Annotated in this window: 52 protein-coding genes and 2 pseudogenes (2 of these 54 running past the window's edge); 13 read left to right on the top strand and 41 right to left on the bottom strand. The window is 43.0% G+C overall.

Translation table 11 applies throughout. From position 1 onward, the window contains the following. The 11 genes from AC787_RS09300 to AC787_RS09250 form a co-directional block, all read right to left on the bottom strand. Window positions 1-34, bottom strand: partial view of a DUF1405 domain-containing protein gene (locus AC787_RS09300; RefSeq protein ID WP_054024514.1) — the beginning only. Its footprint begins 599 nt before the window's first position; 34 of the gene's 633 nt are visible here — the first part of the coding sequence; it begins with the start codon at window positions 32-34; the stop codon falls past the left edge of the window. Window positions 35-125: 91 nt separating this feature from the next. Further along, a complete protein-coding gene (locus AC787_RS09295; RefSeq protein ID WP_054024513.1) occupies window positions 126-995 on the bottom strand; it encodes a menaquinol-cytochrome c reductase cytochrome b/c subunit in 870 nt (289 codons plus the stop codon). Window positions 996-1013: 18 nt separating this feature from the next. Next, complete coding sequence (gene qcrB / locus AC787_RS09290) at window positions 1014-1685, bottom strand: menaquinol-cytochrome c reductase cytochrome b subunit (RefSeq protein ID WP_053376377.1); 672 nt, start codon at window positions 1683-1685, stop codon at window positions 1014-1016. Between the two features lie 16 nt (window positions 1686-1701). Then, complete coding sequence (locus AC787_RS09285) at window positions 1702-2235, bottom strand: ubiquinol-cytochrome c reductase iron-sulfur subunit (protein ID WP_054024512.1); 534 nt, start codon at window positions 2233-2235, stop codon at window positions 1702-1704. A gap of 241 nt (window positions 2236-2476) precedes the next feature. After that, complete coding sequence (locus tag AC787_RS09280; protein ID WP_235560937.1) at window positions 2477-2908, bottom strand: DUF2487 family protein; 432 nt, start codon at window positions 2906-2908, stop codon at window positions 2477-2479. Window positions 2909-3093: 185 nt separating this feature from the next. Then, complete coding sequence (locus AC787_RS09275) at window positions 3094-3276, bottom strand: IDEAL domain-containing protein (RefSeq protein WP_054024511.1); 183 nt, start codon at window positions 3274-3276, stop codon at window positions 3094-3096. Window positions 3277-3298: 22 nt separating this feature from the next. Beyond that, on the bottom strand, window positions 3299-3805 hold the full coding sequence (locus tag AC787_RS09270; protein WP_054024510.1) for a gamma carbonic anhydrase family protein: 507 nt from the start codon (window positions 3803-3805) through the stop codon (window positions 3299-3301). Between the two features lie 107 nt (window positions 3806-3912). Continuing rightward, window positions 3913-5088 (bottom strand): hypothetical protein, encoded by a 1176-nt coding sequence (locus AC787_RS09265; RefSeq protein WP_054024509.1) that lies wholly within the window; start codon window positions 5086-5088, stop codon window positions 3913-3915. Window positions 5089-5280: 192 nt separating this feature from the next. Next, window positions 5281-5862 carry a histidine phosphatase family protein gene (locus tag AC787_RS09260; protein ID WP_054024508.1) on the bottom strand — a complete coding sequence of 194 codons (582 nt, stop codon included), beginning with the start codon at window positions 5860-5862 and terminating at the stop codon, window positions 5281-5283. A gap of 69 nt (window positions 5863-5931) precedes the next feature. Continuing rightward, complete coding sequence (locus AC787_RS09255; protein WP_054024507.1) at window positions 5932-6534, bottom strand: anti-sigma factor family protein; 603 nt, start codon at window positions 6532-6534, stop codon at window positions 5932-5934. Then, window positions 6531-7127, bottom strand: a complete 597-nt coding sequence (locus AC787_RS09250; protein WP_054024506.1) for an RNA polymerase sigma factor — start codon at window positions 7125-7127, stop codon at window positions 6531-6533. Before AC787_RS09250 ends, AC787_RS09255 begins: the two co-directional genes overlap by 4 nt. 398 nt (window positions 7128-7525) lie before the next feature. Here AC787_RS09250 and AC787_RS33750 point away from each other — a divergent pair, with 398 nt between their 5' ends. The 3 genes from AC787_RS33750 (at window position 7526) to AC787_RS33165 (ending at window position 8219) form a co-directional block, all read left to right on the top strand. After that, on the top strand, window positions 7526-7720 hold the full coding sequence (locus tag AC787_RS33750; protein ID WP_152970612.1) for a hypothetical protein: 195 nt from the start codon (window positions 7526-7528) through the stop codon (window positions 7718-7720). A 38-nt stretch (window positions 7721-7758) separates the two neighbouring features. Then, the gene (locus AC787_RS34360; RefSeq protein ID WP_054024505.1) at window positions 7759-7953 is read left to right on the top strand and encodes a hypothetical protein; all 195 of its coding nucleotides are present in this window, start codon (window positions 7759-7761) and stop codon (window positions 7951-7953) included. A 155-nt stretch (window positions 7954-8108) separates the two neighbouring features. Further along, complete coding sequence (locus tag AC787_RS33165) at window positions 8109-8219, top strand: sporulation protein YjcZ (RefSeq protein ID WP_082360686.1); 111 nt, start codon at window positions 8109-8111, stop codon at window positions 8217-8219. 225 nt (window positions 8220-8444) lie between these two features. Here the strand turns inward: AC787_RS33165 and AC787_RS35200 are convergent. Further along, window positions 8445-8575 (bottom strand): annotated as a pseudogene (locus tag AC787_RS35200) (ATP-binding protein); the annotation flags it as partial. Window positions 8576-9622: 1047 nt separating this feature from the next. On the opposite strand from AC787_RS35200, the gene AC787_RS09235 reads away from it, so the two are divergent. From AC787_RS09235 to AC787_RS09225, 3 genes are read left to right on the top strand one after another with little or no spacing between them, the layout of a single operon-like run. Further along, complete coding sequence (locus AC787_RS09235) at window positions 9623-11113, top strand: spore germination protein (RefSeq protein ID WP_054024503.1); 1491 nt, start codon at window positions 9623-9625, stop codon at window positions 11111-11113. 14 nt (window positions 11114-11127) lie between these two features. Then, window positions 11128-12219, top strand: coding sequence for a Ger(x)C family spore germination protein (locus tag AC787_RS09230; RefSeq protein WP_161807525.1), 1092 nt, complete (start codon window positions 11128-11130; stop codon window positions 12217-12219). A gap of 36 nt (window positions 12220-12255) precedes the next feature. Beyond that, window positions 12256-13377: a GerAB/ArcD/ProY family transporter gene (locus AC787_RS09225; protein ID WP_054024501.1), complete on the top strand. Its 1122-nt coding sequence runs from the start codon at window positions 12256-12258 to the stop codon at window positions 13375-13377. Here the strand turns inward: AC787_RS09225 and AC787_RS09220 are convergent. From AC787_RS09220 to AC787_RS34065, 3 genes are all read right to left on the bottom strand, one after another. After that, window positions 13343-13807, bottom strand: a complete 465-nt coding sequence (locus AC787_RS09220) for a DUF421 domain-containing protein (protein ID WP_054024500.1) — start codon at window positions 13805-13807, stop codon at window positions 13343-13345. The genes AC787_RS09225 and AC787_RS09220 overlap by 35 nt on opposite strands. 397 nt (window positions 13808-14204) lie before the next feature. Continuing rightward, window positions 14205-14420, bottom strand: coding sequence for a stalk domain-containing protein (locus AC787_RS35330; RefSeq protein WP_414730976.1), 216 nt, complete (start codon window positions 14418-14420; stop codon window positions 14205-14207). Window positions 14421-14442: 22 nt separating this feature from the next. Further along, window positions 14443-14589 carry a hypothetical protein gene (locus tag AC787_RS34065; protein WP_161807524.1) on the bottom strand — a complete coding sequence of 49 codons (147 nt, stop codon included), beginning with the start codon at window positions 14587-14589 and terminating at the stop codon, window positions 14443-14445. 218 nt (window positions 14590-14807) lie between these two features. On the opposite strand from AC787_RS34065, the gene AC787_RS09215 reads away from it, so the two are divergent. Further along, on the top strand, window positions 14808-16298 hold the full coding sequence (locus AC787_RS09215) for an RtcB family protein (RefSeq protein ID WP_235560936.1): 1491 nt from the start codon (window positions 14808-14810) through the stop codon (window positions 16296-16298). A 103-nt stretch (window positions 16299-16401) separates the two neighbouring features. Here the strand turns inward: AC787_RS09215 and AC787_RS09210 are convergent, their stop codons facing one another. From AC787_RS09210 to AC787_RS09180, 7 genes are all read right to left on the bottom strand, one after another. Next, on the bottom strand, window positions 16402-18078 hold the full coding sequence (locus AC787_RS09210; RefSeq protein ID WP_054024499.1) for an S-layer homology domain-containing protein: 1677 nt from the start codon (window positions 18076-18078) through the stop codon (window positions 16402-16404). Window positions 18079-18130: 52 nt separating this feature from the next. After that, a complete protein-coding gene (locus tag AC787_RS35195) occupies window positions 18131-20614 on the bottom strand; it encodes an Ig-like domain-containing protein (RefSeq protein ID WP_161807523.1) in 2484 nt (827 codons plus the stop codon). Window positions 20615-20664: 50 nt separating this feature from the next. Next, window positions 20665-21006 carry a DMT family transporter gene (locus AC787_RS09200; RefSeq protein WP_054024498.1) on the bottom strand — a complete coding sequence of 114 codons (342 nt, stop codon included), beginning with the start codon at window positions 21004-21006 and terminating at the stop codon, window positions 20665-20667. After that, on the bottom strand, window positions 20996-21781 hold the full coding sequence (locus tag AC787_RS09195) for an HAD family hydrolase (protein WP_054024497.1): 786 nt from the start codon (window positions 21779-21781) through the stop codon (window positions 20996-20998). Before AC787_RS09195 ends, AC787_RS09200 begins: the two co-directional genes overlap by 11 nt. Window positions 21782-21813: 32 nt before the next feature. After that, window positions 21814-23514, bottom strand: coding sequence for a putative 2-aminoethylphosphonate ABC transporter permease subunit (locus AC787_RS09190; protein ID WP_054024496.1), 1701 nt, complete (start codon window positions 23512-23514; stop codon window positions 21814-21816). A 14-nt stretch (window positions 23515-23528) separates the two neighbouring features. Then, complete coding sequence (locus tag AC787_RS09185) at window positions 23529-24554, bottom strand: ABC transporter ATP-binding protein (RefSeq protein ID WP_054024495.1); 1026 nt, start codon at window positions 24552-24554, stop codon at window positions 23529-23531. Window positions 24555-24637: 83 nt separating this feature from the next. After that, window positions 24638-25699 carry a putative 2-aminoethylphosphonate ABC transporter substrate-binding protein gene (locus tag AC787_RS09180; protein ID WP_054026992.1) on the bottom strand — a complete coding sequence of 354 codons (1062 nt, stop codon included), beginning with the start codon at window positions 25697-25699 and terminating at the stop codon, window positions 24638-24640. A 384-nt stretch (window positions 25700-26083) separates the two neighbouring features. Here AC787_RS09180 and AC787_RS09175 point away from each other — a divergent pair, with 384 nt between their 5' ends. After that, window positions 26084-26605 (top strand): GbsR/MarR family transcriptional regulator, encoded by a 522-nt coding sequence (locus tag AC787_RS09175; RefSeq protein WP_054024494.1) that lies wholly within the window; start codon window positions 26084-26086, stop codon window positions 26603-26605. A gap of 366 nt (window positions 26606-26971) precedes the next feature. On the opposite strand, the gene AC787_RS09165 is transcribed toward AC787_RS09175, so the two are convergent. Further along, window positions 26972-28174: a Ger(x)C family spore germination protein gene (locus tag AC787_RS09165; protein ID WP_054024492.1), complete on the bottom strand. Its 1203-nt coding sequence runs from the start codon at window positions 28172-28174 to the stop codon at window positions 26972-26974. Window positions 28175-28177: 3 nt separating this feature from the next. Beyond that, on the bottom strand, window positions 28178-29782 hold the full coding sequence (locus tag AC787_RS09160) for a spore germination protein (RefSeq protein WP_054024491.1): 1605 nt from the start codon (window positions 29780-29782) through the stop codon (window positions 28178-28180). Between the two features lie 276 nt (window positions 29783-30058). On the opposite strand from AC787_RS09160, the gene AC787_RS09155 reads away from it, so the two are divergent. The 4 genes from AC787_RS09155 to cydS all read left to right on the top strand — a co-directional run bounded on the left by AC787_RS09155 (window position 30059) and on the right by cydS (window position 34115). Continuing rightward, window positions 30059-31156 carry a GerAB/ArcD/ProY family transporter gene (locus AC787_RS09155; protein ID WP_054024490.1) on the top strand — a complete coding sequence of 366 codons (1098 nt, stop codon included), beginning with the start codon at window positions 30059-30061 and terminating at the stop codon, window positions 31154-31156. 461 nt (window positions 31157-31617) lie between these two features. Beyond that, window positions 31618-32970, top strand: a complete 1353-nt coding sequence (locus AC787_RS09150; RefSeq protein ID WP_054024489.1) for a cytochrome ubiquinol oxidase subunit I — start codon at window positions 31618-31620, stop codon at window positions 32968-32970. After that, window positions 32967-33980, top strand: a complete 1014-nt coding sequence (locus tag AC787_RS09145) for a cytochrome d ubiquinol oxidase subunit II (RefSeq protein WP_054024488.1) — start codon at window positions 32967-32969, stop codon at window positions 33978-33980. The genes AC787_RS09150 and AC787_RS09145 overlap by 4 nt, the downstream gene beginning before the upstream one ends. Window positions 33981-34010: 30 nt before the next feature. Next, the gene (gene cydS / locus AC787_RS35325; RefSeq protein ID WP_414730935.1) at window positions 34011-34115 is read left to right on the top strand and encodes a cytochrome bd oxidase small subunit CydS; all 105 of its coding nucleotides are present in this window, start codon (window positions 34011-34013) and stop codon (window positions 34113-34115) included. 128 nt (window positions 34116-34243) lie between these two features. On the opposite strand, the gene AC787_RS09140 is transcribed toward cydS, so the two are convergent. The 14 genes from AC787_RS09140 to AC787_RS09075 all read right to left on the bottom strand — a co-directional run bounded on the left by AC787_RS09140 (window position 34244) and on the right by AC787_RS09075 (window position 51256). Next, on the bottom strand, window positions 34244-35170 hold the full coding sequence (locus AC787_RS09140; protein WP_054024487.1) for a MerR family transcriptional regulator: 927 nt from the start codon (window positions 35168-35170) through the stop codon (window positions 34244-34246). A 237-nt stretch (window positions 35171-35407) separates the two neighbouring features. Beyond that, entirely contained in the window at window positions 35408-36622 is a 1215-nt protein-coding gene (locus tag AC787_RS09135) for a chromate transporter (RefSeq protein WP_054024486.1), read from the bottom strand. A gap of 264 nt (window positions 36623-36886) precedes the next feature. Further along, complete coding sequence (locus AC787_RS09130; RefSeq protein WP_054024485.1) at window positions 36887-38239, bottom strand: MATE family efflux transporter; 1353 nt, start codon at window positions 38237-38239, stop codon at window positions 36887-36889. An 81-nt stretch (window positions 38240-38320) separates the two neighbouring features. Next, window positions 38321-39220 (bottom strand): phosphoesterase, encoded by a 900-nt coding sequence (locus AC787_RS09125; protein ID WP_054024484.1) that lies wholly within the window; start codon window positions 39218-39220, stop codon window positions 38321-38323. A gap of 24 nt (window positions 39221-39244) precedes the next feature. After that, window positions 39245-40156 (bottom strand): carbohydrate ABC transporter permease, encoded by a 912-nt coding sequence (locus AC787_RS09120; RefSeq protein ID WP_054024483.1) that lies wholly within the window; start codon window positions 40154-40156, stop codon window positions 39245-39247. 119 nt (window positions 40157-40275) lie between these two features. Then, window positions 40276-42009, bottom strand: a complete 1734-nt coding sequence (locus AC787_RS09115) for an extracellular solute-binding protein (protein ID WP_054024482.1) — start codon at window positions 42007-42009, stop codon at window positions 40276-40278. 91 nt (window positions 42010-42100) lie between these two features. Continuing rightward, window positions 42101-43027 (bottom strand): ABC transporter permease, encoded by a 927-nt coding sequence (locus AC787_RS09110; protein ID WP_235561060.1) that lies wholly within the window; start codon window positions 43025-43027, stop codon window positions 42101-42103. 79 nt (window positions 43028-43106) lie between these two features. Then, window positions 43107-43832 carry a glycerophosphodiester phosphodiesterase gene (locus AC787_RS09105; RefSeq protein WP_054024481.1) on the bottom strand — a complete coding sequence of 242 codons (726 nt, stop codon included), beginning with the start codon at window positions 43830-43832 and terminating at the stop codon, window positions 43107-43109. Window positions 43833-44097: 265 nt separating this feature from the next. Then, a complete protein-coding gene (locus AC787_RS09100) occupies window positions 44098-44892 on the bottom strand; it encodes a DeoR/GlpR family DNA-binding transcription regulator (RefSeq protein ID WP_054024480.1) in 795 nt (264 codons plus the stop codon). A gap of 13 nt (window positions 44893-44905) precedes the next feature. Beyond that, on the bottom strand, window positions 44906-46666 hold the full coding sequence (locus AC787_RS09095) for a LamG-like jellyroll fold domain-containing protein (RefSeq protein ID WP_082360683.1): 1761 nt from the start codon (window positions 46664-46666) through the stop codon (window positions 44906-44908). 5 nt (window positions 46667-46671) lie between these two features. Continuing rightward, window positions 46672-47238, bottom strand: coding sequence for a 5' nucleotidase, NT5C type (locus AC787_RS09090; RefSeq protein ID WP_054024479.1), 567 nt, complete (start codon window positions 47236-47238; stop codon window positions 46672-46674). A gap of 279 nt (window positions 47239-47517) precedes the next feature. Then, window positions 47518-48702 carry a Ger(x)C family spore germination protein gene (locus AC787_RS09085; protein WP_152970610.1) on the bottom strand — a complete coding sequence of 395 codons (1185 nt, stop codon included), beginning with the start codon at window positions 48700-48702 and terminating at the stop codon, window positions 47518-47520. After that, the gene (locus AC787_RS09080; RefSeq protein ID WP_054024477.1) at window positions 48699-50177 is read right to left on the bottom strand and encodes a spore germination protein; all 1479 of its coding nucleotides are present in this window, start codon (window positions 50175-50177) and stop codon (window positions 48699-48701) included. Before AC787_RS09080 ends, AC787_RS09085 begins: the two co-directional genes overlap by 4 nt. Further along, window positions 50174-51256 (bottom strand): endospore germination permease, encoded by a 1083-nt coding sequence (locus tag AC787_RS09075; RefSeq protein ID WP_054024476.1) that lies wholly within the window; start codon window positions 51254-51256, stop codon window positions 50174-50176. Before AC787_RS09075 ends, AC787_RS09080 begins: the two co-directional genes overlap by 4 nt. A 185-nt stretch (window positions 51257-51441) precedes the next feature. On the opposite strand from AC787_RS09075, the pseudogene AC787_RS09070 reads away from it, so the two are divergent. Then, window positions 51442-51907: pseudogene (locus tag AC787_RS09070) on the top strand (GAF domain-containing protein). A gap of 329 nt (window positions 51908-52236) precedes the next feature. Here the strand turns inward: AC787_RS09070 and AC787_RS09065 are convergent. The 3 genes in view from AC787_RS09065 to AC787_RS09055 are tightly spaced (at most 26 nt apart) and all read right to left on the bottom strand, a layout consistent with a single transcriptional unit that may run on beyond the window. Beyond that, window positions 52237-53556, bottom strand: a complete 1320-nt coding sequence (locus tag AC787_RS09065; RefSeq protein WP_054024475.1) for a glycoside hydrolase family 125 protein — start codon at window positions 53554-53556, stop codon at window positions 52237-52239. A gap of 26 nt (window positions 53557-53582) precedes the next feature. Then, on the bottom strand, window positions 53583-55895 hold the full coding sequence (locus tag AC787_RS09060) for a glycoside hydrolase family 3 N-terminal domain-containing protein (protein ID WP_054024474.1): 2313 nt from the start codon (window positions 55893-55895) through the stop codon (window positions 53583-53585). Continuing rightward, window positions 55889-57671 carry the 3' portion of a hypothetical protein gene (locus AC787_RS09055; RefSeq protein ID WP_054024473.1) on the bottom strand. 671 nt of this gene lie beyond the right edge of the window, so 1783 of the gene's 2454 nt are visible here — the last part of the coding sequence; its start codon lies off the right edge, out of view; it ends in the stop codon at window positions 55889-55891. The genes AC787_RS09060 and AC787_RS09055 overlap by 7 nt, the downstream gene beginning before the upstream one ends.

The following is a 57671-nucleotide window of genomic DNA, read 5'->3' as shown; positions in this document are numbered from 1 at the left end:
AAAATTCACGGCTCCAAAAAATAGCGAGCATGATGAATCACTTCTCCTTCGCTTTAACATAGAAAGGGCATATATTCGAAGAAAAACCTGACCGTGTAATACGATCAGGTTTTTCTTTTTAAGATTTATTCTGTTGCCGCTTTTTGTTTGGACAGCCAAGTAGTCAGCTGATCAATTTCTTCGGCAGACAAAGTATCAGCGAATGGTGGCATGCCGTTACGACCGTTCGTAACAACTTCCACAAGCTGCTCTTTAGACAAAACATCGCCAACCCCAACTAAACTAGGAACTGATCCTTGGCCTTTTAGGTCAGCAGCGTGACATGAAATACATTTCGCTTGCTCAGCAATCTTCATTGCTGGATCATTCGCATCAACAAGTGAAGCTTCAACCGCTGGTTTCGTGTAGTTCGGACGCTCTTGGCCTGCTAATGCAGCCTCACGCGCCTTCTCTTCACGCTCATGATGTTCAGGCACTTGACCATTGATTTCAAGTTGATGTTGGTAGTGATCCCATGAAACAACTGTCAAATAAACACAAGCTACAAGTGTTAGTCCCATCAATGAGGATGCAATCGGACGGCGGTAGAAGCGACGCTCCTTGCCAGTGTCGAGGAATGGTGCAAGTAACAACGCACCAAACATGATTGCAGGAATACCAACTGTTCCGAGCAAGATGTAATCTTGCGAAACATATGGGTATTTCAAAAATTGATACAAGAATAAAAAGTACCAATCCGGCATCGGTATGAATGCCGCATTCGTAGGATCTGCTGGATAGCCTAGTGGTGCTGGCTCAGCAATGACCCATACTAGAAAACCAACCAATACGACACAGCCGACCATCCATTCCTTAAGCAGGAAGTTTGGAATAAACGCTTCCGATTTACCTGGGAAAGACGTGTAGTCTGGCGGAATGTTCGGATGGTTGTTTTTCTTAACACGCGAGTCGCCAACATAGACAACCTTCTCGTTCGAATTATGACCATGCGCCATAAGTATGCCTCCCTTCGCTTAAAGTGGTCCCGAAATACCTTGTTTCCGAATCATGATAAAGTGCGCAGCCAACATTGCGATCAAAGCGCCAGGTAAGAAGAATACATGGATCGCAAAGAAGCGAGTTAGAGTTTGCGCGCCTACGATATCACCGCCGTAAAGGAATGAAGCGAGATATGGTCCGATTACCGGTACGGATTCAGCAATTTGGACACCAACTTTTGTTGCGTAGTAAGCTTTGTTATCCCAAGGAAGCAGGTAACCTGTGAATCCTAGGCCTAACATGATGAAGAAGATTAGCATTCCGACAACCCAGTTCATTTCGCGCGGCGCTTTGTAAGAACCGGTAAAAAACACTCGAAGGGTATGTAAGAACATCATAACAATGACTAAGCTTGCCCCAAAATGGTGCATGCCGCGAACAATTTGTCCGAATGCAACCTTGTGCTGCAGGTAATCAACGCTTGCATATGCGTTGATAATGTCCGGAACATAATACATTGTCAAAAACATACCGGACAAGATTTGAATTACGGTGATAAAAAACGTCAAACCGCCGAAACAATAAACGAATGCGGAAAAATGATGCGCTGGGTTAACGTGCTCAGGCACTTCATGGTCAGCTACATCTCTCCACAGAGGCGTAATGTCAAGACGCTCGTCGATCCAGTTGTAAACACTTTTAAACATCTGCCATACGACCTCCTTATTTCATTCTTGTATTCGGCATTACTGGACCCAAGTACACGAAGCCGTCTTCAAGCTTCACTTCGTACTCATCCAATGGATTCGGGGCAACTGTAATGTTTTTCCCGTCTTTCGTGTAGCGCGCATCGTGACAAGGACAATCGTATTCATTTTGACCTTTTGTGTTCCATCCGATCGTACAACCTAAGTGTTTGCATACTGGTGAAAGTGCAAAGATCTTGCCATTCGCATCCTTCGAAATCCAAGCTGCAAGCTCTGGGTCACTTACGTACCAACCGTCGATCTGATGAATTTTAAATTTGAATTCTTGTGGTTCGGTCGTAATTTTGCTCTCTTCCACAACTTTTACGTATGTACCCTCGCCCTTTTTCTTAAGGAGTGGATCCACTGCGAAACGAACCATTGGTAATACCGCGCCGCCCATCATAAATGCAGTTGTGCCGCCAAGCGTATATGACAAAAATTGACGCCGGGACATTTCTTTGCGCTGAACCGGTCGATGCGCGGTCTCGTGTTGTTCATGGTTACTCATCTTCTGTTCTAACCCCCTTTGCCAACCATATCTCGCGTCTTGCCGCAGGGCAAAAACACATGACGAACTAGGACATAACTTATAATAGCCTAGGTGCTTGGGAGCGTCAAGAATATGGCTTCATATTTGAACGTTTATCAAATTATCGTTCAATAATTTGTTATCATTTTGTCACATTTGACCTTGTCTGGCATTTGTTTTCCCCGAAATCTGAATATATTATACGACAATTTTATGAAATTCATGTAGCCTGTCCACTCCATAAACTTCGGATAGCATTCGAAACATCGGATTGCAGCGGCAGCTCACCTTCGTTACTCGGACCAAACCATAAATCAACCTCTGGACATTCGACAATCAATTGTTTATTTGCGGTTACCACAATGACATAACGAAATCCACCGCGCTTCGCTGCAGCGCACCATTCATTTAAATGCTCTGAAAGACGCTCGCTGTCGGATATGTAATGCCAAGCAGGATAAGTGACCACCCGTCCTTTAAAAGGGATTTCTATTAAATCCATTATGTCCCTAAGCTGCTCGAGCCATTCTGTCGCCTCATACGGCTTTGCAGTATTCGGCATTCCAGTCACAGGAAGCAGACAGGTATCCAAATAAGGACTTAACTCCTCCCATTGTTCTCTCGTTATTTCACTAAATTTCATCGTTTCCATTCTCACTCCTTAACATAATTGCAGCCTTTATCAACATCACTGCTTCTATGTTAACTCCATTTCTGCTGATTGCCAAACCCAATCTACAGAAAAAAGCTTCCCTGAATCAAAACCGAACATAATCATCCGAATTTGATTGGGAAGCTTCTTGGCTAAATCGTCATTAACAAAAAGGACGACACTCGCTATTTTTTTAAAGCATTTAACTGTTTCGCAAGACGGTAAAACGTATCCTCGTCACCTGCGGCCAGTGCTTTGTCAATTGCCGTATAAATTTGGTTGGTTTGAAATTTCAATACCGCATCGTCAAGCACAAATTCTGCGGCCAAACCTAGCATCGCTTCATACGTTACTTTCATTTTGTCCATAGGATACACCTCCAAACCGGCGTTAAGAGATCCTATATTCTACTCCCTTTGTCACGTAGCTCTCCATCGTCTTTTTCATACGCTGTAAATCGTCCTCTGTTAATTCTCTTACGACTTTGGCGGGTGATCCGATAGATAGAGTATAGGATGGTATTTTTTTGTTCTCTGTAACAATCGAACCGGCTCCTATTAAAGCATATTCACCAATGTCTGCGCCGTTAAGTACGATTGCCCCCATTCCAATTAATGTGCCTCTGCCTATGGTACAGCCATGTATAATAGCGGCATGACCGATAGACACCTCATCAGCTAGAATCAAAGGTTGATTCACATTCAAGTGACCGACGACTCCATCTTGAATATTGCAGCTATGACCGATTTGTATAGGTGCAAGATCTCCTCGCAGCACCGCATTATACCAAACGGTGCTTTTCTCAGCAATCGTTACATCGCCAATTATTTTTGCGCCTTCTGCTATGTATACATCTTCATGAATGTTAGGCATTACGCCTTTGTATGGGATCAACAAATCTCTTCAGCCCTCTCTGATCGATCAAATATAGCAAGCTCTTACTGTCTTATTCTTCTACTGTAGCTCATATTTGATCTTACTCCAAGGGCTGCTCTATTACAAAATCAATGCACAACTACTGGACCTGACTCCTCTATGCTGACACCTGCAACCACTGCGTGCCCTGCCTTTGTCATTCGGACAACAGCCCCATAAATCGGATGCTCACCCAGTCGAAGCAGACCTAAATGAACCATCATAGCCATAATGCGCTGCTCCAAAATCGTATTTGCATCGTCGTAAAAATAAGGCTTGATGAACGGAACAAGCACATTTCTTAGTGATTCTACCGAAACCCACTCAACAGCTAGTGTATTTATCCAATGCACTAGCGACAGTAAATGTGTAATTGGTCCCTTGTATAGCTTCAGCCAAAATCGGTAGATTTGATCTGCTTCTCCTGAAGGCCTGCTATTCATGCGTTCCTCACCAGCCCCCGTCACGGTCAACAGCGTCTGATTCTCACTAATATACTTTGCGTGATAACAATAATCGTATACAAACGAGAACCGGTTCGGGTATTGGTTAAAATGTCTGCCATACCCAAAACGCCATGCGCCTTTTGCGGGAAGATCCTCCTGAACGCCAAAACGGTCAAGCAACTGCAAGGTGAAACGCTTGTACATCGAGCCGTCTGATGTTAGCTGTACTTCATTATGGAACGTGTAATGAAGCAGATGTGTGATATCGTCATGAATAAGCATTTGCTCATCACGATATATAGGTGGCTCATCCGTGTATTGCAGATCAGCTGCAAATCTTTTGGCTAACGTATCTCGAAAGCGTGCCTTTAGATCGTTTGGCACTTGAAAGAGATACCTGCTTGGTCCACTGAAGCCGTTAAACAACCAACCTTGATGCTTGAATTTGGCTATCATTTCACGCGGGCTTAGCTGCTTATCGACTGCTTCTGTCTTTTTTTTGGTACGTTTTGTTTTTTTCGGCGGGTCTAACTCTGGTTTGATGACCTCTTCCCCGAATCTGCTGTGCTGTACGCGTGCAAGCAAATCCTCCAGACTAAAGGAGTTTCTTGCTTCGAACAGCAAAGAATTAAGGAATCGTAAATCCTCCATCTTCATGCTGCTTATTTGCGCTTCAAAAACATCATTTCGACTTACGGTAGAGAGAATGGATTGGATCAAATCGTTTTTGGAATGTCCGTTGCATTCGCATCGGTAAACATCTGCAATTCTGCTAAGTTGTTGAATATCTGCATAACCTAGCATATCCGATAAATTCATAGCTCTCTCCTTTCTACAGAAGCCGCATTGTAACTTCAAGCGCCCCGCTTCGTAAGGGTATTGTGTAATGAATAAGCGTCAGTTGATATCATTATGGGAAAATATCTAATGTTTTATAACCTAGATTGCAAGGACTTTATACAAAAAAAAGCCCCTCCTTTAAAAAATAAAGGCGGGGCTTCAATGAGGATCTTAAATTTCGTTTAAATGAATAGTGCAATTATATAACTGTGGATGCCATTTCTCTTCACGAAGCTCCAATATGGAGTAGGACAGATTGGATAAATATTGGTCATCAAGACCAGAACACAGCTCTTCAAGCACTTGAGCTAGAAAACTGCCATGTGAAACGACGAGCAAGTTACGCTGTGGAAACTGCTGCTTCCATTCACTTATAGCGCTCAACCCTCTTGCTCTAACCTCTGCGTTCGATTCTACACCCTCTGCGACATCCCGCCACCCCGTGCCCCAGCGTTCAAGTCGCTCCTGTTCCTTTGTTCCCTCAACTTCACCAAAACACCGCTCTCTCAAACGCAGATCACTCTCAAGCAAAGGGATATTCAGCTTTTCCGCAATAATCTGTGCAGTCGCATAGGCTCTTTGCAGGTCACTCGATATAACAGCATCCCATATCTGATCTTCGCGGCTTAAACGCTCTGCAAGCGCTATGGCTTGTGCAATGCCTACCTCATTTAATGGAATATCCGTTTGTCCTTGAATCTTTCCTTCTGCATTCCAGTCTGTTTTACCATGGCGTACTAATCCAATTAACAAGCAGCATTCAGCTCCTTTATATAGTAGACACAACAAAAGCTCCCTAGGGAGCTTTATGATCCATCAGCACTAGCTTCGAGTTCTAGACAGCCAATTCAAGATAAGCAGCGTCATAATTAATCCAAGCAATGACAAAGCAACATAATATTGCGGAAAGGCTGGCATCACCTTTAGAACGAATGGTTCGCTTATGCTGGCAACCGGAACCTCTGCATAAAAGCCCGCTGTAATTACCCCATCGCCTGACGCATTTACTGTATCCATCAAGCCGCTTAGTTCGGCAATTTCAGCTTGCGATACACTGCCTTGATTATCAAATATGAATACAAAGAAAGCACTAGCGAACAATGCCATGCAGGCTGCAACGATCAACGCAATATTGCGGCGAAACGACTTCGAAAACTGATAGCTTTTGTGCGGAACGGGCATTAACCAAGATTCCTCAGCATAAATGCGATCCATCACATTTCGATTCACATGTTCAATGGGTCCGAGGCTCTCATCTTCCTCTGATAAGAAACGAATGAGATCCTCGCTCTCTTCCCACAGCTCAAACTGCTCCGCACATGTCTTACACTCAAGCAAATGAGTGTCTATCGCTATCCGCAATTCATCGTGATCAGATAAATCCCAATATTCGCCGAATTTGTCTTGCGCATCGTTGCAATTCATCTCGTATTCATCCCTTCGAATTCTTCCATCAACGGCGATTGTCCGAAATACGGCTCCAGCTGCGTTTTTACGCTTGCCCTTGCTCGGAATAGCAGTGATTTAACAGAACTGACCGTTTGTCCTAAAATATTTGCAATTTCTTGGTAGTCCAGCTGGTCATATTCCCGAAGAATAAGCGCTGAGCGTTGTTTTTCTGGTAAGTTATTTATCGCCTCTCGCACCATGGCCATACGTTCATTCCGAAGTACATGCTGTTCAGGAATCGCGTCAAGCGCAGCGACAGGCTCGAATCCCGATTCATCAAGTGATACATGCGCTGATTTTTGTTTGCGAAGCTCGCTAAGTACCGTATTTCGCGCGATCGTATATAACCACGTTGAAAAAGAAGCATCCAGTTCGCGGAACGAATGAAGGCTGCGGTATGCTTTATAGAAGGTCTCGGAACACAAATCCTCAGCTAATAGCTCGAGCTTTGCACTCTTCAGCATGTGATAGATAAAAGCTAATATTTTTCGTTGGTAGCGCCGCATAAGCTCGGAGTACAGCTCGACATTGCCATCCTTTATCTCTCGTATCAATTGGGAATCAGTCATGACAGGCGAACCTCCTCCACCTGCGGATTATTCCCGGACCGCTATATAGCATTGTACCGTCCCGGGAACGAAAAGTTGCGGTGTTTATCATAATTAATTCAAAAAAAACGAATATACATATTATTCGTGTTTCGAGGGCAAATTCCTGCCTCATTCGACAAAAGGATAAAATACAATATTTTTACAGACTTGGATGATGAAATGGGGATTTAACTTTTTTGATTCAAATCCTCCATACATCTAATTAATATAACATTTTTAAAGATTATTCTCTCCTACCTTTCCTCAATCACTAGTCATATGACATATAAACTATGTCTCTGTAACAAACACACAATCACATCAATATATTCAAACATATCTTATATAGTATTCAAATAAGAGGAGGTTTTAAAATAATGTCCCATAATATTGGAACGATCTTAGTTCTCTTCATTCTACTAGTCATTGTCGCGTGTAGTGGAGGCGTGTTAGGTCGTAATGAAAGAAATGATGATAGACACGATGAAAAAAACAATGTACGAGGCATCGAAAATAGAAACAATAGAGTTAGCGACAGAGGTTATGGCTGCGGTTGCGGTCTAGGGTACTAATTTATATATTCATTAAATAATAGGAGGTTTTTTGAATAATGTCTCATAACATTGGTACGATCTTAGTTCTCTTCATTTTATTGGTAATTGTTGCTTGCAGCTGTGGCGTTTTAGGCCGCAATGAAAGAAAAAATGATAGACAGGTAGAAAACATAAATGAACGTAACAACGAGAGAAAACACGAAAGAGTGAGTGACAGAAACTACGGCGGAAGTTGCGGATTAGGTTACTAATTGAATGTCCTACAACGCATCCACTATCACACTCTAATATTCATAATATAGGCCAATGGTCTTGGGCAAATGCCTCCCCATGACAAATATCCAGTCACTAAGCTTCTCTAATGCATAACTTACAATGTACACAAGTCGCAAGGAGGTGGATTTTTATGTCAGGATTCGTTGGTGGTGCTAATAATAGTATTGGTTTTATTCTGGTACTGTTTATTTTGTTGGTGATTATTTCTTGCAGCTGCGGTATTTTCGGTGGAGGATACTAATAAATAATATTTGAAGAACTTAATGATTCTTTATGCTTTCAAACCGCTGATTACCATTATGTTCTTCCCAAAAGACCCATTAAGTGGGTCTTTTGGTTTTTTCGTATTGTACCTACTCCCCGCAAAAAATAGATTATTTGTTTTCATTTATCGGTTTAAATGTCCTTCCAGCAATGAATATATACTGCAATTCATTTGGTTGAATGATCGTACCTCCACCTGCATGATACCGATAATTAAACTGTCCAGCGCGGCTTTAACAACTTCTGTTGTTACCGTTTCAAGCTTATTATTTCAAGTATTCTTTCAATCTGAGTGAACAGTCTCTGTATAAGCCTGAAGTTCCCACCAGTAATTTAATCGGAAATTTCAGGAGAAATAGCCGTACATAAGGTAAGCATTTGAAGTGATCTCCAGCTTTTCCCCTGCTCCACACGGAGCGTGCGACTTTCACCGCGCTCCCTTTAACTGAACGTACTAGATCATAAGCATCCTCGTTACGCACAGATTTGGGATTATTCGTATCCCAAAATCGTTAAGTTTGCACTGTGGAAAGTCCCACGTTCATACCCGATTGGTGCAAATCACGCTTGGAGAATGATCGTTCTTTTCAGTTAGACTTGGGATTGTTCCTCCATTCCCATTACAGAAACTTCAGCAGTCGTACCCCTACCCTCACAAGGATAAATGCATTTAGGCAAATGCCTTATAGCAACCGTTTTGGGTGACAGCCCTTGTTGCAACGTCCCTTGTTTTCCAAGTCCCTTACAACCTAGCTCTTCGTTCTGGACTTAAGAGCTACCTCTAGGCCTGTGAGTTTAATGCCGCCATTGTTCGGCATAGCGTATTTCATAGAGAAAATTCTTACTTTACGCCGCTCACCCCACCGTTTAATGGACCATATTTTTCCATATGTTCTAACTTTAGACCCGTACATCCGGTTGTTCGTCAGTTCCTTCTGGGGAACATTCTCACCATATCCAGTTTTTCAGCCGCGCGGCATATCTGTTGGCATACCTTTTCTATTAGAATGGCTCCAGCCTTCGTTCTGCCGAATCTACCTATACTTCATACCCCATGACCTTACAGCCACGACGCATGCAGGAGTATTGTCGGGATGGTTTCAGGAAACATGGCTCCGTCATTCCCATCCTCGGTTGTAAAGTTGAGATTAATCATTTGTAATCTCCTGCATTTCACGCAGTATGACGCTTATAGTAGAACTTGTCGTACTTTCCCGTTAGCTTAATGAAGCATCGTCAGTCTACAACTTTATTTGCCGAGTCTTAAACATTATTTTCTTCTGACATAGACTCCAACTGGCATTTATGATATCTCAAGAATAATTGCGGATGTTATGGTTAAAAATACCTTTATCTAAAATACCGATACGAGGAAATTACATGGAAAAAGCGAAAACAGACTTCAAGGATATAGCAGAACTAAAAAAAATAGTTAAGCAATCGAGCGACTTTAATACGATTCAAATTTCTATAGAAAGTCACCGACTAAGCATCTCCTATTTCAAAACATTGATCGATGAGAAATCACTTCAATCAAATGTTATTCTTCCCTTGCAAAACCGCGCATTGGATTCAGAATTCAGGCAGCTTGAGGATTTAAAAGCCTGGATTCCGATTGAAGACGTAGAGATAACGGATCAGGCTGAGGACGTTCAAGCAAAACTATTGAAAGGGTACGCAGTTGCCGCGCTTGATGAAGACGATCGCAAACACGCATTGATACCTATATCAAACAGAGAAGGATTTCGAAAAACCAATGACACCGAAAACGAGTTCAGCGTCGTCGGACCCAAAGTAGGGTTTGTTGAGGACATCGATACAAACATCGGCTTGTTACGAAGGCAGATCAACATCCCAACCTTGGTTGTAAAAGAAATCATGATCGGCTCAACATCCAAAACAAGAGTCGCCATCGTTTACATCGACGGAGTAACCAATAAGCAATACGTTCAAACCGTAGAGCAAAGGCTGAAGCAAATCGACTATGACGTTATATTCGACACGTCTCAATTGGACCAATTCATTTCGGACAACTCATTGACACCGTTCCCGTTATTTCTGTCTACGGAACGCAGAGACCGGGTCGTGTATGCGCTAATTAACGGGCAAGTTGCGTTTATTAGCGACGGGTCACCTTATTTTGTTACAGGCCCCTCTACATTATTTGACTTTTTCCTCTCTCCGGAAGATTATTATTTGCCTTGGATATTGGGTTCATTTTTTAGGATGATTCGTATTTTCGGTGTTATTTTTTCGTTATTCGCAACGTCAATGTATATCGCAATAACCACTTTTCATTATGAGGTCATTCCGAGGGATTTGTTGGAGCCGTTAATTTTCTCTAGAAAAAACGTCCCTTTTCCTCCTCTACTTGAAGTGCTTTTTTTGGAAATAACGATCGAATTTCTCCGGGAGGCCGGCGCCAGATTGCCGACAAAGATCGGTCAAACATTAGGTATCGTAGGAGGTATCGTTATTGGTCAAGCTACGGTCCTAGCCGGTTTGACAAGCAATATTTTGGTTATCATCGTCGCCTTTTCGGCGTTGGCCTCGTTTGCGACGCCGATTTATAAGATGTCAAACGCGATCCGGTTTTTACGTTTCCCATTGATCGTTGCATCATCTATATGGGGAGCTCCAGGACTGTTTATCGGGCTTGGTTTTCTGCTCGTCCACCTTACCCGTCTGACCTCGTTAGGCGTACCGTATATCGTGCCAATTAATCCTTTAAGGATCCAGGATCTCAAAGATAGCTTTATACGTCCGTCGTATCAATTTACTAATGATAGACCGAGGTATTTAAGACCAAATTCTTTAGTCAGATACAAACCTGGACATTTTAAACGGGAGAACGATTTGGATAGAGAATGACGGAGAAAGCGGGAATGATGGAGTTGAGAAGTGCGATTTTCTTGATTATCGTTCTAAGTACATTTATTACTGCGTGCGGCGATATAAACATTGTGAATAGTATTAAAATTGTCCAAACTATAGGTTACGATGCCGTCGAAAACGGAGTAACAAGCAGTGCTATTATTGCCAATTACGAAGAAAAAGGAAACTCGAAGTTAGAATTTATCGTGACGGAGTCTAAATCCTTTTACGACAGCTTGCCAAGGCTAAACACAAAACTTGACTTCCCGATTGAATATGGACAGCTGAGAATGGCGTTGTTCGGAGACAGGTTCGCGCGCAAAGGTATTAAAACAGCAATCGACAGCCTGATCCGCGATCCCAAAATATCCTCTAGAATGCACCTTGGCGTCGCGGATCGAGACGCTTTTGAAATATTGAACCTATCCGAAATTAAGGGTGATCCTTATTTTTTAGCCGATATGATAGAACAAAATATTATGCACGGAAACTTGCCGATGATGAACCTTCACGTAACGTTTTTTAATTTTTATGGCGAAGGAAGGGATGTCTTTCTGCCGTATTTCACAGTAGAACGCGAAGAAATTAAAATCGACGGTTTAGCTTTGTTTAAAGGCGATAAATTCAAAACCAAAATTGGCATAAGGGACGCCTTCGTACTGAAGATGCTGCTTGAAAATTCAAAGAATGGGAGCGTCATAGTTCCTGTGAGAGGACCGAATCAAAAACGAGATGATTATTTCTTAATAAAAAGTATCGATTCGAAATCAACATTTAAAGTGATTGGCACCGGATCTCCGGCCTCCGTCTCCATCCGCATGAAACTGAACGCGCAAGTGAAGGATATCCCTCAATGGATTGATCTTACATCGGAGTATCAGCTTGCATCGCTTGAGAAAAGCATGGAAGTCTATTTTGAAAAAGAAATTCAAAAGTTTATCTCGTTATGCAAAAGAAATGACGTGGATCCGCTAGGCTTGGGCGATCTAATAAGAAGCAGATCCCATGAATGGAATGCAAGAGAGTTTCAAGATCAATATGACGCATTAAAAACGACAGTAAACGTAGACGTTCGCATAGTCAGGACCGGCATCGGTGAGTGACGGCAGCAAGGCAATGCTTTGGGAGGGTAACACGGCGTGAAAAATGAAATCGGCGAAAATCACATGATATCTCCCTACTTAATCATTTTTCTTCTTTATGTCAGCATGGTGGGAGTCGGAGTGCTGACGTACCAAAGAAGATTAATGGAGCATGCAGGTTACAATGCATGGATTTCCGTTATTTTATCGGGGATTAGCATCCATATTCTCTTATGGATGATTTATAAAATCTTATCATCGACCAATGACTGTCATGATATAGTGACAATTAACAACAGGCTGTTCGGTAACATTATGGGTAACTTCATAAACTTTGCCGTTGTTCTATATTTTGTATTCGGGGCATTTGTTAAATTTAAAATTTATATTGAAATGGTTCAAGTTTGGATTTTCCCCAGCATGAGTTTTTTACCCGTCAGCATCGTTATTGTTCTGCTAATCTACTACACTGTGTCCGGCGGATTCCGTTCCGTTACGGGAATAGCCGTGTGGGCGACGGTTATTTCATTCACTTCCGTTATTCCGCAAGTTTTACTTTCCTTTCCGTTTTTGCGTCCGTTAAACCTATTGCCTCTGCTGAACCATTCGGTAACCGAAATTTTACTCTCTTCAAAAAGCATGGCATTTGAGTATTTGGGGTTCGAGACGCTTCTTATATTTTATCCGTTTATAAAAACACCGGAAAAGTCACAAAAATGGGCGCATATCATAATGATATTGGTTACATTATTGTATTTGATTATTTTAATCATGGCTTTTATGTTTTTCGCCGAAGATCAGCTGCGTCATTCCATATGGCCGACGTTGAATATGATTGGCATCTTTGAAGTACCGCTGCTCCAGAGACTCGAATATTTTGCGGTTTCAATTTGGTTTATAAAAGTTCTAGCCGGCACTTCCGTATATTTATGGGTGGTATGCCGCGGAATGAAAACCGCTTTTCGCATAAGACCGCGAATTAGCTTGATGGTTTCTCTAATCTCAATCACGGCTTTGAATTATTTCATTATGGACCACAGAACAATTGAACGGGTATCCGACATCTATTCAACCGTCGGCCTATATTTTATTTACGGCTATATCCCGTTTATATTTATATGCGTGCTGATACGAAAAAGGTGGATTAAGCGTCTCCAAAGCAGAAAGACGGTTTTTTGAACAATATCAACACAGTGACTAAGAAGTCCTTGGCTGCTCCCGTACCGCGTGCACCTGCAAAGTCAGCTTGCTGTCCACCATTGCTCAAAATCACGTTCCTCAAGGCGAGCGGCCGAATTTCCTTTTCCAGCCAAGCGCGGTCCTTGCCGGTCTCGCACAGAAGCGCATGTTCCATCTGGCCGTCGATAATGATCGGTTTGGTCAGATTGAAAGGCTGCGTGGACAGCTTCAGGTCCGTCGGCGTCACGGCCCGATAAGCCGTATTTACGAAGACGGAAAGCGTACCGCCTGGTTCCCATGCTGCAAAGGCAACCTTCGTGATATCCTCTACGTTCGATTTTCTCAGCTCTGCATACAAAAATTCAATTTGCAGCTTCGCTTTCGAGAGATTTCGGTAGTTAAACTTACCATCTGAATAAGGGTAAAACAAAATATAGTACCTGGTAACTCAAAAACTTTATAACTTCCCGTTACTTCAACGAACAAAGGCAGCCGATCCTGTGGCCGGCTGCCGTCACGTCGTGATGGAAATTCGTTACCCGTTAGCATAATAATGAAAGGGGTTTGTCTAAGATTCAGGATGAGAACCCAGCTAATTTTCTCATGTGAAGGCAGCTGGGTTTTTAAAGTTAGATGTGCAAAACAACGCTTAAAAACAACGAAAATTACCACTTAAAATGACACCGCTTGGCCTTCAGGTAAATCTTTCCCTGTATTATTACTAGCAGTTACTGTTAAATCAATTTGAGATATTTTATTTTCCACAGAGACGTTATATGAGATTTCTACTGACTGGAACGCATTTGGGTTTGCTGTTCTTGATATCCCTACAGGCCATCATCAGAAAGATACTGTAGTTTTCCTTGTTTTAACAACCGTTCGTCATTCAAAGTGATCACATTATTTTCATGATTAATTTTAAATGAGAAAGAATCAAAAAGAATACGAGCAGGCACAAGCAAGAAACCTTTTTCTACCACTGCTTTTGTGACCATCTCTACATTTTGACCATTAACCTTTGCTGTTTTGTTGCCTGCCTGAATTTCTACAACGTTCTCCCCTTCTTTAATCCTTCGGATAGGTATAAGCTACATAATAATCATTCATTTTCAAAATAACTGGAGTACTTTTTTTTGGCGCTGCATAACTGACGGATACTATAGAAACCATCATGACACCTGCAATGGACAGTTTCATTAATTTTCTCATCATTTACCAAACGCTCCTTTATTAGCATTTATCGGTTTAACGCATATCTCCCCCAATTTGTTGCACAAAAGTGTTTGTTAGATAATGCTTTTCAATTTTCAAAATGATATATTGAGAATATCAGCAAGGAAAGGATGATTAATCATGACATGCATCTCCATCGAATACATCCATATTACAAATATTAAATATCCACCCATAAACCAAAAGGATGGTCCTATTTGAAAGTTAAAATTAGCAATTATACTCCTGTCCGTTTTTTCATAAACGACAAAATCAAGCTTGAAAAAAATGCTTTAGCAGAACTTGATCAACTACTCACCGTAAATGAATCTGTGGAAACACTGAAGCAGCACACTAGCGGATATTTTTCAAACGAACATGCAAAAATGGAAGAAGTGGCGATCACTCCGGATTTTCACAAAGGAAGCGGAATTCCCATTGGAACGACTATCTTTACCAAAGGATTTGTCATCCCACAAGCTGTAGGCAATGACATTAACTGTGGCATGCGGTTATACACGACTTCGCTGAAAGAAGATGACATTCGGTCGAATCTTAAACAAATTGAATCTGATATTCGTCACATTTTCTTTGAAGGTGGGCGTAATATTCCGATGACAAGGGTGCAGCGCGAAGCTATCCTCAAAGAAGGATTAATGGGCATACTGGACTCTCAGAAATCGATGAAACGTGATGGTTTGTGGGAGTTTTATGATGCTGAGCAGCAAGCGGAGGACCTCTTAAAGGTGAACCGTTTAGGTTCGTTTATTACTGATAAAGTAGATGGTTTAGACAGCTATTTGGGCAGTAATGATTTGTCCTACGATAGTCAGATTGGATCTATCGGTGGCGGTAATCATTTTGTGGAAATACAGAAAGTAGTTAATATACGCAATCATGCTTTGGCAAACGAGTGGAATATCAAATCAGGCCAAATTGTCGTCATGATTCATACGGGCTCCGTGTCTATCGGACATCACGCAGGTTTAAATATCAAAGAAATGTTGAAAGAAATTTACCCTGCCTCTCTTAAACATCCAAGCAATGGTATCTACGTCCTGCCGCATTCTGAACAATATACCTCAGAGTGGAAGCGTTATTGGAACCTGCTTCATAACGCGGCAAACTTTGCTTTTGCGAATCGCTTGTTTTTGGGACTTATGCTGCAAAAATCTTTGGATAAAAGCATGAAGGATTTTGAATATAAATTGCTTTACGATGCGCCGCATAACTTCGTTTGGGAAGAAACCATTGATGGCAGTGAAGGCTTTATCCACCGCAAAGGTTCTTGCACAGCAAAGTCAGCGGAACAAATGATGAACACTCCTTTTCAATATACGGGTGAGCCGGTCTTTATTCCAGGTTCCATGGGAGCGAAAAGCTATATTCTCGCTGGACTTGGAAATCGGGAGAGTTTGTTCAGCGCCAGTCATGGGGCTGGCAGAAGCCTTTCTCGAGGAGATTCGGTAAAAGTTGATGATGCTTTGTTTCGTGACTTCATTTCCAAGTTTAATATTGTTACGCCAATTGACCCGAACCGAAATGACATTAAATCCAGACAAGATATTTTGAAAAAATGGGAAGAGGAATTAAAGAAAGAGGCTCCCTATGCCTACAAGGATATCAATGCCATAATCGAATCGCATGAAGAACACGGCATGGCGCAAGTCGTTGCCGAAGTAGAGCCTATCTTAACGATTAAAGGATAATCCCTTTTTTCATCAGTAAATAAAAAAAAAAATAATTTCAAGCGAAAACGTCATAAAAAAAGCATCTCCTAAATATCGGGAGATGCTTTTACTATCTTAAACGTCAATCATTGATCATTTTCGTAAAGGTAAGAAAACGTTCCAGTATCGTAACCGCTTCTGAACGTGTCACCGAATTTTTCGGAGCCAGTTTATCTTTGTCTACACCGACTAGCATGTTTTCTGACACGAGCAGCGCCATCGCTTCCTTCGCCCATACGCTAATATGGTCAGCATCTTTAAATCGGCTGTCCAAATCGACAGCTGTGGCTTGCGTGCCGGTATCCATGAGAGCCATGCTTCTAACAATCATAACGGCCATTTGCTCCCTTGAGACCTGAGCCTCGGGTTGGAAGTTTCCATTGGACATGCCATTAATGAGTCCAAGCTCGTTAGCCGTTTGTACAGCTCCTGTAAACCAGTCATTTGCATGTACATCTTGAAACACTGAAGTCTGTGAAGAGCCTTGTAAGCCCAGCGACCTTACAAGCATGGATATAAATTCAGCTCGTGTTACTTTTCCACTGGGATTGAAAACATTTTCACCGATGCCATTCACGATTTGCTTCGAAGCCAAATGCTCAATCGACCGTTGTGCCCAATGCCCTTTCGTATCTTTAAAGGTCGGGCTGGATGAAATGATGGTATAAATCTCATTATTGCGACTCTTAATCAACACTATAGTTCCACCATCAGCTGTGCTTTGAAAAATTGCAGGAACAAAACGTTTCTCATGTGTCAGCGGGTCGATAGCTACTACAGTCGAAGTTCTCGGGTCTATCTTAGAAGATATAGATATTTGCTTTTTGATATTGCTGTAGCCATTCTTCTCTAATTCCAATGACTTACCTCCAGCAACAACAGACACATTAAATGAAATCGGATCATTCAAGTTGCTAATCCCTTTTAACTTCATCTCGTTTCGATCCTTCTCTGAGAATAGGTTCGGCATTTTCTGCGTAGTCACTACGATCATCATGTCCGAAGCCTTGACGTTATGAGAAGATTCCAATTGGGTTAAAGAGATAGCTTTAATAGGAAGCTCTATACCAGCATTACTCGATTGAATAGAGACGATCGCATTCGGAACGATGTCCTGAGCTTCTTTCAACGCCTCAGCAGGAAGCTCAACCTTAGTCGTTCCATTACTAGAAACCGCAATGGAGACAATTAGATTCTTCGAAGCTTCATTAGAATGGTTGTGTAGCGCTTGAAAGGCTTTAGAGAGTGCTGTTTTATCTACCGATACTTTCGAGTAATCAACCCCGTTGTCATTTATCTCAGTCATGATCATTGCCGAGGATGAAATAGCTGTAGTGATCGATGTATTGGTCACATTAACCGGTGGTAAATTGGATTCGCTCGTTGGGGGCGTTACACTTGAATCGCCCTTATTCTTGACAGAGAACGATTTAATTGACACCATATCCGTTTTTCCTTGACCAGCGGCCACGGTATATTCACCTAGCATCGCATCAGCGGGTAAAGTGATGGTTTCCGCATAAGACCCTTGCGAGACTTTCACAACGTTGATATATAAGACTGTACCATCTGGTTTAACAATCTTCACCACGACTTCTTGATATGGCGAAGTTCCAGTAATCTTCACCGTATCGCCAGCGTATTTCACCGAAGCATCCAGAACCAGTGCTGGCAGAGCTTCTGCTCCCGCCATTACTGGAACAGAGGTAAACAACAAAGCGGTCAGAAGTATAGAAATGAAGTATTTATTTCTTTCCAAGGGAATCTCCTCTTTCTTCACTATACTAGGCTGCAGAGCCTGCTTCGTTTATTTATTTAAGCGTTACCGGCTCTGCAAGCACCGTTCCCATGTTAGTTAAATCAGCGCTGAAATCAGAAAGTATCAATACATTTACATGATAGCCGTCCTTGCGATTGGCATTGAACTTCACGTTAAATGTACCACCCGAATCAGGAATTTGGGCTTGATAGGATGCGATACTGATCGGAGTATCACCCTTCATCAGTTGAAAGACGACAACGGCCGTATTCAGATCGGCAATCGGCTTAAGCGTAACTGTGGCATCGACCAGAGCTGTGTTCGTCGCAAGAGCTGCACGCTCAACAATAAATGGATACTTAGCAGTTGGTGGTTCAACAATTGTGATCCTGCTTACTGCCTTAAAGTTTCCGTCAGCCGTAGTCACGGTAATGTCCACAATACCCGCTTTAATCGCATGGACGATGGTTCTACCATCCACCACCTCTACTCTGGCAATAGTATCATCGCTAGTTGACCAAGTAACATTCTTATTTGTTGCTTGCTCGGGCATCACGTTTGCGACTAGCTCTGCCGTCTCTCCCTTATTCAGAGTAAGCTGCTGCTTGTCTAATTGAACCCCGGTTACGTCTATTTGCTGCGGTGTTGACACGATTTCGAATGTAACTCGACCGAGTTCAATATTGTCGTTATCCGTCTTATATTCTGCTTCTCCCACATAAACCGCATCGTACTTGCCTGGCGCAAGATTCAAGCCGGCAAATGTCATCGTTCCATCGGGCTGTTTGACGCTATTCGTTTTTTGTTTCGCTATAGCCTGCACGTTCAGACCTAGCTTAGTTCCAGTAGGATAAATACCGATCCAATCTTCTCTAACCGAGCTCGTATAAGCAACCTGAACCGGATCTGCCGGAACATACGATTCCTTAACCATCTTGACGGTAGGATTGCTAATGGTCAGGTCCGGATCGATAGCTGGATCAACAACCGGTATTTGAGCCGATAGGTTTACCTCGAACTGTGCATTCGTGATCCAACTATCATTTTGGAAATCCCTTCCCTTTACCAGAACTTTATCGTCATACACTTCCACAAAATATCCTTGGCTGCCCTCTTTGCTTGTATCATCATCTGTCCACAGATAGGATGTCGCAGCAGCGTTAAACATCGTTGCATACTTGGCATTATACATGGTATCCTTCGAACCTAGCTCCCAGTGCGTATGTCCACTGAACAAAATGGACTGTGGATGCTTTGCCAAAATCGTTTTTAATTCCTTATCCTGTCTCACACCATACCAATAAAACTTCTTATTAAAGCCATCATTCGCGCCCGCCACTGTATTCTTCAACGGCTGATGATGAAAAATAAAGACAGGCTTGTTTTTCGCTTCATCCTCAGACAGCTTCTCGTCGAGCCACTTTAGCTGCGTATCCGAAAGGTACGAGTAATCCTTTAAGCCTTTTTCCGTCCCGAGAAAAATAAAATGATATCCTTTTATCCAAGTATCATAGTAATTGGACTTCATGTTCGTATACTTAGAAAAATAATCAGAATACTTGCTCCAATCGCCCCAACGCACATCATGGTTTCCTTGAACAAAGAACGGTTCGGGAAGATCTTTTTTATACAGATTAAAAATCCGGCTTAGCTCTAGATATTCCGCTTCTTTTCCGTTATCCGTATTATCCCCGACTGCCATGAGGCCGTCGCTATCCGGATTCAAGGCAATGATATCTTTTAGCGCATCTTCAATGTTTTTGTTATGCGTATGATTCTTGTTGCTGGTTATGTGCATATCCGTAATGACTTCGAAGCTGGCATTCGGCTTTTCAGCCACCAAACCTGGAATGGCTGTCGTCACATTCGCTGTTGTTTCACCAGCAGCAGAATTCGAATAAGCCAGCAGCCTCGTGGCACCACTTGGAATGACTGTATCAGCTGGAAAAGTATAAATAGCATAAGTAGATCCTGTCACTGTAGGGGGCAGAGCCGCAATAGCTGGTACGCTGGGCAGCTTGCCTACGTCATTTCCCCAATACAGCATATAATTCGTGACATTGGATTGATCACTTGGGCTCTTTATTTTCACATCACCTGCGAGTTGTGCAGCATCCGAATCCGTATCCACAAAGGAAATTTCTGTGGGAGGATTTAACGTAATAATGGAAAAAGGCACTCGCTCAAAAAGATTATATCCATCATTCTCCATATACAAAGCTTCGTAATCACCTGGTTTAAGTACATTAGTGAACGTTAACGATCCATTAGGCTGTGCTGATGCATATTTATAGGCCAAGGATGGATTACTGCCCCCTTGAACAGCCCCTTTTTTGTAAAGTCCTATCCAATCCTTCTTCGTTGCTCCCGTGTAAGATAATGTAATGGGTTGTCCATATACAAACACTGGTTTATCCATCGTGACCTTCTGAGCGGCAGCATGTACAACTTTAGCAGGTACAGCTTGCATCATCGATATAAGCAAGATGGTGAAACATAGTACCATGGACATCGATTTATAAGTGTTCTTTTTCATTAACGACACCTCGATTAGAATGGGATTATTAAGTTAAATCTGCATAAGTTTTATTGAACTTTGGTGCTTAATTTCAAACCTACGACTCCAATCACGATGAGTGACATCCAGAGTAATTGAACCATATTGAACGATTCTTTGAACAAAATAAAACCTACCAGAGATATTAGAATGATACCTGCTCCGGACCAAATCGCATAGGCAATACCGACCCCAATATAGACAAGCGCAAAGTTAAGGAAGGTAAAGCTAATCCCATATAATACAAACATCAATACGGAGGGCCAAAACCTTGTAAAACCTTCAGAAAGTTTCAAAAACGTTGTACCAGACAATTCAAATATGATGGCAAGCAGGAGCAATATCCATCCCCATCCACTTTCATCCTTCACTCGGTGAAGCCTCCAATTGAATATGCGAGTACGAGGAAACAATCACGCTCGCGTCTTTCAACAAACGAAAGCTGGCACTTGCTGATTCTGCATTTGTATTCACTAATCCAATGGTCATCGCAACCCCTGCTGCATTGCCCATCTGCATATCACCGTTGGTATCGCCGATGACAGCCACCTCATTTGGTGTCAATCCCATCTGATGGCAAGCTCTCTCCACCATATCCGGAAAGGGCTTCCCTCTCTCAACCTGATCATTACCAATAATAGCTTTGAAGTAGGAGCCTATTCCCATCCAATCTATATGTTTTATTGCTTCTGACGTATTATCTGCTGTTACAATACCAAGCAACAACCCCTCGGCTTGACACTCCTTTAAAAAATCGATCATTCCTTGTATTGGGTATGCTGGTCGAACGAGCTCCAATTCCTCGTCGGCAAGCTGTTTGCTCTCCCTCGCAATCCGCATCGATTCCCCCCAAGTGAGCCCTAAACGATAGCCCTGCAAGGCCAAGATCGCCAGCAGGTCATCAATCGATCCCATCGCTAACGGACCGTTGCGGTTGTAGTCGGTAATGTGGCCCCTAGAATCGTGAACCGTTCCCCATAGATCTGAAAGGGGAGCAATCTTACCCGGGATCCGACTTGAATATTTATGATAAATCGATTCGCTCCAGCTTCCCCAAAGGCTTATAAAATCGAGCAATGTACCGTCTTTGTCGAACAAAATCCCTTTCACTGGATAACGCATCTTGTTAGCTATCAAATCTGCCATGACCATCTCTCCTATATTAATTTGAAGGTAAACTAAACATCTTTCCTGATCAGTAACGCTTCCGTCCTTCTCCTTATTTTGCGAGTGAACCACATAACTCCCGATCGAACAAACATATTCGTCAGTATGATTAAGGTGGACAATGCTGCAGCGCGAGCAATATCTCCCGAATCTTCCATATTAACAATTGCAACGGCTGCTGGCTTCATATCTGGCGCATACAAGAATATAATCGCCGACACAGTAACCATACTGTTAATGAAAAAGTAAATGAAAATCTCTATGATTGTCAGCATAGAGAGCGGCACAGTAACGCGCAGCAGCGTCCGGTACCATGGCACATTCATCGATTCCGATGCAGCTTCGAACTCGCTATCAAGCTTCTTCAATGACGAGGTCATAGTCAGGAAGGAAACCGAGTAGAAATGTACGATGTTGCACAGGATGACAATCCAAATCGTACCGTAAATGCCATTCAAAGGCTGATTCGGATTGTTAAAGAAGAATACATAAATTAGACCCAGCACCAATCCAGGCAGTGCAAGCGGGAGCATAGATAGGAAATATGCTGCATTTCGCAAAACCAAATTGCCACGCGACTTTTCAATTAGATAAGAGAATATAAAGGTGATCACTGTACCGATTAACGCTGTGCCTAACGCGATGATTAAACTGTTAGTAAACGGTCCGCCGACTTCGAAAAATCCTTTATAGTTATTAAAAGAGATTGACAGGTTGTAAGGCCATACTTTTACCAAAGATCCGTAAATAGCAATGAGAATGATGCCCACAATAATGGTCGACACGGTAGAGCACAGCACATAGAACAAGGTATCTCGCAGCTTATTCTTTTCGACTTGATAAGGCGTTGATTTGGCGTTTAGCCAGCCGCTTTGCTTGCGCTGTGATATACGATCAAACACGAACGAAATAACAGCCGGTATGAGCAGCAATACTCCAACGGCAGCGCCCATCTGCATATTTTGTTGGCCAATGACCTGTTTGTACAAATCAGTTGCAAGGACATTATATTGTCCACCTACAACCTTAGGTGCTCCAAAATCCGTAAATGTAAGAACAAAGCAAACGAAGATTGCGCTAATTAACGCATACTTAGATCCGGGGACGGTTACTGTCCAAAATGTACGCCATTTGGAAGAGCCAAGTGTCTCCGCGGCTTCATACAGCCGATAATCGGCGCTCGCAAGTGCAACCGATAACATCAGAAACGCTTGTGGAAACGTATATAACACTTCCGACAAAACAATGCCGAGTGGTCCGTAGATCTGAATGCGGAATTCAGGCAGTAACCCGAAAAAACCAGTTGAAATCAGCCCCTGATTGCCAAACAGATAGATTAGGGCTAATCCATGCAGCATGGAAGGTGCAAAAAGAGGCAGAAGCGCAACGGATCGAAAAAACCATTTCCCACGAATTCCGCTTCTCTCAAGCGCATAAGCAAACCCAAAACCAAGCGTTACTGAAATGACCGTAGTCATCAATGAAACCTTGATCGAATTCCATAACGAAGTAACTAAAGCAGGTGTTGAGAAATACTTAATGAAGTGATCCAGCCCGATGAAATCCCCGTCTTGATTGGTTATAGCTTTCAATATCAGTTCCCCAAGCGGTAGAAGGATTGCGAATATTAATGTGATTGTCATGACGGAAATCATGATATTCTGACTCCAACCGTTAGCACCCGTCCGTAATCGTTTAAACCAAAAGTCCATCTTTTTTCGTCTCCTTAAACAACCGCAAGGTTTGTCGTCGCGTCAAATCGAATCAAATGCTCAGGAGGCAAGCTGAACCTGATTTTCTGATGAAGTCTAGCATTGAATGACGACATTACCTGCGTAGGTACATCGATCGTTACGAACTGCATGAGCGGGTTATCCTGATGACCAAGTAATTCAACAACAAGACGGTAATGAGCCCCACGATATTCGAGCTCTCGCACGACACCAAGCCTGCCTCCCTCACGTACTAGCTGAACATGCTCCGGGCGGATCGCTAGCGCTACACTATCAAGCCTTTCCATGTCCGTCTTTATAAAGCTGACGGCTCCAATAAAATCAGCAACAAATGGAGAACTCGGTCGTTCATATATTTCTCTTGGAGTGCCCACCTGGATGATACGCGACTGGTTCATTACTACAATGCGGTCAGCCATCGTTAGCGCTTCCTCTTGATCGTGTGTGACCATAATCGTTGTCATCCCGAATTTCTGATGCAGACGCAATATTTCTCGCCTTAATTTAACGCGCACCTTAGCATCCAGTGCTGATAACGGTTCATCGAGCAGCAGACAATCTGGTGAGAATGCTAAAGCCCTAGCAAGAGCAACACGCTGTTGCTGGCCTCCAGATAGTTGAACCGGAAGTTTGTCCCTGTGCTGATCAAGTTCTACTAATCCAAGCAGCTCATCCACACGATCGACGATTTGAGCTTTAGTCATACGGTTGCGGAGCCCATAAGCGATGTTCTCGCTAACCGACAAATTTGGAAACAATGCATACGACTGAAACATCATGCCGAAGTTGCGTTTCCCAGCTGGCAGCATAGTAATATCTACTCCAGCTAAAGTTAATTGTCCCTTGTCTGCCTTTTCGAGTCCCGACAAAATACGAAGCAGCGTTGTTTTTCCGCAGCCGCTTGGTCCGAGTAGACATATAAACTCATGTTTGTTAATGTCCAAATGAATATCCTGCAGCGCCGTTTGCTTTCCGTATTTCTTATCCAGATTAGATAGCGATAAATAACCAGCCTTCATCATTCATACCCCTTTGTTAATTGAAATCGGTCTACTGTAAAGTGAGGGATGACTCCTCTCATCCCTCACCCTTGTAACTGGAATTATTTTTTCGGTTCCGCTTTGGAGCCGAATTTCTTTTCCCAATCTGCAAGCACACTTTCACGATCTCTTGCTGCTTGATATAAATCAAGCTTAGTCAGCTGTGAAACAGGATCTTTGCTATAACCTTCAGGTATGCTGTTTCCTTCTTGCTTTATACTCAAAATGGCATAGTTCTTGTTATATTCCTTCATAGGCTCATCGCTGATCGCCCAATCAAGGAACAATTTCGCTGCTGGTTTAATTTCATTCTTCTTCACTAGAGCATTCGCTTCCATATCCCAGCCAGATCCTTCTTTAGGGAAGATGACTTCAACTGGAGCTCCTTTTTTCTGCTCGAGAATTCCGCTGTATCCATAAGAAATACCGATTGGAGCTTCACCGGAGGAAGCCATCTTCGCAGGCTTGGACCCGGAATGTGTGTACACCATCATATTTTCATGAAGCTTTTCCATGTAATTCCACGCCTTCTCCGCACCTTGCAGTTGAATAAGCGCATTTACGGTCAAGTATCCCGTACCCGAGGAAGCGGGGTGAGGCATAGCGATTAACCCTTTATATTCCGGCTTCAACAAATCCTCGTACGACTCTGGAATGGCTATATTGCGTTTTTCCATCTCTACCTTATTAACAATGATAGCTGTCTCCCAAATATCAATGCCTACCCATTTCGGAGGATTCGCTTTATCCTTAAATTCAGGAAGCACTCGTTCTACACCTTTGGGAGCATAAGCTTCGAGCATGTTTTGGTCATCCATGACAAGCAGGCTTGTAGCAGCAAGACCCCATACTACGTCTGCTTGTGGATTGTCTTTCTCAGCAATTAGCTTTGCAGTCATGATTCCTGTCGAATCACGAACAATATTAACTTTCACATTCGGATACTCCGATTGAAATGAAGTAAGATAAGTCTTGATCTGCTCCTCTTCAATTGCCGTATATACATTAATTTCAGCTGATTCATTATTTAATGAAGTAGACTTAGCGTTACCTGTAACTGCCCCCTCCTGCTTTGCTGAACTGCACCCTGCTAGCAAGCTTATAACGACTAATGCAGCCGCCATCGATTTCCATTTCCAATTGATTTTCACAATATTATCCCCTTTTTACGCTAATAGTGTTGTAGTAAACTGAACGAAATGTACTTCATCATTTTCAAATCGCAAACGTTCAATAAATATTTAACTTACATTGTTTTCCTCCTCAAACATTCATCATCTCTGTTCTGTACAAAATAAATTGTACACTCATTCCTAAAAATTTGTGTCAAATGACTGTTAAATGCATATTGAGATTATGTAAATAAGTTGGTTTTTCCCTTCTCGCTTAGTAGACTATCTTTTTGCTATAATATATAGTACAAATTCAAAAAATATTGAACGAAGAAAGCTTCTTTGTTATCTATGATGAGGGAAGTAAACCGTTCGGTGTCACAAAGGGAGGAAAATATGGAATCTGAACAACGACTGCGGATCAGAAAAAATATAATCGAAGCCATTGCAGAAACGATGGATTTGTATGGGGCAACTCATTCTTCAGGCCAGCTGTATGGCATCATGTTTTTTGAGAATCGGCCTATGACGCTCGACGAAATGAAAACACAGATGAACATGAGCAAGAGCAACATGAGCTATGCGGTTAGGTCACTGATGGAATCTCAAATGGTGAAAAAACTAGACGAAAAGCAAGAACGAAAAGAGCTTTATTCGGCTGAGGGTGATTTTTTTCTGGCGTTTCAAAATTTCTTTACCCATAAGCTTCAACGGGAAGTTGATGTGATGACGGAGGCTATTAATTTAGCTCTCCCTGAATTAAGTGAGTTAATTCTAGAGGAGAATTACCCTGACGAAGAACGAAAACTTGCGCTTCAGGATTTGCACAAACTCCGCCATGCCAAAAAATATTATGAATGGCTGCAGCAATTTGTCGATTTCATGCAGGGCAGCGAATTTTTCAAACAAAAATTCTAAATATGAGAAATTCATATTTAATAATCAAGACAGCAAAAAAGCCACGTCCATTCGACGTGGCGAGGTGGCTGGTATATTTTCCAAGATATTCAGCAAACCATGCTAAGCTGTAATCCGCAACTTTACTTTAACCATGTGTTCAATAATTGTGACACGGGATTATATATGTAGATTATCCAATCCAACGGGTTGGGCAGCCCCAAATGCAAGGCTTTAGCAATACCTATTGTGGTCCCAAACAACAGCAAAACGGAAAATATCCATAATTCTTTTTTTAGTTTTCCTCTTAATAGCGTTGGAACATCAATGGCGATTATTAAAGCGACCGTTACAAGGATCCCTATAGTAGACACCATATGTGTATCTTCACTCCTCTTTTTTCATCTCTTCCAAAAAGGAATTAGCTACCGTACCTAAATGCCGAATCTTATGATGAACCTTCACGTTTACTGGCATCGTCACAAAGTTTTGATTCCAATTGTTTTTCAACTTTCTCCATTCTCTAGGATTCGAACGATGAATGACCTCCCCAAATCCAAAAACATCAACTTTGTATTTTTTCTGCAGTTTCTTTACTGTCGCTTCAATGAAACCTTCCACTTTGCGGTTTGCCAATCTCTCTACTTCTGCAATGCTCTTCGTCTCCAACAAATCTAAGGAACATTGCACTTCCCCTATATTAATATCTAATCGTACTTCGATATCGATCCGCGGTTGTTCATTCCTTACGCTGCCTTTTACCTTGGTCTTAGACCGAATGACCTCGAAGGTAATTTTGCCTCCTTGCGGACAAGTAACGAAGCCGACCGTGCTTTTAATTTCATCGTTAATATAGTTGTACGCTTTGCTTTCAGTTTCATTTAACCAACCAATCAACTTATCCTTCTTAAAAACCGCTAACCCCGAGTACTGCAATATAGATGGAGTCAGAACCTTTTCCATATTTTTGTTATCTTGCCCTACTTCTTGGTCCCCCAAAACTACAAGACCTGTTAAAACAGGATCTCTTCCTTTGCTAACAAGTGTAGTTATTAGTTGATCCAATGTAACCGTTGTTGTCGGTGCCCATTGTTTCTCCGAAGTATGAAGGGTCGAGAACAAACTAACAGCTGGGATCGTTTCCAGCTTTGTTAATATTTTTAACGTATTCTCAGCAGTCGTATGCTTAGCTACAACAATAAAAAAATCGTTTCGTACTTCTTCGTCTCTCGATAAGAGATCTAACGCTTGTCCAATTCCTTCCTTAGCTAATGATTCGCCAAGAACCACAATTCGCAAATGGGAAGGATAAATTTTACGAGGGCTAACCGTGGTCATTTTACGAATCGCTTCGAAAATTGTATTTGCTGTGATTACATATGTCGTGACAGGCGTCTTGGCAACAGCCTTCTTCCCTGCAACTTCAGTCGGCTCCACGACCTGAATAGAAAGTTTATATTGATCTCCGACTTTGTCGATCCCCAAACCCACGGCAATAGCCAGTTCATTCAACTCCCGGCCTTTAAAGCAACCAGTGACGAATATAAGCGAGATGACAATTAAACAGAGTAAGCATTTTTTGCGTATCATCGCTTATCCACCTGCATTATCTCGCGACTGTTCAGTAGGGGTACTTTGTTCGCGAATGATATTGTTTTTATTGATTAAACTAGGGCGCCTAATCATTGCCCAGCGGGGGAATCGGAAAATGGTATCCTTTTGCTCCTCAAGAATAAATGGAGCAAAAGGACTCATATAGGGAACCCCAAAAGATCGCAAACTGCACAAGTGGAGAACGAGTACAAAAATCCCTATAATAATTCCAAACAACCCGAAAGAAGCGGCAAGTATCATCAGTGGAAAACGGAGCATTCTAAAGGTCATGGACATGTCAAATGCAGGAAGCACAAAGCTTGCAATCCCGGTAAGCGCGACGACAATTACCATGGCAGCAGATATGATTCCCGCCTCAACCGCAGCAGTTCCAATTACTAATGTTCCTACGATAGAGACGGCCTGTGCAATGGCCTTTGGCATTCTTAAGCCAGCCTCCCGTAAAATTTCAAACGTTACCTCCATCATGATTGCCTCTATGAATGCTGTAAATGGAACCCCTTCTCGTTGAGCAGCTAAACCAATCAACAATTGCGTCGGTAACATTTCCTGATGAAAAGTGGTGATAGCTATATAAAGGGACGGACCTAACAAAGAAATAAAAATACTAATAAAACGTAGTATACGAATAAGGGTACTAATGTCCGCGCGCGTATAATAATCCTCCGCAGCCTGTACGAATGAGATAAATAATGCAGGGACGATCAATACAATCGGCGTGCCATCTACCAAGATGGCGACTTTCCCTTCCAAAAGCTCTGCTGCAATGACATCCGGACGTTCCGAGTGATAAATCGTTGGAAAAGGAGAATAGGTTTTTTCTTGAATTAATTCCTCAATATAGCCGCTCTCCAATATGCCATCTATATCGATCAGATCCAGACGTCGATGCACTTCATCCACAATCTTGTCATCCACAATTCCTTTAATATACATGACAGCCACATCGGTTTTTGTCACTCTACCAATTGACTTCGTTGTAAGCCATAGATTTTGGTCTTTTATTTTTCGGCGAATTAACGCCGTATTGGTTCGAATACATTCTGTAAAGCCTTCTTTTGGTCCCCGTATTACGGTCTCAGTAGTGGACTCCGATACTGCACGGTCTTTCCATCCGCGCATGCCGATGATTAATCCTAGAGTACTACCGTCCAATAAGAGGACAACATCGCCGGATAACAAGGCGGTAGTCAAAGAACCAAATTCCTTAACATCCTTAATCGCTCCGACCGTGAGTATTTGATCTTTCACAACCTGAAAGATTTTTTGTGGACTCGATAACATGGGATCTAGCTGAGTATTTGGGATACTTGGCATGAGCGATTCGATGATAAATTTCTGAACAGATTGGAGGTCCGTCAATCCGTCCGTATAAAATATTCCGGCTTTAAACTTCTCTCCTGCGCCAATTTGAATTTCCCTAACCACAATGTCGGTGCTATTGCCAAGCAAGTTTCTTACATATTGGATATTTTCATCAAGGCTTTCTTTTAACAATTGTTCTTGAAAAACGTTATTGGAATCTGAGTGCTTAGGTGAAGGAAGATCCGTACTGTTTTTTGATTGTCTATTGAAAAACCCCATCTGTCTATATTCCTCTCCGCTCTGAAATAGGGTGAGTTCGTATTAAATAATTGCAACAGAAAATACTGTCCTCTAAGTTAAAATTTCTCTTACATTTATTAACCAATCTTGCATGGTTCATACATCCTATTGAGTGGAGAATGAATAGGTGGGAGTGTTTATCAAGCCCATTAAAAGGAAACAATTAGGAAATGCCACAAATCATTAATCAAAGCCAATGGAAGAGGTTTTAGGGACTATATAATATCGTGGGGATAACATAGAAAGAGGCCAAAAATGGTAAAAGACATTAAAATAAACGTGCGTCAATTTACTGTGTTAGTCATATTGTATTCTGTTGGTACTGCTATTTTAATTATACCATCGCCGTTAGCTGATATCGTAAAACAAGACGCTTGGATCGCGGCAGTACTCGGTGTAGGATTTGGGATGTTATTGGTATTTCTGTACACTGCTGTGGGGAATATTTATCCAGACATGACCTTAGTTGAAAAAAATGAAAAACTTCTCGGACGCTGGCTGGGCAAGGCGGTTTCTATTACTTTTGTTTTTTTTGCGTTCATCACTGCGGCAGATCTTTTGTATTATATGGCGGATTTTATAACTACACAGATCATGGCCGACACTCCAGCAGTAGCTATTCATATTCTTTTTGCTTGCATAGTCGTCATGGGAGTTCGCCTTGGAATTGAAAATTTGGCCCGGACGGCGGAGTTTTTTTTCCCTGGGTTCGTTTTACTGTTTATTATTTTAGTCATTTTTATTTCTCCACAAATCGATTTTCACAACATACAACCCGTATTTGATACCGGAATAAAACCGATGATTCGTTCTACCTTACTCTTTGTTAGTATTTTTTCACTAACTCCTGTTGTTTTCTTGATGATTTATCCAGTTTCTGTGAATCAGCCTCAAAAATCTCGAAATGCTTTTTTTATAGGAACTTTCATAGGGGGAATCATTTTAATTATTATTATCGCATTGGCTATTCTAGTTCTCGGACCGGATACAACAGGGAGACATATGTATCCAAGCTTTGCTCTAGCCAAAAAAATAAACACAGGTAATTTTATACGTGTTGAAGCCATAATGGCTGGAATATGGTTTGTCACGATTTTTTATAGAACCTCTCTGTACTTTTACGCAGCAGTGATAGGTCTTGCACAAACATTGAATTTAAAAGATTACCGCTCACTCACATTACCTTTAGGGATGATCATGGTCGTAATTTCGCTCATTTTACACCCTAATGTCCTTCATGGAAGTGAATTTACCAATGGAGCATGGATACCTTATGTCTCGACATACGGACTGATTCTTCCTTTGGTTTTATTAGGGGTTCATGCGATTCGAAAAAAGTTTTTTAAAAACTAGAGTTTGAAATTAACGAATGCGCAGCAATGTTGGAATTAGAATACATTATGTTTTTCAGCATCTAACTCTAATCCTCTAAATCAGGCCGTCCCATCAAGTCAATTAAACGATGGGACGGCCTTTTCCATTAGCCCCTCCTCTTCTTCCAATGTTCATGGCTTCGTTACAATTCTCTCTCCATATAGCTCTATCGAGTCATTTTATTTTCGCATCTTAAAGGGCATACTATTTCAAGATCGTTTATTAATGCTGTATTCATTTGTTCATTGTGAATTACATCACATAGTTTGAAAGCGAGTGAAACCATGAAAGAAAATAAACAAAATCGTACAAAACAGCAGGAGAAAAAACTGATTATGTTATGCGCGATTGTGACGTTGCTTATGCTGATGTCGATCATCCGCAAATTTATGAGTTAAGGTCCGTCCAAGCAAAAATCAAACATCTAAGGAGTGAATTTCATGCTGCTTAACGGATATGATCCCGTTATATTCAGTCGTATACTAACCTCTCTGACACTTGGCTTTCATATCATTTATGCCACGATAGGAGTGGGCATTCCGCTTATGATTGCTTTGGCCGAATGGATCGGCATTAAACGGAATGACTTTCATTACCTGCTTCTCGCTCGGCGCTGGGCACGTGGGTATGTCATCACCGTTGCAGTCGGCGTTGTAACAGGAACCGCTATTGGTCTGCAGTTAAGTCTTCTCTGGCCCAGCTTTATGAGAGTTGCTGGACAATCTATTTCCTTACCGCTCTTCCTTGAAACGTTCGCATTTTTTTTTGAAGCGATCTTTCTCGGCATTTACCTCTACACTTGGGATCGATTCAAAAATAGAATGACACATTTTTGGCTGTTGATTCCCGTTGTTATCGGCTCCTCTGCTTCGGCTTTCTTCATTACGATCGTAAACGCGTTTATGAATTATCCCGTCGGATTCACTTTAGTTAATGGTGAAATTGCGGAGGTGAATCCTATAGCAGCGATGCTTAGTCCTGCTATGCCGACCAAGGTAGCACATGTACTCTCTTCTGCTTACTTGACCTGCGCCTTTATACTCGCGGCGATTACGGCTTGGTCGCTGCTGAAAGGAAAAAACCATATTTACTATAAGAAGGCTTTAAAACTCACGATGGTTTGTGCTTTTGTATTTATGATTTCCACAGCTCTTATCGGAGATTTTTCGGGTAAATATCTCGCAAAATATCAACCCGAGAAGCTGGCTGCAACAGAGTGGCATTTTGAAACGATGGGCAAAGCACCGCTCATACTCGGAGGTATCCTTACAGAAGACAATGAGGTGCGATACGGACTGGAAATCCCTTTTGGTCTGAGTATCCTCGCTCATAGCAATCCATTTGCTGAGGTCACGGGTCTAAATGAATTTCCCGTGGATGAGCGGCCGCCGCTTTGGATTCATTATCTCTTTGACATCAAGATGGGTTACGCAGCCTTTATGGTGCTAATTTCACTCCTCTTTATCATAGAAATGGTTCGGAAAAAGGGAAATACATACCGCCGCTGGCTTCTTCGCGCAATAGTAATTGCAGCGCCAATTGCAATGCTCACGATTGAGCATGGTTGGATTTTCTCAGAGGTAGGGAGACAGCCGTGGCTATTAAGGGGCATTATGCGTACTGCGGAGGGCGCAACAACATCCGATCATGTAGATTTGATGCTTTTGCTATTTGCACTGCTTTATCTTGTACTGGGCATTTCTTCTGCAAGAGTACTGATAAAAATGTTCCGAAATAATCACGCTGAAGATGAAATAGCTAATTATGAGAAGGAGGCCCGTGATCAATTATGAGTTATGAAGTCATTGGTATTACCGTGCTCTGGACATTTCTGTTTGGCTATCTCATTATTGCTTCAATTGACTTTGGTGCTGGTTTTTTCAGCTATTACAGCTCGATTACTGGGACTAGGCATCTGATTCATTCCATCATTGATCGTTATTTGTCCCCGGTATGGGAGGTGACGAACGTCTTTCTCGTTTTCTTTTTTGTCGGGTTCATCGGATTCTTTCCGGATACCGCTTATTATTATGGGACTTCCTTGCTTATTCCGGGAAGCATTGCCATCGTGCTGCTAGCTATTCGCGGAGCTTATTATGCTTTCAACCATTATGGCTCACGAAGCAAGAAAATTTATACACTCATGTACGGAGCTAGCGGCTTGCTTATTCCCGCTGCTTTATCAACGGTATTGACCATATCAGAAGGCGGATATATCAAAGTAACAGAAGACGGCAAAGTGGTGTTCCTCGTGAACGAGCTGTTTAGAAGCAGCTATTCATGGTCAGTCGTACTACTCGCACTTGTCAGTGTACTGTACATATCGGCTATGTTCCTAAGCTTCTATGCTCATAAAGCAGGAGACTCCCCAGCATTTAAGATCGTTCGAACTTACGCTTTGGTTTGGAGTTTACCGACTATACTAAGCAGTCTTCTTGTTTTCTTCGCCATCCATGACCATAACCTGGAGCATTTTGAGAAAATGCTGGACAGATCATGGATGTTCGCTCTATCCTTTCTTTTTTTCCTGCTGGCTGTTTACTTGGTGTGGAAGCAGCAGCGACTTGGTTTATCGTTTATATTCGTCATGTTGCAATTTGCTTTCGCCTTTTATGGATACGGCTCTGCGCATTTGCCTTACATTCTGTACCCCTATTTAACCATACACGATAATTTCACAAATGATTCGATGGCTATTGCGCTTATCGTTGCGTTTGTACTCGGCTTGCTGCTTCTGATCCCATCACTATACTTGCTCATGCGTCTGTTTCTATTCAATACACGATACGTCAAGGGCAAATGAAGACCTTAAACGAAAGCAGGTGTTACGATAATGGAATTTTCTTTAATCATGATTGCCCCCTTATTCGTTTTATGCATCGCTGTTGTGTTCCTATTTGTATGGGGCGCTAAGGGCCAAACTTCGCCGAGGGAATAGAATGAATAAAAAACGCGCCTTTTCCAATTGGAGTAAGACGCGTTTTTTTATTGATGTCTGTGTCTACGATGAAAGTATCGTCTCTGCTGCAAGTTGTCCTGACAGTGTGACCATAGGAGTTCCCCCATCTAAAATTGGAAACTCAACCCTAACACCTTATCTTGAAACCATCTTTCCCATTCTTCTTGATTGCCATTCTGAAGCACCCAATTTGAATATGATTCAGGTACGCTTTGGAAGCCTTGACCACCAAAGACGACTTCCAGCTCAGGATTATGAACCAACAATCGGTTAATAAAAGCAAGCGTGGGCTCCATTAATTTCGGATCAGTTAATGATAAACAAATGACTCGAATTTGCTGCGCCTTGATCATCTCTTGAATCCCATCCTCCGGTGTATCCGGACCAAGATACAGCACGTCAGCCCCTTTTTTACGTAAAAATAAACAAAATAAGAGAAGTTCTGCTTGGTGGTGTTCTCCAGATGGACATAAAGCGATCATGCGGGGCACCCGATTGTCTATCGGAAAAAGATGAAAGAAACTAAGATAACGATGGGTCACGAACTGAGTAATATAATGCTCTTGCGCTACCGTTGCTCTACCTTCATCCCTCTCCGTGCTCGCTTTTATCATGACTGAAAATAGAATGTCATAGATCATAATGTCATAGCCATACATAGAAAAACCCAAATCAACCATCGTCTTCGCTTGTTCCGTACTAAAGTTGCACAGTGTGTTATACAAGCGCTCCACCATATCTTGATGAGCCTCTTCTTTAGCTACTTGGATGACGGTGTCTGTCTTAGCCTTGAGCTTTTGCTCACGTAAATCCTGCTGCTCCTTGAGCAGTCGGACGGCTTGCGAAATCGTCATCCCTTTCTCATCCGTCTGGTTTTTGAGAAAACGTAAATCTTCCATATTTTTCTCGTTAAACAGGCGATATCCTGCTTCTGTGCGGACGGGCAGAATGGCTCCGTAACGTGTTTCCCATGCACGAATCGTTACAGCAGGAATTCCCAGCAGCATCGAGGCTTTTCTTATTGTGTACATCATTGCTATTCACTCTTTTCCTTCATACTCCAATAAACGCGCTGCATCAACCTTTTACATTAGTTCTACAACGATTATACAATTGTGTATACAGTTTGTCATCGGCATCGTTTCGGCATAATGACCTGGTTTAGCAGCAAAATCCGTTATGTAGCTTAGATACGTTTCATCGGAAAAACAAAAAACCTCCAAACCATTTTCGCGGATTTGGAGGTTTTTAATAATATACATGATAAATGATTAAAGAAGACCGAGCACCATTCCTCCTGCTGCTCCTGTAAAAACAATCATCCATGGAGGAAGCTTCCAAAATACAAGCATGATAAACAATATGGCAGCAAGAATAAAATCGCCTGATTCCAAGATCGTGTTTGTCCACAACGGATCATACAGTGCAGCTAGCAAAATACCAACAACAGCTGCGTTAATACCAACCAAAGCTCCTTGAATTTTCGGACTAGACCTTAGCACATTCCAAAACGGCAGTGCACCGGCAACAAGCAGATATGCAGGTAAAAAAATCGCAATTGTTGCAACGATTGCTCCAGACAATCCACCTGTCATTGTGCCGAGATAACTAGCAAATGTAAACAGTGGTCCAGGTACCGCCTGAGCTGCACTATACCCCGCCAAAAAATCAGACTCACTTACCCAACCTGTAGAGACGACTTCGTGCTCGAGCAGCGGCAGAACAACATGCCCTCCGCCAAATACCAATGATCCTGCTCGGTAAAAGCTGTCGAACATCGCCAACCATTCGACATCTCCCCATTGTCTTAGTAGCGGCAGTGCAATAAGAAGAAAGAAAAACATAACGAGGCAGACAATAGCTATCGAACGACTTATATTAATATGCAAATTAGGAGCCTTCTCAACTGCTTTTTTACGATATAACCAAAGCCCGACTAGGCCAGCTGCAACTATAATGAATACTTGGCTATACGCCGTTTGCCAATATAATGTTACCGTTGCAGCGATAACCGCTATCGTTACTCTATCGCGGTCAGGCGTAAGTTTCTGCCCCATTCCTAGAATGGCATGAGCAACGATTGCTACGGCTACGATTTTCAATCCATGAATCCAACCTGTACTTCCTATGTCGTAGCCTTGTAGCAGGAAGGCGAAGGCGACTAATGCAATGATGGATGGTAGTGTGAAGCCTAGCCAAGCTACTAGTCCGCCTATTAAACCTGCCCTTACAATTCCTACACCGATCCCGACTTGACTGCTAGCTGGACCAGGAAGAAACTGACAAAGTGCAACGAGATCAGCGTAACTTCGTTCATCCATCCATTTACGACGACGGATGTACTCATTATGGAAATAACCCAGATGTGCAATCGGTCCTCCAAAGGAGGTAAGTCCGAGTTTAATAGATACACGGAAAACCTCTATTAAGATGGCAGCCTTTCCTTGCTTCTCCGCCTGTGTTACCCTTTTGTGATTCACTTCCATTCCGATTACTTTCTCCTTTTATCTATTCTAGATCGATTCGAGTAAAAAATCCGCAGTACCAAACCATATAAATGCTATTAACATTGTAAACTTGTGATAGATTTGCACACAACCCATTTACAAATACTATACAAATCAACTAGATCACATAAAAAAATCCCACCTCCAAGACTTTGGACAGTCTTAGGGACGAGATTTGTACGGGAGCGTTTCATTTATTATTGAGGTCGTCTTGTGACTTAAAAGATTCGATTCTAGCAATATTTATGCGAGTTTCGCCAAGATATCTTCTTTTTGCCAAGAACGTCTCCTCCATCTGTGGAGCATCATAAACGCCCTTATCCATTCATCGATTGCAAAGGCCAACCAAATACCTACCAACCCCATATGAAACACGATCCCGAACATATAGGCTAACGGCACACTGATCCCCCACATGGACACCAAGCCAACGATTACAGGAAATTTAACATCGCCAGCTGCATTTAAACAACTGATGAGCACCATGTTACAAGCCCGTGCTGGCTCGAGTAGAATAGACAATAACATGAGCTGCTTGCCTAGCAAAATAATTTCAGCGTCGTTGGTAAAGAATCTGAGCAATAGATCCGAAAGGCTATAGAGGAAAATGCCCAGCGTAAGCGAAATGATGAACGCAAGTTTCAAACTTTGAATACTGGATCGATAGGCATTATCCTTCTGCTCTGCTCCAATCATATGTCCAACAATAATTTGCGTTCCTTGCCCGATCGCCATCGAAAACACAAATATAAATGAAGTAATGGTCTGGGAATAAATCTTGGTCGTTAGTGCTGCTGTGCCTAGTAGAGTTACTAGATACGTGATAACAACTTGAGAGAGATTATAAGAAACATGTTCGCCTGCAGAAGGAATACCTAATTTAAAAATAAGACCAATATTCCTTTTTTGAAATCTAAATGGACTTATTAAGCGTACCGGATACTCCAAGCTTCGAATACATAAGATCCAATAAGCCATCATCCCAATTGCTCGGGTTATCCATGTCGATGCTGCCACGCCTTCAACGCCTAGATTTGGTAAGCCGAAGGGTTCCATCAGTACCAGGTAGTTCCCGATAATATGCAGCACATTTACACCTAATGCGATTAGCATCATTTCCTTTACAATGCCGCGGCATCGTAACACTGTACCTAAAGTCATATTTATAGCGGTAATGAATACCGAACTGCCAACAATGGATAAATAAGTGACTCCTTCAGCCATCACATCTGCAGGTACCTTGAAAAGTGTTAGAAACACATCGGCATATACAAATAATCCAAAACTAGCGATTAAACCAAGCATTACATTTAGAGTAAGCGCTGTTCTTCCGAGCATATCGGCATCACGCAGATTCCCTGCGCCAAGCCATTGATTGAGAATGACACTTGTCCCAACGGTAACAAATCCAAACATCAAGCTCACTACGATCAAAATCTGATTAGCTATGCCAACCGCTGCAACGGCTTCATCAGAATTACTGCTTAGCATCATGATATCGACAGTCCCAATTAGCATGCCAAATAATGCTTCTATAAATATTGGCCATGTTATTGAAATGATGCTCTTTTGGCTCGGATCAAACTTTTTGCTCATACAAGATCACATTCTTCCTGTTCATGTACTACCCTGCTTCTATCGTCAAATTGCCGCTATCATGTTTGGGAGTACATTTGCCTACTTAACAAACAAGGGCTGGGAGAATGCGCCAAAACCACCTTCTAAATAAACTGCCGCCCTTACGTAACCTTCGTCTCCACGACAGTTGTAACTGACGTTATTGATCCGGCCAGAGGTCTCATACAAGACGTTTCCGTCTTTTCCAAACAAAGTTACATATTTGTACATCCTGTCGAGCCCTTCACTGGAAAGCAGCTTAAACAAGATAGTCCCATCAACTGTAGAGATCGACTCGAACCCATAACCTGTAGAAACATAAAAGCTTCCAGCTTTCATCGACGCAATAATACTCTCATTTGTATTTTCGTCCGCAATCACCATATTCCAAGTCCTTTTCTCTTGCCCGTATACATGAAAATCATCTCCACCAAAACCCCATACTTTCCGTTCAGCAGACAGCAAGGCATCCCATTTGTCGAACGCAATATCATATTCCGGGTTTCCTTCGCCATTCACAACTTCTATTCCAGTGTAGTCCGACATCGCCAGCATATCTTCAATCGGCCAAAACTGTGAATAATAGCGATTCGGATGAACGAGAACACTCATTCCACCCTGTACAGTGCAAAGGTCAGATAGTCGTTGATACTTCTCTATCGAAAATTCGTTCGAATAATCGTCCATAATTGACCGTGAAGGGCTAACGAGCAGCATATGCCTTTGCGGACTGCTTACTTCCATCGCTTCAAAGACAGTAGGTATCGATCGTTTTCTTTCATGAGCGGTAATGAAATCATGGTCGGAAATGCCCAGAAAATCATATTGCCCATACATCCGGTAGACGGTCTCGAGCGGTTGAGAGCCGCAAGCGCTATTCGTGGTATGGTTGTGGAAACTCCCCTTCAGCCACATACCCTGTTGTTTATCATAAGGATTTGAAATGATGCATGGTGCCATTATCTGTTTCCGCCCTTTCTCGCCTTATTCTTTAACCGAACCGATCATAACGCCTTTGGCAAAATATTTCTGAATAAATGGATAAATCGCAATAATCGGTGTGATGACGATAATGATTGTTGCCATTTTCAGCGAGTTTCCTGTCACCTGAATTTTATCCAGCATTTCGTATTGCGTCGATCCGGCCGCTTGCTCCAGCGTATTCCTGAGCGCATCCGCCCGGGTCAGCATTTCCTGTAGCAGAGTCGATAATGGCCGCAGACTACTCTCTCGAACATAGAATGCTCCTGTAAACCAATCATTCCAATGTCCTACAGCATTAAACAACGCGATGACAGCAACAACTGGCCTGCTGAGTGGCATAATCACCCTCATGAAAATTGAAAAATCATTATATCCATCAATCCGTGCCGACTCTTCAAGGCTCGCGCTAATCTCCTGGAAGAAGGTTCGCATAATAATTAAATTCCATGCACTATACAACCCAGGTATAATATAGACCCAAATCGTGTTCGTCAGATGCAAGTCTTTCAATAACAAATAATAGGGAATGATGCCGCCGCTAAACAACATCGTGAAAAAAATGAGCATTGTAAAAAATCGAACGCCAGGCAGTGCTTTTCTCTTTAACGCGTATGCTGCCATCGCGGTCAAAAACACGCTCGCCACCGTCCCGACAATCGTACGGAACATCGAAATAACGAATGCACTCAAAATATTTGAGGACGAAAACACTTCCTTATAGTTTTCAATCGACCATATTCTCGGCCACAAATAGATACCTCCTCTTTCTGCGTCTTTGCCTGAATTGAATGACAAAGCAAAGATGTTCAGAATAGGAAGTATAATGGATAAACATAGAAGAATGATCAACACATAGATAACGACTCGAGTAATTTTTTCTCCTGTAGAAATCTTGTAAAATTCTTTATCCACGTTATTTGCACTCCTTCTAGTTTTGCGAAGCAAAACGGCTTCGGAAGCATGTCCTTATCATTAGTGGTCTATTTCATCGAAATACCGATGAAACAGACCACCTGCAGCTTTAATGCTTGTTATAGGTCCACTTTCGTATTCGGATCACTGTCTTTTTTCTCAAGTAATGCCAAGTAATCATCCAAGCCAGCAGCTTTTAATTGCTCGAATGCTGCGTCAAAAATTTTCGTTACTTGATCCTGGCTTTTTGCATAATAAGCTCGTTTGAGGCTTTCATCATAATTATCGAGTGCAGCCTTCAATTCCGTTTCCTTCTCAAACTCGCCAAGGAATGCTGTTGGAGCATAAGTATCCGAGATTATCGCATTTTCCCTTTTTTTATCCCATCCCCAATATTCAGCAATTTTGAGTGGTCCCTCATTGATATCAGGTTTGGCTGCATTACCATATTCCGTTTCACCAAAATCAACCATTCGATCAATGTCGGTATTGCCAAGAATCTCACCCCAATAGTTGCCTACACCCGCAAATCCCAGCGCTTTCGCGGCTTTAGAATCTTTATCTTTTAAATCAAATACTTCTTTTTTCACAATCGGGTTGCCCTTAGCATCGAGCGTATAATCTCTTCCTTCAATCCCGTATTGCCATAGCAGCTTGCCTTCGCGGCTCGCCAAGAAATCAGCGAATTTCACGATATCTTCTGGATTTTTCGTTGAGGAAGGAATCGCCCAAGCGCCACCAGCGGTTTTGTAGCTCAGCTTCATTTGGTAAGGCTTATCCGCTTCATTCAACGGACCAATCGGCAAATAATGCATATCCTTATTAAATTCAAGGTAGTTGTGCATATCAGCTACGATCGCGAAGGAGCCGTTCATAATACCTTCTGTTGCACGAGTTTCTTCCATCGTATAAAATTCAGGGTTCATCAGCTTTTCTTTCAACAGCTTTTGGACAAACTCCACGCGCTTCATCGGGTAATCCGTTTGAGACTCGTGAACGATTTTTCCATCCTTATTCCTTACAAAGGTTTGGTTAACATTTACGGTCAAATCACTGTACAATGCTTTCACTTCCGTGCCTCCCCAGTATCTCGGACCGATAACGGAGGTAATGTCTTTCCCATTATTATCTTTGAAATTTCCAGCTTTAATTTTTTGGGCCAGCTCATATAATTTCTCAGAAGTTGTAATCGTTCTTGGATCGATATTCAGCGCCTCAGCGATATCCTTGCGAATAAATGGACCGCCTAACATTTTCCGCGTTTCATAACCTGTTTCTCTCGAAATATTCATGTGCATGAAGTAGGTAGAGCCATTAAATTCGGGACGGAACATAACGCCGTTCTTCGTATCGAGCGGCAGGTATCCATCTTCTAGATATTTGCTGTATACTTTCGTGTCTTTCATGAATGGAGTCAGATCGGTGAACATGCCTTCGCGTGCAGCTTTCAGTACTACCGGCATTTCCGGTCGACCGCTATGATTCAAATAAAATCCGATAAAGTCCGGCAAATCCCCAGAAGCAAGTCCAGCAATTAAACCATCAAGTGAGCGATTAGCTGGCATAATATTAATTTGGTAGTCTATTCCCGTTTTTTCTTTAATTTGCTTCAGGACTTCCGGGTTCATCTCTTCCGTGTAATCATCTGCCCCCATAAAGATTAAGCCTTTAATTTTGCGATCGGCAATCCAAGTTGCAGGTTTGTTGGTATTGTCATTAACGGCTTCTTTGTTTGTTCCTTTTTTATGATCTGAATTTGTTGAATTTGTTTCTTTTGTTGCACATCCTGTTATTAACACAGAAGCTATAAGCGGAACCGTCAACAGTCTTGCCCAATTTTTGTTCTTAAACATGATATCTCCATTCCTACCTTCTCTGTTTAATTTATATGGAAAAACGCTGTTGGGCGTTTCTCTTCAAGGAAAGATATTAATATCGAACAAGTTACCAAACCGAAGTGCCTGACACTTTTCGTGCGAAACGATTGGCAGTAACCACAAGAATTAGAGCGATAACACCTTGCATCATACCTACCGCAGTTGCGTACCCGTACTGACCTTGCTGCAAACCGACGCGAATCACATATGTATCCAGAATGTCTACGAGATCGCTGTTACCAGGCATTTTGAGCAAATAAAGCTGGTCGAAGCCGGCTGACAAAATACTTCCAAGCGACAGAATAAACACGATCAATATGGTCGGTCGAATCGACGGAAGGGTGATATGCCATACTTCAGCCCATTTACTCGCCCCATCTATTTTGGCCGCCTCGTACATATCTTGATTAATTCCGGCAATAGCCGCCAGATAGATGATTGAATCCCAACCGATTGTTTTCCAAATATGGCTGCCGAACATAATTTGATAGAAATATTTCGCCTCATTCATAAAAAAAGTACTGCCGTCACCTCCGAAATAGGTAATCGCTTCATTTAACAAGCCGGTATCCGGCGCCAACGTCCTTTGCACCAAACCGATGACAATGACCCACGACATAAAATGCGGCAAATAAGAAATGCTCTGGGCGATGTTTTTAAACGCTCTGTTTTTGATTTCATTGAACATAAGCGCAAGAAGAATGGGAAAAGGCAATCCGAGAAAAAGCTTCATTGAGCTTATGATGAGAGTATTTTTAATCAGAGTCATGCTTTGAACATCGTTGAAAAACTTTGCAAAATATTCGAAACCGACCCATGGACTCTCAAGTATGGTTTGATTAAATTTGAACTCCTTAAACGCTAGAAGCAATCCGCCCATCGGAATGTACGAGAAAATAATAAAGGATACTAGACAAGGCAGAAGCATGAAGTACAAATAACGGAATAGCCAGATTTTTTTTAACAAGTAAACAAAACGTTGTTTTTTATGAATTCCCGTTGGAACGAAAGCTATTTTGGATTGCAATGAGGGACTCTCCCTTCCTTATCATTTCTGGAGAAAAAGTAACCCACTAACCTATCTCCGTTTTTAACTGTTTCAACAGCTCAACCTCGTTTGTCGTTATTTCATCGACACCTAGTCTAATCATTTCGTTAAGAGACTCCTCATCATCAACGGTATACACCCACACCACCAAACCAAGCATATGAGCGTATTCCACCAATTCGCGTCGGCAAGTTCGGTAATTCATGTTCAGTCCGTAATATCCGCTCGCATTTGCCCATTCGCAAACGGTATGCGCCCAAGCGACATATTCGCGTTCCACTTCACTAGTAAGTACATCTGCTGTGTTGTAGAGGACCTTGATCCCATGGTGACTGTCCGTAATACCGACCGAACAACCGGTAATGAAAACGAGATCTTCCATTTCATAGTGCCGAATACTCCGAATCACAGGGGCGATTACCGCTTCCGTTTTAATATCCAGATTGAGCTTAATGCCGTTTTCTCTCGAAATACCCAGAACTTCATCCAGTGTGGCAATGGTGTGGAATTCGTAAGCTAAGCTGATCTTTATACGGTTTTCCAGCTGGTTCAATTGCTCGAATGACAATTCGTGAAGCAACGGGCTGTCATCATGCATCAAAACTACTGTACCGTCTTCTGTCACCCTAAGATCTACTTCTGCCACGTCTGCACTCAAAGCTATGCTCTCCATGAAGAAAGCCAATGTGTTATCCGGTGCAGCCCCGCACCCCGTGTGGGCACATATGAGCGGAAAAGATCGATTCGTCATAAACCATTCTCCTGTTCGTCGAATTTCTAAATTCCTTATTCGTTTATTCTTCACGCCAACGTTACTGTTGTTGTGTTATTCATAGTGTAGTTAAAGATTGTTATCGTGGTATTTTCGTAATAATAAGGTATCATTAAGCCCGATGTTGTTGTTTTTTGTATAGTTGTTAGATTTACAGCAATATATCTAACCATTTTGGTTTATAGGAAATCATTTTTATAAAATAAAAAAAAGAAGAACCGGATCTTAGTCCGATTCTTCTCTCTTAATTTGTTTGATTGGCGTTAATCCATGTAATTCCTTTTATTTCTAGCTCTTGTGTCCATGCTTCTGGATGATCCTTCTCACATACAACAACATCAATCGCTTCTAACGGTGCAATATGGCAGAAGGCTTGTATACTGATCTTGCTGTGATCCGCTAATACGATCACTTCCTTCGCTTTCATTGTAATCATTTTGGAAATGACAGAATCATTCATATCGTAATCGCTAATTCCTGTTTCAATTGAAATACCACCTACCGAAACAAATGCTCTGTCAACGTAGAAATTTTTCAGTATTTCCTGAGAGATATGGCCGCTTACTGATTGCTGCTCTGGCGATATTTCACCTCCCAAAATAATCACTCGTCCGTTAAACAGCCCTTGGGATAATGATTCCGTCAGAAGATTCGCGACCGTTAAGGAATTAGTAATAACGGTTATCCTTTTTTTTCCTCTCAGAGCTCGTGCCATTTCGTGAATCGTTGTTCCCGTATCCATATAAATGGTGTTCCCATCATTTATAAGATCTACAGCTCTTTGTCCAATGGCCTGCTTAGCTTCAAGATTGAGAATTTGTCTTTGCTGGTAAGGAGGCTCCCCCTTTTCATACTGCACCTTAACAGCTCCGCCATAGACACGCTTTAGTTTTCCTTCTTCCTCTAACACAAACAGATCTCGACGAATCGTTTCAAGAGAAACTTGAAGCTGTTCAGCCAGAGATACAACCTGTACCTTACCGAAGGTGTCCAGCTGAATGAGAATATACTTCTTCCGATCTTCAGATAAAAGAGACACTAAACTATCACTCCTAATCTATCAATAATCTATCGTTCACAAAAGCAAATCGTTCTTTAAAATGAAATGGCATTTTAAACGAATCATATTTTCCCGTTAAATATCGGTAATCCGGATATGCCAATGGTTCGCTTTGTCCCAGAATTTCCACCCAAGGTGAATAAGTCTGAAAAAAAATATGGTTGTCCTCCTCGTTAAATTGAGCCAATCTCATCCAACCATTTCCGCCGCGGTAGCTGTCTTGATAATTGATTAACAGTTGTATGACCTCGTGATCACAATCATTTCGCCTTATTTGATGAAAATTCCCGTTATAATGTCCATTTGCTGTCATGAATACTTGGTTATAGGGAGCGACCAACTCATCCCATATGATCTTTCCGTTCTCCGACTCATGAGAGATTAGATTCTGACAATCTCCGCTCGTATACAGGATATCATGCGACACAAGAATAGTTGGCATGTACCGATGCTCTTCAAGCACTATTTTGCACCATGCCAGGTCCTGTACTAGATGCTTCATATCTACCATTAACCATAAATAATTATAGCTTCCTGCTTGTGCAACACCATAAGAGCTATACCTCGATGGTGAACTACCTTTATAGTAGTCCTTATTGCAAAAGCGATCTGGACCAAAATAATCCAAATAAGTATCTTCCGCATTATAGTCATGATTTCCCGCTGTCATCATATACGGAGTTTGAGACTGATCCATAAGGGAAATGGCTTTAGAAGAACGTTCCCACTCCTCTAAGGCATCACTATGATCGACGATGTCACCCACATAAGCAGTCATAGCAATATTGATATTGGATGTATGATTCACAATCCACTTTACCTGTGCTTCAAACATCTCGGGGTTGAGATAGACAAGTTTCTGAGCATCGGGTATAAAAACAAAATTGTAATTGGTTTCCTGATGCAAGGGTGAAACATCTTCATTAGTGCCTTGAAGAACTTGTTGTGGACTTGAATCGAATAACCAATCCACTCTATCCAGAGGCTCGTTTGCAATCCGAATTTCTCGAATGGAACCAGAAAACAATTGATCTAGATGGCCGCCCCATTCTGATGCTCCAATATTCCATCCTTTACCTTCAATCTCGGCAATGCCGACGATCGTTTTTGCAGGACTGCTATAATCACAAATTCCGTCCACATACATAAGGGTTTGTTCCCCATCATTAACGATAACAATATGATGCCATTGCCCTGCATTCAAATATCGCGACCAGTTCGTTACCGATGATGACCGATTCGTTGGATGACTTATCCATTGGTATTCCTTGCAATTCGAAACAGATAATGTCGCGAGCAGCTCGTTTTCTCCTGATTTGCCGATATCGGCGCCTCTCCCCTGTCTCGTCAACACCCCCATCCAACTATGTTTTTCCTCATCGAATGGCTCAGGCAATTGAACGACGGCTTCAATTGTATAACCTTTCTCTAAACTCTCACGGTTGATAGGTGCGTCCTTTACCGTTTGAAAATAACAACCGGTTCCTTTCTTGCATCGGTCATTATGAAAAGTCATGCCCGCCTCACCTCGGACACCCTTCATCCAATCAAGCAGAAGGTTATCTTGTTGCTTCATACTAACGTGAGACGTGACCATCTCGATATGATTGCCGCTGCCACTCACATCGGTTAGAACTAGATCTCCACCCTGAATCGATCCTGACAATATGTTCACTGGATCAAATATCCAGTGAGTCAAAACTTGCATAGGGTTCTGACGTTTCGGGATTTGCATCATACGTCCTGATATCATAGTACTTAACCTTCCTTCCCTACATGGCTAACCTCTGTTAGGCGTTCCTTGTCCATGAAAAACTCCCTTACTTCACGCCAGTTATTCACCCTAACATACCCAGTTGCCAAAATATTGTGCGGCGCATGATATAGAATGCCTTGACCTCGAAAGCGTTCAAGTTGTTTGACACTGTCATCAATCAAATAATCGGCATGAATAACACTCTTATTCCCACAAAACACAAAATGCATATTGTTCAGAAAGCTGAAATGCTCCGTTAACCACTCGTATTTGGCTTTAAAAGAAGCTGGAACCTCCATCGCAGCAGTGGTAATATAAATCTCGTAATAACTGCTGAGCTCGCGTATAACCTCTTGGCTATGTTCCATGACTTTCAGTTCACGAAAGAAAACTTCTTTGTCAAAGTAACTCTCAATTTCTCTTTTTCGCTGAGGTCTTAGTTGTGACAAGGTCGTCCCATGCAGATCCGAAATATGCAAATTATCGTTATAATCCCTGTTATACCATTCCAAATGTGCACCCGCAGTGTCCGCCATTACCTCATCCATATCAATCGCTATGCGTTTCAATCCAATCTCTCCTTCTTCAGAGCATTTAACTGTTCAACAAAACAAAAAGAATCGGTAACAAACAGTCTAGATACCACAATTATAGGCAGCATTTGTTTTCACCATCTCAAGTACATATTAATCTATTGTAAAAACATTATCTTTTGAACGTATATGACGATTGATCAACATCTAGAAATAGATTTCATTTTCGATAAAATGGTATACAAAAAAGCCGGATGCCTATTATTAGGCATCCGACTATCTCTATCACTATGTCTCCAAAATCCTTCGGTCCCTTTATTTTGAGTGACTTTGGTTCTTTATATCGGGAAATTTTTCAGAACTCGAATGTACAATATTCAAGTCAATTTTAACTTCATTAATAGTATTTTCACTATACAGTTGTTCTTTTGCCGGCGAGATGGCTTTCCACTGTCGGTAATGGTGTCGGTATAAATTATGTTCAAGGTTAAAGATATCAGTATGTGTGTCTCTCCCTGTACGGAATAACTCAACAATTTCCTGTTCAATGGCTTTTTTCGTCTCATCCATTAATGGATGTAACTCGGACAAGCTTTTTTTGGTCCGGCTCACGATGTAGCCTTTCGCTTTCAAATCAATATTATATTTGGGTTTGTCTTCCGTACTTACAAGTTTCAACTTTGATTTGGGATTTTCAACGACGACTTGAACCGATTCCGGCGAGTTTTTAGGCACAGATATGCCTGCCCGGATCGTTCCCTGTTGAATCCAGCGTAAACCAGACAGCTTTTTTAATGGAATATAGCTTTGTAAAACTTCATTTTTGAGAAATATCGCTCCATCAATCATCAATTTAGGCTCGATTTTGTTTTTTTCCTTCCATTGCTTTTTGTTTAAGGCTAGTACCGGAATGCAAGAAGTATAACCAGGTTCGTTTAACTCACCGAGTAATCGGTGGAGCTTGATCGGTTTTATAAAGGAATTTTGAGCGTATGTCCCTTCCGGTTCATGGAGAATGGTGCTTAGCGGAGACTGTCCAAGAAAGCCTCCTGTGGAGAGAATATCTCTCATCGGTTCTCTCGTCCCGAACACCCAAGATGTTAAGCGAAATTCATGATACCGAGCAATGCTATCATAAATTTCTCCAAATCCTTGTTTGAATGCCGCTTCGCTCACCACAATGGAAGTCAAATGTCCCCAATAAATTCTCTCTTGTGCCGTTTGATAAAGAGAGAAAAGCGACTCTTCCAAAGAGTTCCCAACCCCCTCGCCTACCCAAACTTTTGCTGTTTGCTTCTTACTTTCTGTTGCTTTAGCGATCGACTGAAAATCGATAAACTGGATATACCCGTGAAATTTTCCGTCCTTGTAATCTACGCCTAGTGCAGATGCATAATTCAATTTTTCAATATCCTTGACATCAGATGCACAGCCTGAACTGAAAAGCAAGATGACTATCATAACGAGTGAGTATCGTAATTTGCTATTCAATTCTCTCACCTTTTCCGTTTATTTATCATCGACGACGAGACACGTGACCTTCTGAACGGATCAACAAGTAACGCAGATAGCCAGTCTTTCATTCGCAAAGAGGATATAGGTTCCAGATAGGAAAGCCCAAAGGAATCGAGACGACATAAATAGATCAGAATCAAGAACATACTCAGAAAAAAACCGTAAATGCCAAGAATGGAGGAAATCAGCAAAATAAAAAGTCTAAGCAGGCTAACTGTGCCAGACAGTGACTGATTGACCAAACTGAATGTAGCTACCACCGAGATGGCGATGACAACAAGCAGTGTGGGCGATGCAAGTCCTGCTTTTATAAGCGAGTCTCCGATGATCAAACCACCTACGATTCCGATCGTCTGTCCGACAGCTTTAGGCAACCGAACACCAGCTTCTCTAAGCAATTCAAACTGAAATAACAGCAACAGCGCTTCAAGGAATGAAGGCATAGGAACGCCTTCACGAGAAATGACTACTGTCGATAACAACGCGAAAGGAATTTGGCTCAGATTGACGGTCGCAATAGCGATCCAGAAGCCAGGCAAAAAAATACTGAGCACCAACCCAGTAATTCGAAGTGCTCTTTGAAGCATTACGTAATAATATGGGAAATGGACATCTTCAGGTGACTTTAATAACTCGAAAAAGTTGCTCGGTCCGATCAGCACCATTGGGGATCCATCCACAATAATAGTGAATCTTCCCCGCAGAAGAGTTTCAATAACAAAGTCGGGACGACCAATATAATCAAGCAAGGGAAAGAGCGAGAAGGTACGATCCGACAGCCATTGCTCCAGCTGCCCACTACTGGTAACACTTTCCATGTCGATGTTATTCAATCGTTTTCGTACTTCGACAATCATATCCGGGTTCGCTTTATGGCTAAGATACAGCAAAGATACTTGGGTCTTGCTTAAGCTCCCGATGACGAACTGCTCACTGTACAACAAGCCCGTTTGCATCCGCTTCCGAATGAGAGAAATATTCGTAAACAAATCTTCCGTGAAAGCATCCTTTGGCCCCTTGATCGAAATTTCCGTATTGGATTCCTGTATCGACCGCTGCGGAATCTTGGAAATATGAACGACCCAAAAGTCGATTGCTCCTTCACGATAAATAATCAAACTTCCGGTGAACAAACTAGCTACCATATCTCCGGCCGTCATTTTAATTTCGTATAATGGTAATTCTTCCACAAAGTCCTGTACTTCACCTGGATGGGTTAACAAACCGTTTATATACTGACACATGCGGGTGAAATATACGTTCAGCTCCGTTTTATCAACCATCCCCTCGCAATAAAATGCTGTCAGTTTGTCCTGCATTTCCAGTTGCGGCAGAGGTGGAAACTGGATGTCTGAATAACACGAGAATGCATCTTTTAAATGACTCTTCTGCAAATTTCCGCTGTGCAGCCTCGTCTCCAGTTCCGCAAAAAGCTTGGATTCTTCAATCGATTGATTCATTGGGCTTCCTCTCTTCGATGTGGAATATGAGTGATCATAAAGAGTATCGCCGTTATGGCTACTCCAAACCATAGTGAATAGTGATAGAAGTAGCGATGGATAAACGCCTGCATGCTAATATCGCTAATCATTAATAGTGCAGGCAAAGAGATGACAACAGTAATACTGAGCATAATTGTTTTTGAAAATTTCTCGGACCCACGTGCAATAAGTTGATGCAAGAAATGTATAATAAGCGCCGTTCTCACAATACTTCCGGCCATTAATTGAAATACAGCAAAAAAATCGACATGAGAAATATGTCTTCCGATCATAACCAGCCTCCATTGTTCAAAAGCGGGAAACCGAAAATTTGCTGCTTGGATAGGTCCAAATGAAGCTAATGACCCTAAAGTAGGTCCCATGATCAGTCCCACTAATAAGGTAAGCAGTACAAAAACTGTTCCATAATTTAGCGGTTTCTTCAATTTATGCTGTAACAGAAGCAGTACCATCAAATCAATACTGCCGCCAAAAACAACCACTATTCCTCGCAGATCTGGACCAATTCCTTCCGTAAAAATCGGTTGTAACATACCATAGTCCTTGCTGCTCTTTGTCATAATAGCTACGCCTATTCCAAATAACCATACGATAGGCAATAACATGGTGGACATATAAACAATTGTTTTGAGTCCCCCTCTAGCGGCAAAGTAAGTCAAAAAAATAAAGCTGAGAATAACAATCGCACTCGATGTTTTCGGGAGGAAATATATGTTGACGTTTTTTGTTGTATCGAAAACAATCATCATGCCAGCTACCAGTAAATATAAAGCGAATCCACTGCCAATTATCTTATATCCGATCGTTCCTATTCGACCTTCAATCCAATCTTGAAACGACAAAGTACTCATTGATTTTAAAATCCAGAATAAGATTAAGCTCCAAACGATCAACGCAAGGTAAGCGAATAAAATACTGATCCAGGCATCGCGTCCCGCTGCTTTTAAAAGATGTGGAATGATTAATACATGATTCGAGATTCCAAGCGACAACAACAATAAGAATATGATTTGAAGTCTAGAAAAGGATACCTCCACTGTCATCCCCCCCTATTTTCTGGATTATATTTCATTTGGTATGCTTACCCTCGAGGTGTCCAATTATGCATGAACATCTGTTCCTGTTCGATGCACTTTGAGTATGTTAAACTATTGCAAGAACAGAAAATTAGAACAACAAGGAATGACAGACTAAACACCTATCGTGATAAAGGAGTCGGCTTATGTTTCAAACGGAACAATATAATGAATCAAAAGAACAAAATTACGAGTTAGCCATTCGTCAGCTTCAAGCTTTGCTTGAAGGTGAATCAGATGTGATTGCAAATTTATCTAACACATCGGCATTGCTTAATCAATTTCTTAATAACATCAATTGTTTATCGGAATGAGGAACTAGTTCTAGGGCCATTTCAAGGCTTACCAGCTTGCATCCGCATCCCGTTACATCGAGGCGTATGTGGAAAAGCGGCAAGCCAAAGAACGACAGTCAGAGTTGGAAATGTCCATGAGTTCCCGGGTCATATCGCATGCGACTCGGCTTCACAATCCGAAATCGTTATTCCAATCATTGTAAACGGTGAGTTGTTCGGCGTTCTCGACATCGACAGTCCTGTGCTCGATCGTTTTGACGAGATTGACCAGCATTACTTGGAGAAATTCGTCATTCAATTGTGCAGGCACTTGTAACATAATGAAGGTTAGAGGTTCTTTTTGTAATCATTTTCTTTGAAGTGTTACTGAGAAAATAACGCCTTAAATAAAAAAATATGACCAACAAAAATCCCAGCGGGGAATATCCCGCCGGGATTTTTTTGAAAAAACGATCAGAATTCAAATCAAAAACTCAAAAGGATCATTTACCGCTTCGGAACATCCCGCAGGCCGGTATTTCTTATGCGTCGAACATACAGTACACGCAGATAAACGTATGATGCAGCGCATTGTGGAGCATTTTCATTTCGCGATTACCGCCCTGCCGATCAATCTCCAAGCGATCAGATTGTCTAACTATGTTTCTATATAATACCTTGTTGCAAAGCCTTCCACACCAAATGAGCGAACTGGCTGTTTGACCAAGCAAACCAATCCCTCGTGAAGTTGGCGGGATCGTTCATGTGGAAGCCTTCGTGCATAAAGCCCGTGTCGGCGTCCGTCGCCTCCATGATATCGATCATTTCCTTGATTTCATCCGGGTCCACGGCGGTTAAACCTTGCATGGAATAAGCGAGATGCCACACGAAGTCCGGCGGCGTATGAGGGCTGCCGATGCCGCTAAGACTTTCGCCCTTGTAGTAATACGGATTGTCTTCACTCAATATAAAAGCGCGCGTGTTCAAATAGATAGGATCGCTTGCGTCCGTGAAGCCGATATAAGGCGCCGATATAAGGCTTGGCGTTCCGGCGTCATCCATCAGGACGTGATTGCCGAAGCCGTCCGTCTCGAAGGCATACATGCGTCCATACTTCGGATGTTCCACGATACCGTACAATTCAATGGCATGCCGGATTTCTTCTTCCATTGCGGCCATGCGAGCAGCAAGCTTCTCGTCCCGGTACACGTGACGGACGATTTCCCCCATGTCACGGAGAGTTACGGCAGCGAACATATTGGACGGGATGTTGAAATGGAAATCGCAAGCATCGTCGCTTGGACGGAAGCCAGACCAGATCATTCCGGTCTCGTTGACCAGCATACCGCGTCCCTGCCTTCGAAGCGTATCGATCATAATTCCATTATGACGCTGGAACCGGTACGTCGAGAGCTCGCCATGCCGCTGCTCGATCTGCCAGACGTCCAGCATCGACAGCAAAGAAGATTTGAATTGTTCATTGAATATGCCCGTCCGGCCCGTCTCCTTCCAATAATGATAGGCAAGGCGGAAGGAGAAGCACATGGAATCGAGCTCGAATTTGCGCTCCCATACCCACGGCGAGCTTTCCGTTTCGTCGCCGGAGTTCCAATGCCAGTCATTAGCCGTTTCGTTAAAAGCATTGGCATACGGATCAATGCTAATATAGAACATATGGCGTTTAATGACTCCCTCCAGAATGTGCTGCAGCTCGGGGTCTTCCTTGGCGAAAGGCACGTAATGCATCACTTGTTCCACGGAATCCCGCAACCACATAGCGGGGATGTCTCCTGTTAGTACGAAGGTAGTCCCGTCCTCCATCAGCTTTGTTGTCGTCTCCAGCGTATTTGGGAAGCAGTTCCGAAACAATCGGCTAAGCTTCGGCCGATGAGCGAGCTTCTTCTCCGCTTCCTCCATCGCCTTTACGATGGAAGGCGGCAGCTTTAGCTCGGGCATATCAATTTGCGGCAAACGATGGGTTTTCATAGTGCTGTTACATCCTCTCTCTATACTTATTCAGGGGTCAGTACGTACAGGTCGGCCACTTGGAGCGAATCCGCATTTCCACCTACTTGGATTCGGAACTGTCCTGGTTCGACGATGCGACGGAAGTCCCTTCCGACGAACTGCAATTGTTCCTGCGAGACCGTAAACCGAACGGTCGTCGTTTCACCAGGCTCCAATTGAATTTTTTGAAAACCTTTCAATTCCAAAGCAGGCCTTGTTACGGAACTGACAACGTCCGTCACATAAAGCTGTACGACTTCCTGTCCCGCCATATCGCCAGTATTTGTAACGTTTATGCTCACGGTGCAGCTCTCATCCGGCCGCATATTAGGTACGCTTAGCGCGATGTCGTCATACCGGAAAGAAGTGTAGCTTAGGCCAAAGCCGAACGGATATCTTGGCTTTAAGTCCGTCTCTACATACCGCTTGCCTCTGGTCCGCTTCGTATTGTAATAAATCGGAAGCTGTCCCGAGTGCTTAGGGATGGATATCGTAAGCCTGCCGGACGGGTTGCAATAACCGAAGAGAACGTCAGCGATTGCATTGCCGCCTTCCTGTCCGGGATACCAAGCCTCTAGGATCGCATCGGCGTGTTCGTCGATCCACGGTTCCACGATTGGCCGTCCGTTGATATAGACGACGATAAGCGGTTTGCCTGTCTTGTGAAGCTCTTTCAACAACTCCAATTGAACGCCTGACAAGTTCAATTCCGCTCTGTCAAATCCTTCTCCACAATCCATGTCGCTTAGACCCGACTGATCCGTTATAATCGCGGCACCGGTCTTCAAATCAATCGTTCCTTCGCCGAAGTCCCTTGCGCTGGAACCACCTACCACGGCGATAATTGCATCGGCGTCCTGCGCGATTCGGATCGCCGGCTCGAACCCTTCCGTCGAAGGATCTTTAATGCGGCAGCCCGGCGCATACATGACCTCGCTTTGGCCGACACATTTGCGCTGAATGCCGTCTAGTACCGTCACGATTCCGGAGCGCTCCTGCGGCGATGTATAATCACCTAATTGGTTATAAATGTTGTTCGCGTTAGGTCCGATGACCGCGAGTTTGCTCAGGTTGGTTGACAGTGGCAGCACCTGATTGTCGTTCTTCAGCAATATTATACTTTCTTGAGCCATCCGTCCTGCCAACTTGATATGGCTTTCTTGGCCGATAATCTCCGAAGCCCGATCGGGGTCAGCGTAAGGACGCTCGAACAAGCCTAACTCAAATTTCTGGTGAAGGATCCGGCTCACCGCAAGATCAATATCGTCTATAGAGACCTTTTGATTCTGTACGGCATGCAGCAAATGCTTGCCGAAGCTGTCTCCTGACATTTCCATATCGACGCCCGCAAGCAATGCCGCGCATGCCGCATCTTCTTCACTCTCTACTACTTGGTGGCCGCCGCAAAGCATATTGATCGCTCCGCAATCCGTAATGACGAACCCATCAAATCCCCATTGCTCTCTCAAAGTGCGCGTAAGCAAATCATGATTCGACGTGCATGGCACGCCGTCGATTTCGTTGTATGCCGTCATGATCGATAGCGCGCCAGCTTTCACCGCTCGCTCGAATGGCAACAAATCTTTCTCGAGAAGCTCCCTCGCTCCGATTCGAGCGGGTGCGGCATTACGACCGCCTTCGGAGCTGCCGTAACCGGCGAAATGCTTGAGCGTGGCGATGACGGTATCATCGGAAGCGATAGACTCACCTTGCAAACCTTCGACTGCCGCTACCGCCATCTCTCCGATGAGATACGGATCCTCGCCGAATGTCTCTTCCGTCCGGCCCCATCTAGAATCGCGGACCACGTCGAGAACGGGGGAATAGGTGACCGCGCCCCCTTGCACCCTCGTCTCAGCCGCAATCGCGCGGCATACTTCTAGGTACAGCGGCGTATTCCAGCTGCTGCCCATCGCAAGCGGCACCGGGAATACTGTTGCGCCGATAGCCATATGTCCATGGGAGCATTCCTCCCCGAACAGTATCGGAATGCCAAGCCTCGTATGCTCAATCGCATATTTCTGAATTAGGTTAATAACTTCCGCCCCTTCGCGGGGAGACAATCCCGACTCCAACGTCACACCCGTCCAAGGATCGGCTCGCAAAACGCCGTAGAGTGATCCGACGCCTCCGCTATCGATATAGGAACGGAAAGTTTCCGTCAGCTCTATGCCATCTTCCGTCCGTTCGTAAGCCTGCCAGCCGAAGGGTTGGATAAGTTGACCGATTTTTTCTTCTAGCATCATGCGGCCCAGCAGATCATGAACCCGCTTTTCCGTCGATATTGAAGCATCCAAATACTTTTTTACTTTTACCATTTCGATCTCCACGCCAAGATGCCGGCATTCATGCTGCGGCAAGTGGTCATCGCTGATTCCGGGTTATCAAGCGCTTCGCCCCATGCGACAAAATATCGGAATTCATAGAAGCCGCCCAGCGTTGCCGTAAAGTTAGTTTCCCAATAATTGTTCATTGCCCAGGAATAGAGATGGCCTGGATCCTTCTCGAGCTTCTCGTCTCCGTTCAATAAGCGGAAGCCGTGTTCAAGCTTGCCCAGTTGGATAAGCGGAGTGTCCGGCATGGCGATCGCTAACCCGCCTTGGCTTCCCACGTAAGCGACGCCTTCCCCAATACAATAATAATCGGCCAGACTGCCCGGCAGTTGATCCTTGCGCGGACGGGCTAGCGTGTCCATTTTGTCCATCCACAGCTGCTGCTCCCCGTCCATGATCGGCCCCCCGAACGGCAAGGAAATATAAAGATTCTCCGGATCCCATACGCTGTCCTTGTGCATTCGTACGGCCACATCCACGCGCGCTCTGTTCGTATATGCCGTAACGAGCAAAGAATAATGCGAACATCCCGCCACTTCGAACGTCAACTGAACAGTGCCGTACACATCACCCTGCGCGATCACTTCTGCACTCGTCATTACCCCGGTTGAGACGATGGCATCCGCACCTTTACGGTTACGGCCCATCTTGCGTCTAACTTCGTACATATCCTTTACGCTGGAAGCACGAGTCATGTCATATACTGGCGAGAAGGCATGGTGATTGCGGTCTGAACGCAACATTTCCGTCCCGGTACGCTTGTCGATCCAGGATGTAATCCCATCGCCTTTCTTCCATTCTATCCGGACAAACGGCGTTTCCAAATAAGTCGAGGTGAAGTGAAAATCCTTCTCCACATGCGATACGTCAATATCCATCATTCTGTCCGACCCTACATAATCATCACTATAAGCAGTCTTTGTTTGCCCATTCCGGACGGGATGGATCATCAACGTTTTCTCTTCTCCGGCCTGTAGTGTCACTGGTATGCTGACGATGACGCCCCTCGGCGCTACTCTTAGCTGAGCAGGATACACCGCTCCGCTTCCTTCGTCGCGGGCTTCGAATCCGTCCTTGATTGGATCGTAGTGCCAACCTTCCATAATCAGATGGGCAACATCTTCTTGTACGAAAGGATTAGGATTGTTAAGCTTGAACCGCATCGGACGGTCAGGGGCAAGAAGCGCATCCCCTTTATGCTCCAAGATGTCATACAATGCGCGATGTGCGAGCGTGCTCGCATTGGCGGCGAATGCCTCTTTGCGGACACCCAGTTCCTGCACAAATGGATTCCATGGCTCTGTCACAGAGGAATGGTAGCCCCAAGTATGCTCGGCGAACAACGTCAGCTCATATTCCATCGCTTTCATCGCCTCAGGAGTCACGATCTCTCCGTTTGGATCGAGCTGCTTCACTTTCCGATAGACACGCTGCGCCTCTCGGAATACTTGCACATGCTTCGGCGTTGAACCTACGCCATCCGTCCACCAGTCTGGCCAATCGCCCCGGTATACTGGAATATCGTCGGGATGCTGCTCTGCATGACCGCGTACCGCGTCGAAAAATTCATCCAACGTACACGGTACGATTTTGATTTTTTCGCTATGTTTGCCGTTCCACTGGTTTACGAAATCCATAAGCTGGGCATTAGGTGAGCTGTTGTCCGTCGGTAGCCCGGACATCATGACAGGTGCGAATGGGAACGGATATCCGTCCGCATGCAACCGTTCCAAATACCTTGGAATACGCGCTTCCGCGATC

The sequence above is a fragment of the Bacillus sp. FJAT-28004 genome, assembly GCF_001280845.1.
Taxonomy (GTDB): domain Bacteria; phylum Bacillota; class Bacilli; order Paenibacillales; family Paenibacillaceae; genus Pristimantibacillus.
Note: the sequence above shows the minus strand (reverse complement) of the source record. Positions and strands in the feature narration are given on the sequence as shown.

Excerpts from the sequence above, each read along its gene's own strand:
- AC787_RS09115 (WP_054024482.1), bottom strand. The coding sequence starts at position 42,009 with ATGTTTAAGAACAAAAATTGGGCAAGACTGTTGACGGTTCCGCTTATA.
- AC787_RS09190 (WP_054024496.1), bottom strand. The coding sequence starts at position 23,514 with ATGGACTTTTGGTTTAAACGATTACGGACGGGTGCTAACGGTTGGAGT.
- AC787_RS09185 (WP_054024495.1), bottom strand. The coding sequence starts at position 24,554 with ATGAAGGCTGGTTATTTATCGCTATCTAATCTGGATAAGAAATACGGA.
- AC787_RS33750 (WP_152970612.1), top strand. The coding sequence starts at position 7,526 with ATGTCCCATAATATTGGAACGATCTTAGTTCTCTTCATTCTACTAGTC.
- AC787_RS34360 (WP_054024505.1), top strand. The coding sequence starts at position 7,759 with ATGTCTCATAACATTGGTACGATCTTAGTTCTCTTCATTTTATTGGTA.
- AC787_RS34065 (WP_161807524.1), bottom strand. The coding sequence starts at position 14,589 with ATGATGAGAAAATTAATGAAACTGTCCATTGCAGGTGTCATGATGGTT.
- AC787_RS09250 (WP_054024506.1), bottom strand. The coding sequence starts at position 7,127 with ATGACTGATTCCCAATTGATACGAGAGATAAAGGATGGCAATGTCGAG.
- AC787_RS09180 (WP_054026992.1), bottom strand. The coding sequence starts at position 25,699 with ATGGCGGCTGCATTAGTCGTTATAAGCTTGCTAGCAGGGTGCAGTTCA.
- AC787_RS09060 (WP_054024474.1), bottom strand. The coding sequence starts at position 55,895 with ATGGTAAAAGTAAAAAAGTATTTGGATGCTTCAATATCGACGGAAAAG.
- AC787_RS09130 (WP_054024485.1), bottom strand. The coding sequence starts at position 38,239 with ATGAGCAAAAAGTTTGATCCGAGCCAAAAGAGCATCATTTCAATAACA.
- AC787_RS09235 (WP_054024503.1), top strand. The coding sequence starts at position 9,623 with ATGGAAAAAGCGAAAACAGACTTCAAGGATATAGCAGAACTAAAAAAA.
- AC787_RS09145 (WP_054024488.1), top strand. The coding sequence starts at position 32,967 with ATGAGTTATGAAGTCATTGGTATTACCGTGCTCTGGACATTTCTGTTT.
- AC787_RS09275 (WP_054024511.1), bottom strand. The coding sequence starts at position 3,276 with ATGGACAAAATGAAAGTAACGTATGAAGCGATGCTAGGTTTGGCCGCA.
- AC787_RS09095 (WP_082360683.1), bottom strand. The coding sequence starts at position 46,666 with ATGATATCAGGACGTATGATGCAAATCCCGAAACGTCAGAACCCTATG.
- AC787_RS09125 (WP_054024484.1), bottom strand. The coding sequence starts at position 39,220 with ATGGCACCATGCATCATTTCAAATCCTTATGATAAACAACAGGGTATG.
- AC787_RS09175 (WP_054024494.1), top strand. The coding sequence starts at position 26,084 with ATGGAATCTGAACAACGACTGCGGATCAGAAAAAATATAATCGAAGCC.
- AC787_RS33165 (WP_082360686.1), top strand. The coding sequence starts at position 8,109 with ATGTCAGGATTCGTTGGTGGTGCTAATAATAGTATTGGTTTTATTCTG.
- AC787_RS35195 (WP_161807523.1), bottom strand. The coding sequence starts at position 20,614 with ATGAAAAAGAACACTTATAAATCGATGTCCATGGTACTATGTTTCACC.
- qcrB (WP_053376377.1), bottom strand. The coding sequence starts at position 1,685 with ATGTTTAAAAGTGTTTACAACTGGATCGACGAGCGTCTTGACATTACG.
- AC787_RS09105 (WP_054024481.1), bottom strand. The coding sequence starts at position 43,832 with ATGACGAATCGATCTTTTCCGCTCATATGTGCCCACACGGGGTGCGGG.
- AC787_RS09160 (WP_054024491.1), bottom strand. The coding sequence starts at position 29,782 with ATGGGGTTTTTCAATAGACAATCAAAAAACAGTACGGATCTTCCTTCA.
- AC787_RS09155 (WP_054024490.1), top strand. The coding sequence starts at position 30,059 with ATGGTAAAAGACATTAAAATAAACGTGCGTCAATTTACTGTGTTAGTC.
- AC787_RS09295 (WP_054024513.1), bottom strand. The coding sequence starts at position 995 with ATGGCGCATGGTCATAATTCGAACGAGAAGGTTGTCTATGTTGGCGAC.
- AC787_RS09080 (WP_054024477.1), bottom strand. The coding sequence starts at position 50,177 with ATGAATCAATCGATTGAAGAATCCAAGCTTTTTGCGGAACTGGAGACG.
- AC787_RS09065 (WP_054024475.1), bottom strand. The coding sequence starts at position 53,556 with ATGAAAACCCATCGTTTGCCGCAAATTGATATGCCCGAGCTAAAGCTG.
- AC787_RS09150 (WP_054024489.1), top strand. The coding sequence starts at position 31,618 with ATGCTGCTTAACGGATATGATCCCGTTATATTCAGTCGTATACTAACC.
- AC787_RS09285 (WP_054024512.1), bottom strand. The coding sequence starts at position 2,235 with ATGAGTAACCATGAACAACACGAGACCGCGCATCGACCGGTTCAGCGC.
- AC787_RS09195 (WP_054024497.1), bottom strand. The coding sequence starts at position 21,781 with ATGGCAGATTTGATAGCTAACAAGATGCGTTATCCAGTGAAAGGGATT.
- AC787_RS09255 (WP_054024507.1), bottom strand. The coding sequence starts at position 6,534 with ATGAATTGCAACGATGCGCAAGACAAATTCGGCGAATATTGGGATTTA.
- AC787_RS09140 (WP_054024487.1), bottom strand. The coding sequence starts at position 35,170 with ATGATGTACACAATAAGAAAAGCCTCGATGCTGCTGGGAATTCCTGCT.
- cydS (WP_414730935.1), top strand. The coding sequence starts at position 34,011 with ATGGAATTTTCTTTAATCATGATTGCCCCCTTATTCGTTTTATGCATC.
- AC787_RS09135 (WP_054024486.1), bottom strand. The coding sequence starts at position 36,622 with ATGGAAGTGAATCACAAAAGGGTAACACAGGCGGAGAAGCAAGGAAAG.
- AC787_RS09265 (WP_054024509.1), bottom strand. The coding sequence starts at position 5,088 with ATGAATTTATCGGATATGCTAGGTTATGCAGATATTCAACAACTTAGC.
- AC787_RS09280 (WP_235560937.1), bottom strand. The coding sequence starts at position 2,908 with ATGGAAACGATGAAATTTAGTGAAATAACGAGAGAACAATGGGAGGAG.
- AC787_RS09165 (WP_054024492.1), bottom strand. The coding sequence starts at position 28,174 with ATGATACGCAAAAAATGCTTACTCTGTTTAATTGTCATCTCGCTTATA.
- AC787_RS09230 (WP_161807525.1), top strand. The coding sequence starts at position 11,128 with ATGATGGAGTTGAGAAGTGCGATTTTCTTGATTATCGTTCTAAGTACA.